Annotated in this window: 56 protein-coding genes and 1 tRNA gene (2 of these 57 only partly in view); 27 read left to right on the top strand and 30 right to left on the bottom strand. The window is 47.7% G+C overall.

Annotated features, from left to right (window positions below):
- The 3 genes in view from pstC to pstB are tightly spaced (at most 25 nt apart) and all read left to right on the top strand, a layout consistent with a single transcriptional unit that may run on beyond the window.
- Positions 1–489, top strand: the 3' portion of a protein-coding gene (gene pstC / locus DYD62_RS01260; RefSeq protein WP_115225709.1) for a phosphate ABC transporter permease subunit PstC. Its footprint begins 468 nt before the window's first position; the window shows 489 of its 957 coding nt (coding positions 469–957); its start codon lies beyond the left edge, outside the window; it ends in the stop codon at positions 487–489.
- Positions 490–497: 8 nt separating this feature from the next.
- Complete coding sequence (pstA, locus tag DYD62_RS01255) at positions 498–1334, top strand: phosphate ABC transporter permease PstA (RefSeq protein WP_115225708.1); 837 nt, start codon at positions 498–500, stop codon at positions 1332–1334.
- A gap of 25 nt (positions 1335–1359) precedes the next feature.
- Positions 1360–2127: a phosphate ABC transporter ATP-binding protein PstB gene (pstB, locus tag DYD62_RS01250; RefSeq protein WP_115225707.1), complete on the top strand. Its 768-nt coding sequence runs from the start codon at positions 1360–1362 to the stop codon at positions 2125–2127.
- Between the two features lie 113 nt (positions 2128–2240).
- On the opposite strand, the gene DYD62_RS01245 is transcribed toward pstB, so the two are convergent.
- The 5 genes from DYD62_RS01245 to rlmE form a co-directional block, all read right to left on the bottom strand.
- Complete coding sequence (locus DYD62_RS01245) at positions 2241–2543, bottom strand: BON domain-containing protein (RefSeq protein WP_233702854.1); 303 nt, start codon at positions 2541–2543, stop codon at positions 2241–2243.
- Between the two features lie 186 nt (positions 2544–2729).
- The gene (glmM, locus tag DYD62_RS01240; RefSeq protein WP_115225706.1) at positions 2730–4091 is read right to left on the bottom strand and encodes a phosphoglucosamine mutase; all 1362 of its coding nucleotides are present in this window, start codon (positions 4089–4091) and stop codon (positions 2730–2732) included.
- A gap of 84 nt (positions 4092–4175) precedes the next feature.
- Positions 4176–5000 carry a dihydropteroate synthase gene (folP, locus tag DYD62_RS01235; RefSeq protein ID WP_115228167.1) on the bottom strand — a complete coding sequence of 275 codons (825 nt, stop codon included), beginning with the start codon at positions 4998–5000 and terminating at the stop codon, positions 4176–4178.
- 97 nt (positions 5001–5097) lie between these two features.
- A complete protein-coding gene (gene ftsH, locus DYD62_RS01230) occupies positions 5098–7017 on the bottom strand; it encodes an ATP-dependent zinc metalloprotease FtsH (RefSeq protein ID WP_115225705.1) in 1920 nt (639 codons plus the stop codon).
- Between the two features lie 117 nt (positions 7018–7134).
- Positions 7135–7755 (bottom strand): 23S rRNA (uridine(2552)-2'-O)-methyltransferase RlmE, encoded by a 621-nt coding sequence (gene rlmE / locus DYD62_RS01225; RefSeq protein WP_099398516.1) that lies wholly within the window; start codon positions 7753–7755, stop codon positions 7135–7137.
- Between the two features lie 37 nt (positions 7756–7792).
- Here rlmE and yhbY point away from each other — a divergent pair, with 37 nt between their 5' ends.
- Positions 7793–8107, top strand: coding sequence for a ribosome assembly RNA-binding protein YhbY (yhbY, locus tag DYD62_RS01220; RefSeq protein WP_099398517.1), 315 nt, complete (start codon positions 7793–7795; stop codon positions 8105–8107).
- Between the two features lie 50 nt (positions 8108–8157).
- Here yhbY and DYD62_RS01215 read toward each other — a convergent pair whose 3' ends face one another.
- From DYD62_RS01215 to DYD62_RS01195, 5 genes are all read right to left on the bottom strand, one after another.
- Positions 8158–8601, bottom strand: a complete 444-nt coding sequence (locus DYD62_RS01215) for a DUF4149 domain-containing protein (protein WP_115225704.1) — start codon at positions 8599–8601, stop codon at positions 8158–8160.
- A 150-nt stretch (positions 8602–8751) separates the two neighbouring features.
- Positions 8752–9234: a transcription elongation factor GreA gene (gene greA / locus DYD62_RS01210; protein WP_099398519.1), complete on the bottom strand. Its 483-nt coding sequence runs from the start codon at positions 9232–9234 to the stop codon at positions 8752–8754.
- Between the two features lie 126 nt (positions 9235–9360).
- Positions 9361–12582: a carbamoyl-phosphate synthase large subunit gene (gene carB, locus DYD62_RS01205; RefSeq protein ID WP_115225703.1), complete on the bottom strand. Its 3222-nt coding sequence runs from the start codon at positions 12580–12582 to the stop codon at positions 9361–9363.
- Between the two features lie 61 nt (positions 12583–12643).
- On the bottom strand, positions 12644–13780 hold the full coding sequence (gene carA / locus DYD62_RS01200) for a glutamine-hydrolyzing carbamoyl-phosphate synthase small subunit (protein ID WP_115225702.1): 1137 nt from the start codon (positions 13778–13780) through the stop codon (positions 12644–12646).
- A 169-nt stretch (positions 13781–13949) separates the two neighbouring features.
- Complete coding sequence (locus tag DYD62_RS01195; protein ID WP_115225701.1) at positions 13950–14429, bottom strand: glutathione peroxidase; 480 nt, start codon at positions 14427–14429, stop codon at positions 13950–13952.
- A 23-nt stretch (positions 14430–14452) separates the two neighbouring features.
- Between DYD62_RS01195 and DYD62_RS01190 the strand changes: the two genes are divergently transcribed.
- Positions 14453–14887 (top strand): DUF1841 family protein, encoded by a 435-nt coding sequence (locus DYD62_RS01190; RefSeq protein ID WP_115225700.1) that lies wholly within the window; start codon positions 14453–14455, stop codon positions 14885–14887.
- A gap of 191 nt (positions 14888–15078) precedes the next feature.
- Here the strand turns inward: DYD62_RS01190 and DYD62_RS01185 are convergent, their stop codons facing one another.
- Genes DYD62_RS01185 through cyaY form a run of 3 tightly spaced genes read right to left on the bottom strand, consistent with a single transcriptional unit; the run spans position 15079 to position 17238 of the window.
- On the bottom strand, positions 15079–16515 hold the full coding sequence (locus DYD62_RS01185; protein ID WP_115225699.1) for a M48 family metalloprotease: 1437 nt from the start codon (positions 16513–16515) through the stop codon (positions 15079–15081).
- Position 16516: 1 nt separating this feature from the next.
- The gene (locus DYD62_RS01180) at positions 16517–16927 is read right to left on the bottom strand and encodes a YqaA family protein (protein WP_115225698.1); all 411 of its coding nucleotides are present in this window, start codon (positions 16925–16927) and stop codon (positions 16517–16519) included.
- Positions 16927–17238: an iron donor protein CyaY gene (gene cyaY, locus DYD62_RS01175; protein WP_115225697.1), complete on the bottom strand. Its 312-nt coding sequence runs from the start codon at positions 17236–17238 to the stop codon at positions 16927–16929. The genes DYD62_RS01180 and cyaY overlap by 1 nt, the downstream gene beginning before the upstream one ends.
- Before the next feature lie 62 nt (positions 17239–17300).
- On the opposite strand from cyaY, the gene lptM reads away from it, so the two are divergent.
- Positions 17301–17429, top strand: coding sequence for an LPS translocon maturation chaperone LptM (lptM, locus tag DYD62_RS24345; protein WP_115225696.1), 129 nt, complete (start codon positions 17301–17303; stop codon positions 17427–17429).
- A gap of 223 nt (positions 17430–17652) precedes the next feature.
- Here the strand turns inward: lptM and DYD62_RS01165 are convergent, their stop codons facing one another.
- Positions 17653–18093: an Lrp/AsnC family transcriptional regulator gene (locus DYD62_RS01165; RefSeq protein WP_207916261.1), complete on the bottom strand. Its 441-nt coding sequence runs from the start codon at positions 18091–18093 to the stop codon at positions 17653–17655.
- Positions 18094–18221: 128 nt separating this feature from the next.
- Between DYD62_RS01165 and lysA the strand changes: the two genes are divergently transcribed.
- Positions 18222–19454, top strand: a complete 1233-nt coding sequence (lysA, locus tag DYD62_RS01160; RefSeq protein WP_115225694.1) for a diaminopimelate decarboxylase — start codon at positions 18222–18224, stop codon at positions 19452–19454.
- Between the two features lie 102 nt (positions 19455–19556).
- Here lysA and DYD62_RS01155 read toward each other — a convergent pair whose 3' ends face one another.
- Positions 19557–20060: a thermonuclease family protein gene (locus DYD62_RS01155; RefSeq protein WP_115225693.1), complete on the bottom strand. Its 504-nt coding sequence runs from the start codon at positions 20058–20060 to the stop codon at positions 19557–19559.
- Between the two features lie 210 nt (positions 20061–20270).
- On the opposite strand from DYD62_RS01155, the gene DYD62_RS01150 reads away from it, so the two are divergent.
- The gene (locus DYD62_RS01150) at positions 20271–21530 is read left to right on the top strand and encodes an HD-GYP domain-containing protein (protein WP_115225692.1); all 1260 of its coding nucleotides are present in this window, start codon (positions 20271–20273) and stop codon (positions 21528–21530) included.
- A 49-nt stretch (positions 21531–21579) separates the two neighbouring features.
- Here the strand turns inward: DYD62_RS01150 and hpnC are convergent, their stop codons facing one another.
- Positions 21580–22410, bottom strand: coding sequence for a squalene synthase HpnC (gene hpnC, locus DYD62_RS01145; RefSeq protein ID WP_115225691.1), 831 nt, complete (start codon positions 22408–22410; stop codon positions 21580–21582).
- A 109-nt stretch (positions 22411–22519) separates the two neighbouring features.
- Here hpnC and DYD62_RS01140 point away from each other — a divergent pair, with 109 nt between their 5' ends.
- Together DYD62_RS01140 and DYD62_RS01135 are read left to right on the top strand one after the other, a co-directional pair.
- The gene (locus tag DYD62_RS01140) at positions 22520–22870 is read left to right on the top strand and encodes a ComEA family DNA-binding protein (protein WP_099398531.1); all 351 of its coding nucleotides are present in this window, start codon (positions 22520–22522) and stop codon (positions 22868–22870) included.
- A 114-nt stretch (positions 22871–22984) separates the two neighbouring features.
- The gene (locus DYD62_RS01135) at positions 22985–24118 is read left to right on the top strand and encodes a PLP-dependent cysteine synthase family protein (RefSeq protein WP_276527782.1); all 1134 of its coding nucleotides are present in this window, start codon (positions 22985–22987) and stop codon (positions 24116–24118) included.
- Positions 24119–24329: 211 nt separating this feature from the next.
- On the opposite strand, the gene DYD62_RS01130 is transcribed toward DYD62_RS01135, so the two are convergent.
- Entirely contained in the window at positions 24330–25178 is an 849-nt protein-coding gene (locus tag DYD62_RS01130; protein ID WP_115225690.1) for a 2OG-Fe(II) oxygenase, read from the bottom strand.
- Positions 25179–25513: 335 nt separating this feature from the next.
- Here DYD62_RS01130 and purB point away from each other — a divergent pair, with 335 nt between their 5' ends.
- The 10 genes from purB to DYD62_RS01090 all read left to right on the top strand — a co-directional run bounded on the left by purB (position 25514) and on the right by DYD62_RS01090 (position 35481).
- On the top strand, positions 25514–26884 hold the full coding sequence (gene purB / locus DYD62_RS01125; protein ID WP_115225689.1) for an adenylosuccinate lyase: 1371 nt from the start codon (positions 25514–25516) through the stop codon (positions 26882–26884).
- 89 nt (positions 26885–26973) lie between these two features.
- Positions 26974–28443, top strand: coding sequence for a YdgA family protein (locus tag DYD62_RS01120; RefSeq protein ID WP_115225688.1), 1470 nt, complete (start codon positions 26974–26976; stop codon positions 28441–28443).
- A gap of 243 nt (positions 28444–28686) precedes the next feature.
- Positions 28687–29142, top strand: a complete 456-nt coding sequence (locus DYD62_RS23760; protein WP_207916259.1) for an HTH domain-containing protein — start codon at positions 28687–28689, stop codon at positions 29140–29142.
- Entirely contained in the window at positions 29142–29573 is a 432-nt protein-coding gene (locus DYD62_RS23755; RefSeq protein WP_233702853.1) for a WYL domain-containing protein, read from the top strand. The genes DYD62_RS23760 and DYD62_RS23755 overlap by 1 nt, the downstream gene beginning before the upstream one ends.
- Positions 29574–29822: 249 nt before the next feature.
- Complete coding sequence (locus DYD62_RS01110; RefSeq protein ID WP_115225687.1) at positions 29823–30554, top strand: hypothetical protein; 732 nt, start codon at positions 29823–29825, stop codon at positions 30552–30554.
- Positions 30555–30620: 66 nt separating this feature from the next.
- The gene (locus tag DYD62_RS23400) at positions 30621–30818 is read left to right on the top strand and encodes a hypothetical protein (RefSeq protein ID WP_132038586.1); all 198 of its coding nucleotides are present in this window, start codon (positions 30621–30623) and stop codon (positions 30816–30818) included.
- 290 nt (positions 30819–31108) lie between these two features.
- The gene (locus DYD62_RS01105; protein WP_115225686.1) at positions 31109–32074 is read left to right on the top strand and encodes an ATP-binding protein; all 966 of its coding nucleotides are present in this window, start codon (positions 31109–31111) and stop codon (positions 32072–32074) included.
- 19 nt (positions 32075–32093) lie between these two features.
- Positions 32094–33365 carry a hypothetical protein gene (locus DYD62_RS01100; protein WP_115225685.1) on the top strand — a complete coding sequence of 424 codons (1272 nt, stop codon included), beginning with the start codon at positions 32094–32096 and terminating at the stop codon, positions 33363–33365.
- On the top strand, positions 33362–34837 hold the full coding sequence (locus tag DYD62_RS01095; protein ID WP_115225684.1) for a hypothetical protein: 1476 nt from the start codon (positions 33362–33364) through the stop codon (positions 34835–34837). Before DYD62_RS01100 ends, DYD62_RS01095 begins: the two co-directional genes overlap by 4 nt.
- Complete coding sequence (locus tag DYD62_RS01090) at positions 34834–35481, top strand: OmpA/MotB family protein (RefSeq protein ID WP_115225683.1); 648 nt, start codon at positions 34834–34836, stop codon at positions 35479–35481. Before DYD62_RS01095 ends, DYD62_RS01090 begins: the two co-directional genes overlap by 4 nt.
- A 75-nt stretch (positions 35482–35556) precedes the next feature.
- On the opposite strand, the gene hslO is transcribed toward DYD62_RS01090, so the two are convergent.
- The 4 genes from hslO to orn all read right to left on the bottom strand — a co-directional run bounded on the left by hslO (position 35557) and on the right by orn (position 38418).
- The gene (gene hslO / locus DYD62_RS01085) at positions 35557–36426 is read right to left on the bottom strand and encodes an Hsp33 family molecular chaperone HslO (RefSeq protein WP_115225682.1); all 870 of its coding nucleotides are present in this window, start codon (positions 36424–36426) and stop codon (positions 35557–35559) included.
- A 67-nt stretch (positions 36427–36493) separates the two neighbouring features.
- On the bottom strand, positions 36494–37090 hold the full coding sequence (locus DYD62_RS01080; protein ID WP_115225681.1) for an MFS transporter: 597 nt from the start codon (positions 37088–37090) through the stop codon (positions 36494–36496).
- Between the two features lie 34 nt (positions 37091–37124).
- Positions 37125–37604, bottom strand: coding sequence for a CinA family protein (locus DYD62_RS01075; RefSeq protein WP_115225680.1), 480 nt, complete (start codon positions 37602–37604; stop codon positions 37125–37127).
- Positions 37605–37845: 241 nt separating this feature from the next.
- Positions 37846–38418 carry an oligoribonuclease gene (orn, locus tag DYD62_RS01070; RefSeq protein ID WP_115225679.1) on the bottom strand — a complete coding sequence of 191 codons (573 nt, stop codon included), beginning with the start codon at positions 38416–38418 and terminating at the stop codon, positions 37846–37848.
- 43 nt (positions 38419–38461) lie between these two features.
- Between orn and DYD62_RS01065 the strand changes: the two genes are divergently transcribed.
- The 6 genes from DYD62_RS01065 (at position 38462) to DYD62_RS01040 (ending at position 47274) form a co-directional block, all read left to right on the top strand.
- The gene (locus DYD62_RS01065) at positions 38462–39709 is read left to right on the top strand and encodes a M48 family metallopeptidase (protein WP_115225678.1); all 1248 of its coding nucleotides are present in this window, start codon (positions 38462–38464) and stop codon (positions 39707–39709) included.
- A gap of 38 nt (positions 39710–39747) precedes the next feature.
- Positions 39748–40065: a 4a-hydroxytetrahydrobiopterin dehydratase gene (locus DYD62_RS01060; protein ID WP_115225677.1), complete on the top strand. Its 318-nt coding sequence runs from the start codon at positions 39748–39750 to the stop codon at positions 40063–40065.
- A gap of 113 nt (positions 40066–40178) precedes the next feature.
- Positions 40179–41057: a ribosome small subunit-dependent GTPase A gene (gene rsgA / locus DYD62_RS01055; RefSeq protein ID WP_115225676.1), complete on the top strand. Its 879-nt coding sequence runs from the start codon at positions 40179–40181 to the stop codon at positions 41055–41057.
- A gap of 160 nt (positions 41058–41217) precedes the next feature.
- Positions 41218–42729: a methyl-accepting chemotaxis protein gene (locus tag DYD62_RS01050; protein WP_115225675.1), complete on the top strand. Its 1512-nt coding sequence runs from the start codon at positions 41218–41220 to the stop codon at positions 42727–42729.
- Between the two features lie 272 nt (positions 42730–43001).
- Complete coding sequence (locus DYD62_RS01045) at positions 43002–45203, top strand: RelA/SpoT family protein (protein ID WP_115225674.1); 2202 nt, start codon at positions 43002–43004, stop codon at positions 45201–45203.
- A gap of 184 nt (positions 45204–45387) precedes the next feature.
- Entirely contained in the window at positions 45388–47274 is a 1887-nt protein-coding gene (locus DYD62_RS01040; RefSeq protein WP_115225673.1) for a methyl-accepting chemotaxis protein, read from the top strand.
- Positions 47275–47396: 122 nt separating this feature from the next.
- Here DYD62_RS01040 and DYD62_RS01035 read toward each other — a convergent pair.
- From DYD62_RS01035 to putA, 8 genes are all read right to left on the bottom strand, one after another.
- Positions 47397–47471: transfer RNA gene (locus DYD62_RS01035), tRNA-Arg, on the bottom strand.
- Positions 47472–47618: 147 nt separating this feature from the next.
- Complete coding sequence (locus DYD62_RS01030) at positions 47619–48107, bottom strand: Ivy family c-type lysozyme inhibitor (protein WP_115225672.1); 489 nt, start codon at positions 48105–48107, stop codon at positions 47619–47621.
- Positions 48108–48212: 105 nt separating this feature from the next.
- Entirely contained in the window at positions 48213–48755 is a 543-nt protein-coding gene (locus DYD62_RS01025; protein ID WP_207916297.1) for a DUF1415 domain-containing protein, read from the bottom strand.
- Positions 48756–48760: 5 nt separating this feature from the next.
- The gene (locus tag DYD62_RS01020) at positions 48761–49069 is read right to left on the bottom strand and encodes a nucleotide pyrophosphohydrolase (protein ID WP_099398056.1); all 309 of its coding nucleotides are present in this window, start codon (positions 49067–49069) and stop codon (positions 48761–48763) included.
- A gap of 67 nt (positions 49070–49136) precedes the next feature.
- Complete coding sequence (locus DYD62_RS01015; protein WP_115225670.1) at positions 49137–49682, bottom strand: YaeQ family protein; 546 nt, start codon at positions 49680–49682, stop codon at positions 49137–49139.
- Between the two features lie 54 nt (positions 49683–49736).
- Positions 49737–49934 carry a hypothetical protein gene (locus DYD62_RS01010; protein ID WP_115225669.1) on the bottom strand — a complete coding sequence of 66 codons (198 nt, stop codon included), beginning with the start codon at positions 49932–49934 and terminating at the stop codon, positions 49737–49739.
- A 218-nt stretch (positions 49935–50152) separates the two neighbouring features.
- Positions 50153–50788 (bottom strand): YceH family protein, encoded by a 636-nt coding sequence (locus tag DYD62_RS01005; RefSeq protein WP_115225668.1) that lies wholly within the window; start codon positions 50786–50788, stop codon positions 50153–50155.
- Positions 50789–51418: 630 nt separating this feature from the next.
- Positions 51419–55303 carry a trifunctional transcriptional regulator/proline dehydrogenase/L-glutamate gamma-semialdehyde dehydrogenase gene (putA, locus tag DYD62_RS01000; protein WP_115225667.1) on the bottom strand — a complete coding sequence of 1295 codons (3885 nt, stop codon included), beginning with the start codon at positions 55301–55303 and terminating at the stop codon, positions 51419–51421.
- Between the two features lie 220 nt (positions 55304–55523).
- On the opposite strand from putA, the gene DYD62_RS00995 reads away from it, so the two are divergent.
- Positions 55524–57155 (top strand): methyl-accepting chemotaxis protein, encoded by a 1632-nt coding sequence (locus DYD62_RS00995; protein ID WP_165928572.1) that lies wholly within the window; start codon positions 55524–55526, stop codon positions 57153–57155.
- A gap of 159 nt (positions 57156–57314) precedes the next feature.
- Here DYD62_RS00995 and DYD62_RS00990 read toward each other — a convergent pair whose 3' ends face one another.
- Positions 57315–57671 carry the 3' portion of a DUF1203 domain-containing protein gene (locus tag DYD62_RS00990; RefSeq protein WP_115225665.1) on the bottom strand. The gene runs 123 nt beyond the window's last position, so the window shows 357 of its 480 coding nt (coding positions 124–480); its start codon lies off the right edge, out of view; it ends in the stop codon at positions 57315–57317.

The raw sequence follows: 57671 nt of genomic DNA, 5'->3' as shown, positions 1-57671 counted from the left end.
GGGGAGCTGTTTGTTGGTGCACCGATGGGTATTGGTATGTTTACTGCCAGCCTGATTCTATCCATTATGGTCATTCCATATATCACATCGGTTATGCGTGATGTGTTTGAAGTTGTGCCACCTATGCTCAAAGAATCTGCATATGGCCTTGGCTCAACAACATGGGAAGTCGTTTGGAATGTAGTTGTACCCTTTACAAAAAACGGAATTATTGGCGGTGTTATGCTGGGCTTAGGCCGGGCATTAGGCGAGACAATGGCCATTACCTTTGTGATTGGTAATTCACAGGCAAAAATGAGCTCCTTATTTGATCCTGCTACCACCATTTCAGCCACTCTGGCCAATGAGTTTACCGAAGCCAATGGCGAGCTTTATGTTTCATCGCTAATTGAATTAGGTTTACTGCTTTTCTTTATCACCTTTGTGGTACTCGTCCTTTCCAAATTATTATTGCTGCGTTTACAGCGTAATGAAGGCGCAAACTCGTGAGGCACCCTATGAATATTTATAATCGCCGCCGCGCAATCAATTACCTGAGCTTAACCCTTTCCATTATTGCCATGGCCTTTGGCTTATTCTGGTTATTCTGGATTATGTTTACGCTATTTAAAAACGGTCTTCCCGGCTTAACCCTGTCGACCTTTACCCAGACAACCCCGGCACCGGGCAGCGCAGGTGGTTTATCCAATGCAATTTTGGGCAGTTTACAGATGTCGATTATTGGTGTGGCCATTGGGACACCAGTTGGCATTCTGGCCGGAACCTATTTAGCCGAATTTGGAAATAAAGGCTGGCTGGCCCCCACCACCCGGTTTATTAACGACATTCTGCTTTCTGCGCCATCCATTGTGATTGGTCTGTTTATTTTTGAAATGTATGTGGCTCACGCTCAGCATTTCTCTGGCTGGGCAGGCTCTTTGGCCCTAGCTATTTTGGTGATTCCTGTGGTGCTCAGAACCACAGAAAACATGCTGCGTTTGGTGCCTACTGCAATGCGTGAAGCCGCTTATGCGCTGGGTGCACCACAATGGAAAATGGTTTTGTTTGTGACCTTGCGTGCAGCAAAAGCGGGTGTTGCAACAGGGATTTTACTTGCGATTGCCCGTATTCTGGGTGAAACAGCCCCACTGCTCTTTACTGCACTGAATAACCAGTTCTACTCCAATATGAACCAGCCGATGTCTAATTTACCGGTAGTCATCTTCCAGTTTGCGATGAGCCCGTATGATGAATGGCATCAATTAGCCTGGACAGGTGCTTTATTAATTGGCCTGTTTGTACTCGGTTTAAACATTATTGCGCGCGTCATGCTGCGCGAACCGAAACAAAACTAATAAATCAATACGGAACAGCTTAATCATGATTACTAAAAATCCCGCAAAACTTGCGATTAAAAATCTTAACTTTTTTTATGGCAACTTCCACGCCTTAAAAAATGTAAATCTGGATATTCAGGAAGGTAAAGTTACTGCGTTTATTGGCCCTTCTGGTTGTGGTAAATCAACCTTGCTGCGCACATTTAATCGCATGTACGATCTTTATCCAAAGCTACGTGCAGAGGGTGAAATCATCCTGAATGGTAAGAACATTTTAGAAAACGACGTTGATTTGAATATGCTGCGTGCCAAGGTTGGCATGGTATTTCAGAAGCCCACACCGTTCCCAATGTCTATTTATGACAATATTGCTTTTGGCGTAAAATTATATGAAACCCTGCCAAAATCAGAAATGGACGACCGGGTTGAATGGGCATTGCAAAAAGCAGCCCTTTGGAATGAAGCCAAAGATAAGCTTAAGCAATCAGGCTTAAGCTTATCTGGCGGTCAGCAACAACGTTTATGTATTGCCCGTGCGATTGCTGTTAAGCCGGAAATTTTATTACTGGATGAACCAACATCTGCGCTCGATCCTATTTCTACTGCACACGTTGAAGAGCTGGTTCATGAATTAAAGCAAGATTACACCATCGCAATGGTGACGCATAATATGCAGCAGGCCGCACGTGTTTCAGACATTACTGCTTATATGTATTTAGGTGAGCTGATTGAGGTAGGTGAAACAGATACCATCTTTACCACGCCTAAAGTTAAAGCAACTGAAGATTATATTACCGGCAAATTTGGTTAATTTAACCTTCATATCAAAAAAGCGAGCTTTATGCTCGCTTTTTTTACGCCTATGCTCAGGCCATAAAAAAGGCAGCCTAAGCTGCCTTTTTAGTATTTAAAAACTAAATCTAATTAGTTTTTAGGAACGATATTATTAAATACGTAACGTACGCCTTTAACCTGCTCTGCAACATTGCCAGCGCGCGCCATTTGTTCACCCTCATCAACGCTGCCTTCAATCGTTACATCTGCTTCTTTACCTTTAACTTTTAAATTAAATTTTTGCAGAACCAAATCGTTATCCAAATTACCTTTAACGGCTGCAGCTAATGCATCACCAGTCAAAGCCGGAATAGCAGGTGTATCTGCAGCACTCACTGTGCCCATAGCAAAAACAAAAGCACTGGATACCAAAATCAGGCGGGCTAATTTCATAAGATCATTCTCTCAGATTGTTGTGACAACAGATAACCCTGTTGCAGGCCATTAACTAATACGATTCTAAAAGGATTAAGTTACAGAATTGTTTAATTGCCATGACAAATCATTAAAAGAATGCCCTTACATTTCAAGAAAATACAAGTCCGCCCTTAATCCTGCGGACCAGTCAGCCCTTTCTGTTTAATCTGCAGTGGCCTCGCTACTCACAACCTTTGCAATTCGCTCTGCCCAATCACGGGCAATAGCCGCATCGGTATGCTCTACCATCACCCGCACAACAGGCTCGGTACCAGAAGGACGCAGCAAGACCCGCCCTTCTTCCCCCATTGCTTCTTCTGCTTTGATAACTTCAGCCTTAATTAATTCTGAGGCATGGCAATCAAAACCTTTAGCAATACGGACATTTTTAAGCACTTGCGTCGAGAGCACCAGATCATGGCAATACTGAGCCAGAGTTTTACCGCTTTCTTTTAAGGCTTGCAGCACTTGCAGGGCAGAGACAATGCCGTCCCCTGTGGAATGTTTATCAAGGCAGAGCAAATGCCCGGAGCCTTCTCCGCCCACCAACCAGTTATTCGCCAATAATTTTTCCAGAACATAACGATCGCCTACTTTAGCGCGTTCGAATCCAATACCACGTGCTTTCAGGCCATTTTCTACGCCTAAATTAGTCATGAGCGTACCAACCACGCCAGCCCCTAAAGTGCCTTTATCCTGGCGGTAGCAAGCCAGCGCATAAAGTAGCTGGTCACCATCAACAATGGTGCCATCACGGTCAATCATAATCAGTCGATCACCATCGCCATCAAGTGAGATACCAAAATCAGCACCTTCGGACAGTACGGCTTTACGTGCGGTTTCCGGGTGAGTGGCCCCTACTTCTTCATTAATATTGTAGCCATTGGGCGTTACGCCAATCTTAATGACTTCAGCGCCCAGCTCATGAAATACATGGGGAGCGATATCGTAAGTTGCACCATGGGCGCAATCGACGACCAGCTTTAAGCCGCGCAGATCCAGCTCATTTGGAAAAGTGGATTTGCAAAACTCGATATAACGGCCTGCCGCATCGTCTACACGCCAGGATTTACCAATTTTCTTAGGTGAAACACAAGGCTGCACTTCATCAATCGCAGCTTCAATGGCCAACTCCACATCATCCGCAAGTTTTTTGCCACCTGCGCCAAAAAACTTGATCCCATTATCGTGATAAGGATTGTGTGATGCAGAAATCACAACGCCAGCGGACAAGCGCAAGGCGCGTGTTAAATAGGCGATCCCTGGGGTAGGCAGAGGCCCTGTGAGGTAAACATCCACACCAGCGGCATTTAAACCCGCCTGCAAGGCGGCTTCCAGCATATATCCTGACACACGGGTATCTTTTCCAATCAGCACAGCGGCATGATCACCATTGCCACGCTTACTTTCTGCCGCAAGTACTTTACCAGCGGCATAACCTAGCTTCATCGCAAACTCAGGGGTAATCGGATATTCACCCACTAAACCACGCACACCATCTGTTCCAAAATACTTGCGACCCATTCTTTACCCCAATCATCATTAATGTGCATTTTTACTCATTCTGAGAAGAAGAGTATTGCTCAACAACAAACTACCAACTGGCAATTATTGTAAGGCATGCAAAATTTTTAAAGCATCCACTGTTTCCCGAACATCATGGACACGAATAACTGCTGAGCCCGCTTGTGCGGCCATCAGTGCTGCTGCAACACTGCTAGGCATTCTGTCAGCCACAGACTGCCCTGTAATTTGCCCCAGCATGCTTTTACGTGAAACACCGATCAATAATGGTGTTGCCAAACGCTCTTTCAGCTGCGGTAAAGATTTAAAGAGCGCGATATTATGCTCCAGCGTTTTACCAAAACCAAATCCCGGATCCAGCAACAGCCGGTTGTGTGATACGCCTGCAGCTAATGCAGCATCCCGCCTTGCCGCCAGATAGGACAGCACCTCTGCCACCACATCCTGATAACAGGGTGTTGCCTGCATACTGCGCGGATCTCCCTGCATATGCATCAGACAAATTGCCGCATTACTTTGCGCAAGCAGTTCCAAAGCCCCTTCATCTTCTAACGCAGCAATATCATTCACCAGATCCACCCCTGCATCTAAAGCAGCACGCATAACAGTGGATTTACGTGTATCAATGGACAATGGGATATTTAAGCTTTGCAGCGATTTAATCACCGGAATAACCCGGCTCATTTCCTCTTCTGCAGGAACAAAAGCCGCACCAGGCCGGGTCGATTCACCGCCGATATCTAAGATATCAGCACCATCACCTAGTAATTTTTCTGCGTGGGCTAAAGCAGCATCAATTTGCTTGTAATGCCCGCCATCAGAAAAAGAATCAGGTGTGACATTCAAAATACCCATGACCAAGGGCCGATCCAGCTCCAAACTAAAACGCCCGCATTGCAACGCTTTCATCATATTCCTCGAAATCAGTCTTTTTAAATAGCCGCTTTCAGCACTGCTGGCACAAAAAAGGCGGCCCGTGAGGCCGCCCATTTTACTTACAACCCAATTACGCTTCTGTTGCCGGAGTTGTAATCACAGGAGTTGCTGGTGCTTCACCACTTGGGCGATCACCGCCACTGGGTGCATTAGGCTTTACAGGTAAAGCCTTAGGTGGCTTTGGAGTACGCCCTTGCATAATGTCTTCGATCTGCTCTGCATCGATGGTTTCCCACTCCAGCAGGGCTGCAGTCATCGCTTCCACTTTATCGCGATTATCTTCCAGCAAGCGACGGGCTAAGCCGTATTGCTCATCAATAATGCGGCGAATTTCAGCATCAACCTGCTGCATAGTCGCTTCAGACATATTCTTATGCGTCGTTACTGAGCGGCCCAAGAATACTTCACCTTCGTTTTCACCGTAAACCATCGGGCCTAGAGCATCAGTCATGCCGTAACGAGTCACCATATCGCGTGCTAAAGAAGTAGCACGCTCAAAGTCATTCGATGCGCCAGTGGTCATCTGATTCATAAACAATTCTTCGGCTATACGGCCACCAAACAGAATGGCAATACGGTCCATCAGATAGCCACGATCATAAGCATAGCGATCTGCTTCTGGCAGCTGCATGGTTACACCCAGCGCACGGCCACGAGGAATGATCGTCACTTTATGCACGGGATCAGACTTAGGTAAAAGCTTAGCCACAACAGCATGGCCTGATTCGTGATAAGCCGTGTTTTGCTTTTCTTCTTCGCTCATCACCATGGTGCGACGTTCCGCACCCATCATGATTTTATCTTTAGCCGACTCAAAGTCATCCATATCAACCAAGCGTTTTACACGGCGGGCTGCAAACAACGCTGCTTCATTCACCAGATTGGCAAGGTCAGCACCAGAGAAGCCAGGCGTACCACGGGCAATCACTTGCGCATCCACATCGTTAGAGATCGGCACTTTACGCATATGCACGCCAAGAATCTGCTCACGGCCACGGATATCCGGCAAGGACACCATCACCTGACGATCAAAACGACCCGGGCGCAGCAAGGCAGGATCAAGCACATCAGGACGGTTGGTTGCTGCAATCACCATAATGCCGGAATTGCCTTCAAAACCATCCATCTCAACCAGCATCTGGTTCAGCGTTTGTTCGCGCTCGTCATTACCACCGCCCATACCGGCACCGCGCTGACGACCTACAGCATCAATTTCATCGATAAAGATAATGCATGGTGCATTTTTCTTGGCATTTTCAAACATATCGCGAACACGGGCAGCACCCACACCCACAAACATCTCAACGAAATCTGAACCAGAAATACTAAAGAACGGCACTTTAGCTTCACCAGCAATCGCTTTAGCCAGCAGAGTCTTACCCGTACCCGGAGGGCCAACCAGCAGGATACCGCGTGGCATACGGCCGCCTAAGCTCTGATATTTGCTCGGGTCGCGCAGATAATCAACGATTTCTGATACATCAGCCTTGGCTTCATCGCAGCCCGCTACATCTGCAAAGGTAATCACATTGGTCGCTTCGTCTAAAAGACGCGCCTTTGATTTACCAAAACTGAATGCACCGCCTTTACCGCCACCTTGCATCTGGCGCATAAAGAAGACCCACACACCAATCAAGAGCAGCATAGGGAACCAGTTGATGAATAAATTCATCAGGAAGCTAGGTTCTTCTTCCGCTTTGGCCGCAAACTTCACGTTGTGCTTGATCAGCGTATCAACCATACGAAAATCAAATGGAGCCAGTGTAGAAAACGCCGTGCCATCGTTGCGCTTGCCTTTGATGATCTGACCACGAATCGGGTTGCCCTCGATTTCTGCGCTCGCAATACGATCAGCCTCTACATCGGCCATAAATTGTGAATACGCCACTTGCCCGCTTGCATCTTGCTTGCGGGAAAACTGATTAAAGACTGTCATCAATACCAGACCAATGACAAGCCAGATGGCGATGTTCTTGCCGAGATTGTTCACGGCGCTACTCCTGATTATCCCCAAGGGGATGAAAGAAAAAATTCCACGCGTTTATGGCTGGCAGTCTGCCTAAGCTTAGCACTGCCTGCTGCAGGTACTTAAATCCAACAAGCTGTTTCAGGCTTTTTTTTGCCTGCCGAGCAAATAAGTTTCATTGCTACGATCACGCGAAGCCTTAGGGTTACGGGTTACAACACTAGTAAATGTCTCACGCATGGCATTCATGTACTCGGTAAAACCATAACCCTGGAATACCTTGACCAGAAAATACCCATTTGGTTTCAATTGTTCACGAACAAATTCCAAAGCCAGCTCACATAAATACATACTGCGAGCCTGATCCATCACCGCGTTACCCGTTATATTGGGGGCCATATCGCAAATCACAAGGTCTACCTGACGACCAGCAAGTAATTCTGTGTACTGAGCCAGCACTTCTTCATCTCTGAAATCCCCCTGAATGAAGTCCACCCCCCTGATTGGCGTCATATCCAGTAAGTCTAGCGCAAAAACGCGGCCAGATTCACCCACATGCTGACTGGCGACTTGCGACCAGCTTCCGGGTGCGGCACCCAGATCGGCCACCCACAGTCCTTGTTTGAATAATTTATCTTTTTCATTAATCTCAAGCAGCTTATAAGCAGCGCGCGCGCGGTAGCCCTCTTTTTTCGCCTGATGAACATAATGATCGTTGACGTGTTCCTTCATCCACGCATTACTGGAATTGCTACGAGCCATGAGGTAAAATTGCCTGTTTAGTCAAGGATTTGAAACAATGGAACTCACATCGGATCAGCGTCGCCATCTGAAAAGCTTGGCTCATCATATCGATCCAGTCGTGATGATCGGGAATAATGGCCTGGCAGACGCGGTAATCCGCGAAATTGCTGTTAATTTAGATGCACATGAACTCATTAAGATCCGAGTTCTGGGCGATGATCGTGCCCTGCGTGAAGAATACATGCAAAAGATCTGCTCTGAGTTAGGTGCTTCTGCCGTTCAACACATTGGTAAGCTATTAATTGTTTACCGTGCATCGAACAGCGACAAGCCACGAATCGTACTACCCAAGGCAAAAAAAGCCAAATAAACGGGTTTTACATACGTTAGGGCGACTCAGGTCGCCCTAATCTTTTGTGTCTAGCGATCACTATCTGACCATATGTAAATTATACCAAACACACTTTGCAACAGATAAATCAAGCTCGAAATAGTATGCCACTGCGCTAATCCCCCGCCAAACACGCCTTCTGCTGCCGTGCTTACTGCAGGCTTTAAACTGGCAATTAAGGGAAAGATAGCAAACTGATTAATCAGGGTGCAAAACAGCATCCCCATCACCAGCCAGAACTTACCACTCTGGAATCCTCGCATACCCATCTGCCAGACACACCAAATGGCCAGATACACGCCTGCAACAATCCCCACCCAACCAATCGCATGAAACAGCTTTCCTGCCACCATGCCTGCAGTCGCTTTATCTAAGCTTGCAAACAAAGCAGGAGCTGCGATAACGCCTATGGTCCACATACCGCCAATCCACAGTACGGTGAGAAGGTTTTTTAAACCTGAACCTAAGCCCATTGCATTCCCAGATTAAATAGTCAGTTGAAAATGTCATAACAAGCTGAAGTACCCGGCAAAATGACAAAAAACCATCGCCCACGCTGGCAATAAGATTTTAAGCCATTTCCGGCATACGATCAGTGCAAGGTACAGCTTGCGCCAATGCTTTTAAATATATTTTACGTCGAGTACTTCATACTCGCGAATCCCGCCCGGAGCAACGACCTCGGCAACATCACCGGCATACTTACCGATCAAGGCACGGGCGATAGGGCTGGATACAGAGATTTTAAATTCTTTAATTTCAGCCTCATCGTCACCCACAATCTGGTAGGTCACTTTATTGCTGGTTTCAAGATCTTCAAGATCAACCGTTGCGCCAAATACCACGCGGCCTTCGGCGGTTTCTGCAAGGCTGGCAGGCTCGATCAGCTGTGCATTGGAAAGCTTACTTTCCAATTCAGCGATACGGCCTTCAACGAAGCCTTGTTTTTCTTTCGCTGCATCATATTCAGCGTTTTCCGACAAATCACCGTGCGAACGCGCCTCGGCAATCGCTGCAATCACAGAAGGACGTTCTACGCTCTTCAGATTTTGCAGTTCGGCTTTCAGTTTTACCGCACCTTGTACGGTGAGCGGAATTTTTATCATTTCTTTACAGTCTCCATCCAAAAAGAAGAGCCGCCGTCACGAGTGGACGGCGGCTTTTACTTAAGTTCCAGCGGGTGATATCTGACTAAGGTAAAACATCATCCACGAACCTTAGGGCGTAAATTATCAGTGTTTGATCGTACGATGCAAGCCCTGCAGATCATAAACCCGCATTTCACCCAAATCACGCATACCAATACATGCCGCTTTTGCACCTGCAATCGTTGTAAACACGGGTAAGCGGGCCTTCATGGCTTCATGGCGAATCGAGTAAGAATCCTGAATGGCCTGGCGACGTTCGTCGACAGTATTTACAATCATGGCGATTTCACCATTTTTGATCATGTCCACAATATGCGGACGCCCTTCGGTAACTTTATTCACACTCTGAACAACAACGCCCGCTTCACCGATGGCTGCAGCAGTACCCTTGGTCGCAAAAACTTTAAAGCCCAAGTCTGTCAGCACCCTAGCACACTCTAAAGCACCTGCCTTATCGCCATCTTTCACGGATACAAACACATTACCCTGTGTTGGCAATGCCACCCCTGCAGCGAGCTGCGATTTTACAAAAGCTTCCGCAAATGTATCACCTACGCCCATCACTTCACCGGTCGACTTCATTTCCGGGCCAAGAATAGAATCTACGCCTGGGAATTTAATAAACGGAAATACCGCTTCTTTAACCGAGAAGTACGGAGGAATCACTTCGCGCGTCACGCCTTGCGACGCAAGGCTTTGCCCGGCCATACAACGTGCGGCAATTTTAGCTAATGGCAGGCTCGTTGCCTTAGACACATAAGGCACAGTGCGTGAGGCACGCGGATTGACCTCAAGTACAAACACGATAGCAGCATCGCCCTTGCCCTGAATCGCAAACTGTACATTCATCAAGCCAACCACATTCAGGCCTTTTGCCATCAAAACAGTCTGACGGCGTAACTCATCCTGAATTTCTGCGGATAAGCTAAATGGAGGCAGGGAGCAAGCTGAGTCACCAGAGTGCACGCCAGCTTGTTCGATGTGCTCCATAATGCCGCCGATCAAGACATCGGTGCCATCACAAATCGCATCCACATCCACTTCAATAGCGTCATTCAGGAAGCGGTCGAGCAGCACAGGGCTGTCATTTGATACCTTCACAGCTTCACGCATATAGCGCTCTAAATCAGACTGCTGATGCACGATTTCCATCGCACGGCCGCCCAATACATAAGAAGGGCGAACCACCAGCGGGTAGCCAATTTCAGCAGCCAGCAGTAGTGCATCGCGCTCATTACGCGCAGTGCGGTTAGGCGGCTGACGTAGACCTAAATCCTGCAGCAATTTCTGGAAGCGCTCGCGATCTTCAGCGGCATCAATCATATCTGGCGTAGTACCAATAATGGCCACACCGTTTGCTTCCAGCGCACGGGCTAATTTAAGCGGAGTCTGGCCGCCATATTGCACGATCACGCCTTCAGGCTTTTCGATATTAACGATTTCCAACACGTCTTCAAGTGTCAGCGGCTCAAAATACAAGCGATCAGAGGTATCGTAATCGGTAGATACGGTTTCCGGATTACAGTTCACCATGATGGTTTCAAAACCATCTTCACGCAGTGCCAGTGCGGCATGCACGCAGCAATAATCAAACTCAATCCCCTGGCCGATGCGGTTTGGTCCGCCGCCCAGAATCATAATTTTGCGTTTATCGGTAGGTGCAGCTTCGCACTCTTCTTCGTATGTGGAATACATATACGCAGTATCGGTAGAGAATTCAGCCGCACACGTATCCACACGCTTATACACTGGGCGAATCTTCAGAGCATGACGCGCTTTACGCACCGCGGCCTGATCGGTATCCAGCAAGGCCGCCAGACGACGATCCGAGAAGCCCTTGCGCTTTAAGCGGCGCATGGTGGCGTAGTCAATTGACTCAAGCGCCGTACCGCGAATCGCGTTTTCTTCATGAACAAGATCTTCGATCTGGCGCAAGAACCAAGGATCAATCTTAGTCAGATTGAAAACTTCATCCATGCTCATGCCAACGCGGAAGGCATCTGCCACGTACCAGATACGCTCCGGGCCTGGCGTGGCAATTTCTGCTTCGATCACGCTGCGATCAGTGGTCATTTCATCAAAACCAGACATGCCGGTTTCTAAGCCACGCAAAGCTTTTTGCATGGATTCCTGAACGCTGCGGCCAATCGCCATCACCTCACCCACCGACTTCATTTGCGTGGTCAGCTTGTCATTGGCTTGCGGGAATTTTTCGAAAGCAAAACGCGGGATTTTTGTTACAACGTAATCAATCGAAGGCTCGAACGAGGCCGGTGTTTTGCCACCGGTGATTTCGTTTTGTAATTCATCCAGAGTAAAGCCCACTGCCAGCTTGGCAGCCACTTTAGCAATTGGGAAACCCGTTGCTTTAGAGGCCAGCGCTGAAGAGCGGCTTACGCGTGGATTCATTTCAATAACGATCATCTCGCCATTTTCTGGGTTAGTGGCAAACTGAACGTTTGAGCCACCCGTATCCACGCCAATCTCACGCAATACCGCCAAAGAGGCGTTACGCATGATTTGATATTCTTTATCGGTCAGCGTTTGCGCAGGAGCCACGGTGATCGAGTCCCCTGTATGCACGCCCATCGGATCAAAGTTTTCAATCGAGCAGATAATGATGCAATTGTCGGCGCGGTCACGCACCACTTCCATCTCGTACTCTTTCCAGCCCAATACCGATTGCTCGATCAGCAATTCATTGGTTGGCGAGGCTTCAAAGCCACGATCACAGATTTCCAGGAACTCTTCGCGGTTATAAGCAATACCGCCGCCCGATCCACCCATGGTAAACGAAGGGCGAATCAGTGTAGGAAACCCAACCGAGGCCTGCACAGCCAGCGCTTGTTCCATATTATGAGCAATGCCCGATTTTGGCGTAGACAGGCCAATTTTGGTCATTGCATCTTTAAACTTACCGCGGTCTTCCGCCTTATCGATGGCATCCGGCTTAGCGCCAATCATTTCTACATTGTACTTTTCCAGTACGCCATTGCGCCACAGATCCAGCGCGCAATTCAGAGCAGTCTGACCACCCATTGTTGGGAGCAGCGCATCCGGACGCTCTTTCTCAATAATTTTTTCAACCATCTGCCAGGTGATTGGCTCGATGTAAGTCACGTCCGCCATATTCGGGTCGGTCATGATGGTGGCAGGATTGCTGTTCACCAAAATAACGCGGTAACCCTCTTCACGTAGCGCCTTACATGCCTGCGCTCCGGAATAGTCAAACTCACAAGCCTGGCCGATCACAATCGGGCCAGCACCAATGATTAAGATGCTTTTTAAATCTGTACGTTTTGGCATTGCTCTACCCTCAAACCACTATTCGCTAGGCTGTGCAGCCAGAAGCCACACAGTACGCCCCTTAAACCGCTGCTTTTTGCTCGCGCATCAAACCAATAAATTTATCGAACAGATAAGCTACATCGGTTGGCCCTGGGCTTGCTTCCGGGTGCCCCTGGAAAGAAAACGCAGGTTTGTCTGTCAAGGCAATCCCTTGCACTGTGCCGTCAAACAGGGAGCGATGTGTCACCGTTACATTGGCTGGCAAGCTGGTTTCATCCACCTGAAAGCCATGATTCTGGCTGGTGATCATCACATGCTTGCTGGCTAAATCCTGCACAGGATGATTTGCACCATGATGGCCAAACTTCATCTTGCTGGTTTTAGCGCCACTGGCAAGACCCAGTAACTGATGGCCAAGGCAAATACCAAACACGGGTAAATGAGCCGCCAGAATGGCTTTAATCGCGCTAATCGCGTAATCACAAGGCTCAGGATCGCCCGGGCCATTTGATAAAAACACACCATCCGGCTTCAGAGCCAACACTTCGCTGGCAGGCGTTTGAGCAGGCACAACGGTTAATTTGCAGCCACGTTCAGCCAGCATGCGCAAAATGTTGTACTTCACGCCAAAATCGTAGGCAACAACGTGGAATTCTGGATTTGTTTGCGCGGTATAACCCGCGCCCAGCTTCCATTCACCTGTTGTCCATGCAAAAGATTCTTTGCAGCTCACCACTTTAGCCAGATCTTGCCCTGCCATTGAGCCAAAAGACTTGGCCTTTTCAACAGCAGCAGCCGCATCGATATTGTCACCAGTAACAATACAACCTGGCTGGGCACCTTTGCTGCGCAAAATACGAGTGAGCTTACGGGTATCAATATCTGCAATCGCCACAACATTATTCTTAACGAGATAATCGCCAAGACTCATATCAGAGCGGAAATTAGAATGTAAGAGTGGCAAATCACGAATGATCAGGCCTGCGGCAAACACGGAATGTGACTCAACGTCTTCCGGGCTTACGCCGTAGTTACCGATATGTGGGTAGGTCAAAGTGACCATTTGCTTGGTATACGATGGATCGGTCAGGATTTCCTGATAACCGGTCATCGCCGTATTGAACACGACCTCACCAATGGTTGAGCCATCGCATCCGATGGAAATACCATGAAAGAGGGTGCCGTCGGCAAGCGCAAGAAGGGCTGGTTTTGACACAGGCGGCTCCTGGGCATTGCGCCCACAAGATTGAGTTCGGATATTTCTGAGGATGGCAAAACGGGATAGCCCCAGCTATCCCGCTCGCACAAAATTGAGCCACATTGTACCGCAAAAGCCCTTATCCATCAACGTAATAAGGCATGGCTATTAGCAATAGTCGCCATGCTTACAGCAGCTTTTCAATCTCAGCACTAAGTTCTTCGGGTTTTGTCATCGGAGCAAAGCGATCTACCACCTTACCTTGCTTATCCAGTAAAAATTTACTGAAATTCCACTTAACCGCCTCAATACCCAACAGACCAGGTTTTTCATTTTTTAGCCACGTAAAGAGCGGAGCTGCGTTTTCTCCATTTACATCCACCTTGGCAAACAGAGGAAAGCTCACATTGAATTTAGTGGTGCAAAAATCCAGGATTTCCGCTTCACTGCCCGGCTCCTGTGCACCAAACTGATTACACGGAAAACCCAGCACCACAAAACCACGGTCTTTATATTGCTCATAAAGAGCTTGCAAACCTTCATACTGCGGCGTAAAGCCACATTGACTCGCCACATTCACCACCAAAACCACCGAACCGGCATACTGAGCCAAATCAACCGTTTCCCCGGCCATGCCTTGCACGCTAAAATCACCGATATTGCTCATTGTTTATCCTCAGTAGAGAAAATATGTTATTTAACCCATCCCGCGATGAAGCCCGCCGCTTTTTTATTCAAGCATGGCAGAAACATCAAGCGAATGCGCCGCTGGCCGACATCGAAAAAATAATCGCGGGCATATTGCTGCATCACCCCGAATACCAGCCGATTCTATCTGAAGAATACTTAGATAAAGACTGGCCCCCCGAATATGGCGAAACCAATCCTTTTTTGCATATCAGTATGCATCTGGCGATTGAAGAGCAAATCTCGATCGATCAGCCTGCTGGCGTAAAAGCCTTATATCAGCAGCTCTACGAGAGATTATCGCTGGAACACACCGCCCTGCACGCCATGATGGATGGTTTGGGTGAAATGATGTGGCAGGCCCAAAGAAACAACACCCCGCCCGACCCTGAAGTGTATTTAGAAATACTGCGTTTTAAGGTGGGGCAGTTGAAATAGACAGCTATACGCATCACTAAAGACAAGAACATAGCAAAAAAGCCGATTTTTATAGGGTGTGCATTCGTTTTTCTTACGCACCGTTCTTTGGTGAGCAACGACGGTGTCGTTGCTCACCCTATAAAAACGGCTTCACTCCATAACAAAAGCTTAACTTGATGCGCATAAGGGCAGTTAAAATAGGCACGGCCTTACTTAGCCAAAGGAATTTGTGCCTGCTTCAGTTCTTTTAAACGCGCCTCAATCGCCGATAAAAGATAAAAATCACCAGCACCGGCATTTTGCGCCTGCTGCAGCTGCTCAATCGCTGCGGTGTATTCGCCAAGGCGGGTGTAGTACTCGGCTTGGGCCTGATGGTGGCGTACCGCATCACCCCGTGCATTTTGGATTTTGGAAATACGCTGCCAGAGGTATGCGTCTGAAGGATACAGCTCGCTGGCATACTGGGCGCTGGCCAAGGCATCGCCCAATTGCTGGTTGGCAATCAGCGCGTCAATTTCGCCATAAACAAGTGCGCGGCTGGCGGGGAAGCGTTTGCTGGCCTCTTTAAAGATTTGCAGCGCGTCGCTTGGGCGCTTTTGTGCAAGGCGGATGCTACCAGCCAAATATTCTAATGAAGAATGCGCTTTACCTAAGGCTTGTTTGGACTTTTGCAAAGATGCCCATGCACCCTCGGCATCAAAGGCCGCTAATTGTGCCAAAGCCAGGCCATAGAGGTGCGATGGTAGATGAGCATATTTTTTTTCGCTCAGTGTTTTGCGATAGTAATTCAGCGCGTCTTGTTCATCCATCTGCAAGAAGCGTGCTTTTTCGCGCACAAATAAGAAATCTAAGGAATCTTTAAACTGCTGGTATGGCTTATCTTTTAAACGGGCCTGCGCGTCGCTGATTCGCTTATAAGTCACGGGGTGGGTGCGTAAAAATTCGGGCGCATTCCCCTCGCCCAGTCGTGAGTTTTTTTGCATGCGATCAAAAAAGGTGGGCATGGCCGCCTGATCAAACCCCGCCTTTTGCAAGGTCTGCATGCCAAGCCGGTCGGCTTCTTGCTCAAACATATAGGTGTAATCCAGCTGGCGCTGGATCATATACGCTTGGCTGCCCATCAAGCCTGCCATCGCTACATCGCCTTTACCCGCACTTGCAGCCACAATAGCAAGGCCCAAAGCTGCTAACGTCACCCAAGGTGCCATTTTTTGCCCTTCCAAAAGACGGGCAAAGTGATGCTGGGTGACGTGGGCAATTTCATGCGAGAGCACAGAAGCCAGCTCCGATTCATGCTGAGCCAGCACGATTAGGCCGGTATGCACGCCAACAAGGCCGCCGGGAATAGCAAAGGCATTGATGCTGCGATCGAGCATGGGAAAGAAAACAAAATTGGTTTCGGTTTCACCACTTGCATCCAGTAAGCGCCCGCCAAGCTGGCGCAAATAAGCAACCAGCTCTGGGTCTTCGCTCATAGCGCCGCTGCGTCGCAACTCACGCATGGCCGACTCGCCAATCTGCCGCTCCTGCAAAGAGCTTAAGCCTTCTTGCGAGGATTCACCCAAATTGGGCAACAGCACATCGGCCTGCAGGGGTGCAGAAACCAGGCTTGCCGCCAGAATCAATGCCAATAAACGTCGGGACAAATTAAGCTCCTATCAGCCAGCTTGCTGCACCCGCCAACACCAGATAGCGTGCGGCTTTACCTAATAACATCCACAGCGCAACCTGCCGCCAGGGCCAACGCAACCAGCCGGCCACACCACATAAAACATCACCCACCACGGGCAGCCAGGTCAGCAGTAAACTCACAGGGCCAATCCGCTCTGCCCAAGCCACAGCCTTTCCCTTGGGCGCGGCAGGCAGACGGCGGCCCATCCATACCGTGAGCAAGCCGCCCAGCGTATTACCGGCCGTCACCACTAGCAAGGCAGGAATTAATCCTTGGGAATTAAAGTGCAGATAGGCCAAGAGGGCCGCTTCAGAATTACCTGGCAATAAGGTGGCAGATAAAAAAGCCGAAGCAAACAAACCCGACAGCCACGCTGGCTCAATCATCAAAAGCGAAACTTTTCCTGAGCATGGGCGCTGATGGCTTGGCTTAAATCGGCAAAAAACTCACCTGCTTCACGGGTGCTTTGCCAGACACCATCCAGCAAGCGATAGTGATAACCACCAGAGCGGGCTGCAATCCATAGCTCTTGGTTGGCGGAATGGCGATTTACAATAATTTTGCTGCGATCTTCAAATTCGATTTCTAATACATTGCCTGAAAGCAAGGTATCTACATCTAACTCACTATCATCCAGTGCCGCTTCAATTTTTGCGAATACGCTATCGCTGAGGTCTAGAAACTCGGACTCGGTCATTCAATCTATTCCCTGCATGTTAGTATTGCGATTCTGCCACTAAATACTGACCAGTAGCCAAAATGATACGTGCGCTGTTATTACTCTTGACCATTACCACTCTTACAGCCTGCGGTTTTAAAGGGGGCCTCTACCTGCCTGAAAAGCCAGCCAGCACCACGGCCAGTGCACCAGCTGCATCCAACAAATAAGCTTGGCTGGCCATTTTGAGCCCGCGAACCCAAGCGTTTCTAAAGATACTTCTGTTTGCCAGTGAGAAAAAAGAGGCCACAGAGAAAACTATTTTCCTCCTCTGAGAAACGCGGTGTTCTCTGTGGTTCGAGACTTTGTTCCCGCAGCTTTAAGTGGCAGCGTGATAAGTAAGAGCGTTAAATGAGCAACATCCTGTGGGCACGATAAAACGCTGTGCCCACCCTACATGATAGAAATCGTTTTCCCCAGCACATGGGTGGTTAAAACAATCGCGGTGGAGGTTGAGCCAAATACATTCAGCTCATTAATAATGCGCTGCAAGTGCTCTACATCCATGGCCAGCACCCGCATCACTGCGCCATCCTCACCCGTCACCGTATAGCAATCGATAATCTCCGGGCAATCTGCCACAAATTGCGCATAGGGCCTGCCTTGCTGGGTAGATAATCTAATCATCGCGGTAATCTGATAGCCCAAGGCCTTGGGGTTAATATCCGCCCGATAGCCACGAATCACATTACTGCTCTCCAGCCTTTTAATGCGCTCCGAAACAGCAGGCTGGCTAAGATGTACTTGCCGGCCAATTTCTGCATGCGATATGCGCGCATCGGTTTGCAAGATTTGCAGAATTTTCTGGTCAAAAACATCTATTTTCGGATTCATAGGCATACTCGGCTTATTTCCAGTGATACACAGGGTGAATCTGGCATTTACTTATGAAATGCCCTGTATTCCAAACGAATACCTTGCTAAATTATAAGTCCATTATATCTACTTAACTGCGCCAAGCCATGATATCAAATAGCCAGATCGCCCGGATTGCCGACCAATTTTCTACCCCCTGCTGGGCCTATGATGCGGGCACTATTCGGGCGCAAATTGCTCGTCTACGCCAATTTGATGTGATTCGCTTTGCGCAAAAAGCCTCCAGTAATATCCATTTACTTAAACTGATGCGTGAAGAAGGCGTTTTGGTGGATTCGGTTTCGCTAGGCGAAGTCGAGCGCGCACTGGCAGCAGGCTTTGTGCCAGATAGCACGGCCCAGCATGCGCCAATTGTTTTTACGGCCGATCTATTAGACAAAAAAGCACTGGCACGCGTGGTGGAGCTGAATATCCCAGTGAACTGTGGCTCGCCGCAAATGCTGGAACAACTAGGGCAAGCGCATGCTGGGCATCCGGTTTGGCTACGTATCAACCCCGGCTTTGGCCACGGCCACAGCCGTAAAACCAATACCGGTGGCGAGCAAAGTAAGCACGGTATTTGGTTTGAGCATCTTGCGACCAGCCTAGCAATCATCGCCCAATACCAGCTCAAGCTGATCGGCCTGCATATGCATATTGGCTCGGGCGTCGATTACGATCATTTGCAAAGTGTTTGCGATGCAATGATTGCCCAAGTCAAAACCTGCGCTCAGGACTTATCCGCAATCTCTATCGGCGGCGGCCTATCGATTCCTTACCAAGCTGGTGAAGCAATCGTCGATACCGATCACTACTTCCAGATTTGGGATAAGGCTCGTCAGGAAATTGAAGCCCATTTGGGCCACAAGATCAGCATGGAAATCGAACCCGGCCGCTTTTTAGTCGCGCAGTCGGGCTGCTTGATTTCTGAGCTACGCGCACAAAAACAAGTAGGCAATAACTTTTTTGCTCTGGTTGATGCCGGTTTTAATGATCTGGCCCGCCCAGCGATGTATGGCAGCTATCACCGTATCAGCAGCTATGCGCCTGATGGCACACCACGCGGTGGCGCACTCCGCCCCACTGTTGTAGCTGGGCCTTTATGCGAATCAGGTGATGTATTTACCCAGATTGAAGGCGGAGAAGTCACCACTCAGGATTTACCCCATTGCGAAATCGGCGATTTACTGGTGTTTCACGACACTGGCGCATACGGCGCCAGCATGTCGTCCAATTACAATTCGCGCCCGCTCATTCCTGAAGTGCTGGTTGATGGGGATCAGATCACTCAGATACGCCGGCGCCAGACGGTGCAGGAATTGATTGCGCTAGAGATGTAAGCGTAAATCCAGTGTGTTTTGATGTTTTTAGCAGGAGTGCCTTTATGCGAATGGCTTTCAACCAGCGGAGCTTTCGCGGCTAAAGCCACTCCTGCATTATTGCTAATTAGCGACTCTGTGAGCCTTGCGATCATCCCAAGGCGGCACGGGCCGAGCGTCTTGCCAAAGCCCAATTCTAGCCTGCCTTGCCTGCTGCTCTAAGCGTTGGTAGTACTCATAATCAGCAGTGCTTTGCTTACCCCTAGCAAAGTGCTGGTAGTGCCAGGCAAAACCCGCCTTGATTTGCTCGCTATTAATATCTGCATTTCCCAGATGCAAAACCACCACGCTGCGCTGATAGCGATCGGTATCTACTACCTGCGCCTGAACCCGCTGGCGATAAATCAGACGATCCAGATTACGCCTTGCCTCACTGCCAAAAGGCTGGCTGTATTCTGGCGCATCAATAAAAGCTAAGCGCAGCTGATGCTCTTGGTTTTGATCATCACGCATCAACAGCGAATCACCGTCACTCACCTTAATAACCATGCCTGATATCAAAGCAACTGGCACTGGTTCAGCCCTACAGGCACTGAGTAAGAAAATCAGTAAACATCCACGCCACATACCCCCTCCTTTACCCAGGCTTTCAATCTGAGCGATCAGATAAAACACACCAGTACGGCAAGGCTGACTATTGCTTCCAAGTCATTGCCTACTAAGATATACATTGAGCTGACACAAAACCTTGCATGGCAATCAGCAAGTCAGGGGATAAACATGCCTCCGCCTTGCCGGTCTCCTACTCGTCATTTTAGATAAAGTGGCAATTTGCACATGAAAGCCTTCAAAAAGCGTACTGCGATTCGGATTGCCACTGTCAGTATTGCGCTCGCCTCTTTAGCCAGCCCTGTGGCGTGGTATGTAGAAAAAGAAAACACCGAGGAGGGAATCGTAGCGCTGGCCATTGAAGAATCGGGCCGCTTACTTCACCACTACGATGCTGTTAATTTAAGCGGCCCCAATACGGTAGAGCATGCTAAAAGCGCCGCACAGACTATTTCCGGCGGCTTATTTGATATTGCCGAGATATATAACGCTGCCGGGCAAAAACTGGCTGAATCCTTAACCAGCGAAGGTGAGGCCGTCGATTTTTATCTGACTGCACATGGCCGGCCCGGCTACACCCAAGCTTCATATGAAAGCTTAAAATTGCCTGGTACCCGCTGGGTTTTAAGAGTTTTTGTGCCGCTGCGTGGCTCAGACAACACGATCACAGGCTATTTTGAAGGAGTGAGGGTCGTGCCCGCGTGGCAACACCGGCAGATACTCTCATCCTCGCTGACCGTTGCGTTGATGGTTTGTCTTGCGGCGCTCCTCTGTGGCGCAGCGCTTTACCCGGTTGTGGTGCATCTTTCTACCGATAACGAGCGCAAAGCCCGCGAAGTGCTCGATTCGCATATTTCCATGATGGAAGCACTGGGCCGGGCCATTGCCAAGCGGGATTCTGATACTGGCGCACATAATTACCGCGTCGCTTGGATCGCCGCCTTTATTGCCGAACGGATGAAATCAGTGCCATCAGGCAGGGAAATGCAGGGCTTGATTGCTGGCAGTTTTTTACATGATGTGGGCAAAATCGGCATCCCCGACGCCATCTTATTAAAACCGGGCAAGCTGGATGAGGCCGAGCTGGTCATTATGCGCACGCATGTCAGCCAGGGCGAGCAAATTGTAAAAGGCATGGGCTGGCTGGATGGCGCGCATGAAGTGGTTGCAGCCCACCATGAAAAATGGGATGGCTCTGGTTATCCGCGTCAACTTCAAGGCGAAGAAATCCCGCTTTCCGCCCGTATTTTTGCCGTAGCCGATGTATTTGACGCCCTGTGCTCTAAACGGCCTTACAAAGAACCCATGGGTTTTGATGACGCGATGGATATCCTAGAAAAAGGCAGGGCCAGCCACTTTGACCCCGGCGTGATGGACGTTTTTCGCCCGCTTGCAGCGGATATTTTTCAGAAACTGGCGAATATCAGCGAGGCCGATGCGCATGATTTACTTAAAGAGCGCATCCGTCAGCATTTTGAAATGCAATAAGAGAGAAATATCAGTACAGCATGCAAGTCACGCGCTTTGATCAACACCCTTACTTCGCCCGAATCGCCCGCCACAGCAAGCGTGGCCAGTCTTGCCAGACTAAAACAGGGCGATGGCGGAAAACATCGGGCTGTAATTTTAATTTCTCTAAAATCGCATCCCCCCCTAGGATAGTCAGACGGATCTCCAGCCCGATCCGGCCAGGTAAAATCTTTCCCAACGGCGCGCCAGCGTGCAGCATTTTTTGGCTGCGCCGCACCTGAAACGCCATTAAGCGCCGCCAGTTTGCATCCACTTCACCTACCGCAATTTGCGCTTCGCTCACCCCAAAGCGCTCTAAATCGGCTTGTGGAAAATATACACGCCCATTGGCCCAGTCTTTTTCAGCATCTTGCCAAAAATTAATCAGCTGTAAGGCGCTGCAAATACCGTCTGATAAAGCCAGATTTCTCGGCGTAGCTAGGTCAAAAATGTACAGCAGAATACGCCCGACCGGATTAGCCGAGCGGCGGCAGTAATACATCAGCTCGCCAAAATCGGCAAAGCGATGCTTGGTTACGTCTTGTGTAAACGCATCCAGCAGATCGTGATAAAGCTGAACAGGGATTTGGTACTGGTGCGTGGCAATCGCCAGCGCCTGATAGCGCGGCGTCACGGGTGTTTTTCCCGCAGCAATTAAATCTAATTCGGCACGGCACTGCCCCAGCGCACGGATGCGCTCTTCTGGTGTGGCATCGCCCTCATCGGCCAAATCATCGGCATGACGGGCAAAGTGATAAACAGCCGCAACAGCCTTACGATATTTGCGGGGCAAAACCAAAGAAGCCACAGGGAAATTCTCATAATGCCCAACGGCTTGTTCTGATGTAATGGCAACCATAAGCTGAACCTAATCTGACACGAAAAACACACAGGGCGTGCTATATTAAAGCTGCACTGCCTCGCCGAGGCACTGAGCCCGTCTGTTTATCTTAAATAAAGGGAATCTCATGAAGAAATGGCTAATCGCATTACTCGGTGCATTTGCACTGCACGGTATGACGCTTGCTGCGGTAGATATTAACACTGCCAGCCAGGAACAACTGGAAGCAGTGAATGGTTTTGGCCCAGCCAAAGCAAAAGCAATTATTGAATATCGCAGCAAAAATGGCCCCTTTAAGAGCGCTGAAGACCTTAAAAAAGTACCCGGCATTAAAGATGGTGTTTACAACAAAGTAAAAGGCGAGATTTCTGTTGGCGGTAAAGCAGCAGCTACAGCAGCCCCGGCCAAGGCCGAAAAACCTGCCGCTGCAGCGGCATCGAAAGCAGCCATGAAAGCCAGTCAGCCTGCTAAAAAATAAGCTCACAATTCAGTACAAAAGGCACCGCTGGTGCCTTTTTTTATGCCTGCCCCGCATACTCTTAAAACTTTATTTGCCCTGCCCGCATTTTTTGCTTGAACCAGAGCGCCCCCCATGAAATGCTCTGATATCTTTCGCACCAAAGTAATGACGCATATGACTAATAGCCGCACTTGGGTTGCCCGTGCTATTCGCACGATTGAAGCCGATTTTAACCGCTCTGCAGATACCCATTTAATCCCGCTCGATTTACCGGGTTTTCCTAGCATCGATTTCTATTTAAAAGATGAATCCAGCCATCCAACGGGTAGCTTAAAGCATCGCTTAGCCCGCTCATTATTTTTATACGCCCTTGCAAATGGCTGGATCCATGCCCAAAGCACAGTCATTGAAGCATCCAGCGGCTCAACCGCAATTTCAGAAGCATATTTTGCACGGCTATTAGGCCTGCCCTTTATTGCGGTTATGCCAGCCTCCACCAGCCCCGAAAAAATTGCAGCCATTACTTTTTATGGCGGGCGCTGCCATCTGGTTGATGATCCAACCACCTTACACAGTGAATCACTCAGGCTTGCCGCAGAAACCGGTGGCCACTTTATGGATCAGTTTACTTACGCAGAGCGCGCAACCGATTGGCGGGCCAATAACAATATTGCCGAATCTATTTTTGCACAGATGGCATTAGAGCCTCACCCGATCCCACAATGGATTGTTGCCAGCTGCGGCACGGGCGGCACATCTGCCACCCTTGGGCGCTATGTGCGTTATCGCCAGCACAGCACAAAAATTGCCTGTGTGGACCCGGATAACTCGGTATTTTTTGATGCCTTTTGCAGCAAGGATCGCAGCTTAAGCTTGCATTGCGGTTCTTTAATTGAAGGCATTGGCCGCCCTAAAGTTGAAGCGTCTTTTATTCCTGCAGTGATAGACAGTATGTTTCAAGTACCCGATGCGCTGTCGATTGCTGCAACACGCTGGCTGGCAGAAAAACTAGGCCGCAGAGTAGGCGGGTCTACTGGCTGTAATTTAGCTGGCGTGCTGGCTTTGGCTTTAGAAATGAAAGCTGCAGGGCAAAGTGGCAGCATTGTGACCCTGCTTTGCGACAGCGGAGAGCGCTATGCGCATTCTTATTACAACGATGCATGGCTGGCAGAAAGGGGGATTGATATTCAGCCCTGGCTGGAGCAGCTCAAAGCGATTACCGGGCAAGGCGAAACGCTGAATTTACGGCGGGCAGATCAAGGCTAAGGCTGAAGTAGCAGCTGGTACTTAGCTACGGAAAACGCCACCTCAGCATAAAACCCAAATCTTAAACCATGGAGAAAAGGGAGAACACGGAGAAAGACATACGGGAAAGCTAGGTTTTCTCCGTGATGCTCCGTGTTATCTGTGCCCTCTGTGTTTCAAGACTTGGGTTTTGGATGGAATTTTCGCGGCTATGTACGCCCCCTAACTCCCATCAGCCAAACCGCCCCTGGCGCATCCATTTAGTGGCAATCCACTTTTCGCCTTTCCTGACCGGATTACCACCGTGCAAAGTAAGAGGGTCGGTCTGGCTTTGGCTATTACAGTATTCAAAATAAACGGCCGAGCCTTTTTTTGGCGCAACGGCAAGCCCCAGCTCTGGGAAAATCGTTTCACCGCCTTCATCCACATCATTTAAATACATTACAAGTGTGGATACACGCTGGCCGCCATTTTTTAAATGCACCTGACTGCCTTTATCGGCAACGGGGAAATAATCGAAGTGCGGCTTATATTCGCCGCCGATTTTGTAATTTAAAATTTGCATACCTTCGCCGTTTTCAATCGGCCAGTGCATGACGTCGGCAATACGGCGATCCAGCCTGGCAATAAACTCATTTTCATTCACCGTAAAAAAAGTACCGTAGCTGCTGCGATCATCGATCACTTCTTCTGCGCCGGTTTGCGGATCAACAATCGTCGAACGCTTTAACTTGCTCTTGGATAAACGCACCAGCTCATCGCACTCCTCCAGTGATAAGACATCATCTAGAATCGCCACAACCGGCTTATTCACTCTGGCGCTCACCCGAACAGCACGGTCATGCGTTTGAATAACCCCGCCTTCCATCGGAAAACGGGGGCGCTCAGCCACATAAGCCGCGCTTGGCACGGCCGCTGTCGTTTGCGCTGACAAATTAGAAAAATGAAAAACAATGGCATTGGCAAAAATCGGGTCAAACCCTTTTCCTGCCATCACCTCGACTAATGATTGTGGTACGCAGCCCCTAGCCAGATTTTCAACAATCCAATTTTGCCAGTCTGCTGTAATTTCAGTATTCATCGCCCCATCCTCTTATTGATTTATTTGTAGTGATATTCTTACAAGACTAAGCCTCTGCTGTCACCCTTATTTGTTTTGCCGTTGCAAACAACACAAGATAAATTCTTTGGTAAAATTTCACTAAACTGATCAAATACTTAACATCAAAGTAGGATATTAATAATCGCCCAGCTAGGGCAATGAATATAACGGCTCTGACCTCGCGATAAAACGGCGGCCGCATCGTTTTTTTTACCATTTCATTTGTCTGGCCAATGCAGTTTGGCAAGAGCAGCAGGCGTGGGCTGTGGTAAAATTAGCGCCTTGATTTTTGTAGACGTGAGACTTGGCTTAGAATGGAACTTTCAGCCCTTACCGCCCTATCCCCGCTCGACGGTCGTTATGAAAAACAGCTCGCCGATTTACGTCCACATTTTAGCGAATACGCACTGGTTAAAAGCCGCGTGGCCGTTGAAATTGCCTGGCTAAAAGCCCTTGCCGCAGAAGCGGCCATTGAAGAGATTAAGCCTTTCTCTGCAGCCACCATCGCTGAACTCGATGCGGTTGTCGCCCAGTTTTCACCAGAGCACGCGCTGGAAGTGAAAACCATCGAGCGCACGACCAACCACGATGTAAAAGCCGTGGAATACTGGATGAAAGAACGCTTGTCCGGCAACGCCGAAGTCAGTGCTGCCAACGAATTCATCCATTTTGCTTGTACTTCGGAAGACATCAATAACCTAAGCCACTCCCTGATGTTAAAAGGCGCGCGTGACGCGGTGATGCTGCCAAAGCTTAAAGAAATGATCGCTAAGCTCAAAGAGCTGGCCCACGATTTAGCCGATGCGCCAATGATGAGCCGTACCCACGGCCAGCCAGCAACACCGACCACCATGGGTAAGGAAATGGCCAATGTGGCCTACCGCCTTGAGCGTCAGCTTGTTCGAATCGAAAAAATTGAACTGCTGGGCAAAATCAATGGCGCGGTTGGTAACTACAATGCCCACATCTCGGCCTACCCTGATTTTGATTGGGAAAACTTCTGCCGCCGTTTTGTAGAAAGCCTCGGTATCAGCTTTAACGCCTACAGCACGCAAATTGAATCTCATGATTACATGAGCGAGCTGTACGACACGTTTACCCGTACCAACACCATTCTGATTGATATGAACCGCGATATCTGGGGTTATATCTCGCTGGGCTTCTTTAAACAGCGCGTCAATAAGAATGAAATTGGCTCTTCCACAATGCCGCATAAAGTTAACCCTATTGACTTCGAAAACTCCGAAGGTAATCTGGGCATGGCTAATGCGATGCTGACTCATCTTTCGCAAAAGCTGCCAGTCAGCCGCTGGCAACGTGACCTTACCGACTCTACCGTATTGCGTAATATGGGCGTTGGTTTAGGCTATAGCCTGCTGGCTTACAGTGCCTGCTTAAAAGGCCTGAACAAGCTGGAAGTCAATCGTCAAGCCATGCTGGATGATTTGAACGCCAACTGGGAAGTGCTGGCCGAGCCAATCCAGACTGTCATGCGTCGCTATGCCGTGCCTAATGCCTATGAGCAGTTAAAAGAGCTGACCCGTGGCAAGAGTGGTATGACCCGTGAAGCACTGGCTGTATTTATTGATGGTTTAGAAATTCCCGAGCTGGAAAAAGCCCGCCTTAAAGAGCTGACACCAAGCAACTACATTGGTAAAGCTGTAGAACTCGCGCAACGGATATAAAATCCAATCTTAACGGGCGCCACAAGCGCCCGTTTTTCTGCCAAGCTTGCATCTGAAACGCCTTTTTGATGCGCGAGGCACGATATTGAATGTCGGAGACAATGGTGAAACGTAAAGTATTACTGGGTAGTGCAATCACAGCCGCCATCCTGTCCACAGCCTATATTGGCGGTGCCTATGTAGCTGGGAAAGCCGCTGAAAAAACACTGCAAAAGCAGCATGAATGGCTAAGCAGCCTGCCCTACTTTATTGTAAAAAATCGTGAATATCAGCCTGGCTGGTTTAGCTCCAACGAAAAAACCACGCTATTGCTTAATCCTGAGCTTTATCGCTTTTTTATTGAGCGTGCAGGCACTGAGCTGCCTAAATTTGAAGTGACCTATACCCAGCATATTAAGCACGGCCCCTTCCCACTGCTAAGCAGCTTTAATCTGCGCCCATATAAAGCAGTGGTTGAATCTGAATTTGTTTTTTCCCCGGAAACACAAAAGTTTTTAACCCAATTCTTTGGCACACAAAAGCCCATTCATATTGAAAACAGAATTGGCTTTAATGACGATGGTGTTATATCTGTAAAAGTACCCAGCTTTGATTATGAAGAAGCCATTTCCGGCGTAAAAGCCAAATGGAAAGGCTTTGATGCCACACTTAATTATGGTGGTGATTTCAACAGCGTAAAACTCATTGCCAATGCACCGGGTTTATCCGGGGAGGCCAAGGGCAAACTCTCCTTTGCCTTTAATGATTTAAGCTTTGGCTTTGATCATATTCGCGGTAAAACCGGCGTGATGCTGGGTACAACCAACGCCAATCTGGCCGGTTTTAATATGCAGCTATCGGAAGGTACGCCGATTAAGCTTAAATTAGAAAACCTGAAATACGCAGGCAATATTGCAGAAGATGGCGAGTATATTAACGGCGGCGCAAATATCAACCTTGCCCGCTTAATTCTCGACGATCAGCCCTATGGCCCTGCCGAGCTACAAGCCACTGCCAGCCATTTACACGGCCCAACGCTTGCAAAGCTGGCAGATGAATTTACCGCACTCCAGAAAAAACAACTGAAGCGTGATGAGTTCTCCGGCGAGCTGGTTAAACTGGTTAAAACACATGGCATGCCACTGCTCACGCACGACCCGCTGCTGGCTATTAAAAAGTTTGACGTTAAACTGCCTGATGGCTCAATCCGCTTTACCACCGAAGTAGGCCTCAAAGGCTTTAAGCCTGAAGACTTGGATAAACCGGTCGAATTTGTAAGTAAACTTCACGCCAGAGCCGATTTCTCTGTACCACGCAAAGTGATCGAAACCATGGTGATGTGGCAAGCCCGCAATATGTTTGGCGGGCCAGACAGCGGCGTAGCAGCAGACGATCTCGACTATCTGGCAGGGCAATTTGTAGAAGGCCAGATCAATAAGCTCACCGATCAAAACCTGATCCGCAGCGAAAACGGCCTGCTCTCTGCCAAAGCATCGCTGGAAAAAGGCGCTTTCACGCTCAATGGCATCAATGTACCGCTGCCCTGGCAACAGCCTGCAGAATCTGTTAATGAGCAATAAGCTTTAGCCCACAAAAAACCGCCATCCAATGATGGCGGTTTTTTTACGCCTCAAGACTCCCTTACTCCATCCTCGACTTCTTTTTTTCTAAGCTTAATCCACTGCCATGCCCTGTCAGCAGGCTATGTTTTAATTACCCATATGAACTATGACATAAACATCGCAAAATATGACGAACATGTGTAAGCTTCGCACCAAAAAAAAATCAAAAGCAATCACTACCTATATAAAAGCAGTCAAACAATGAAAGTCGTAAACTCAGAGCATGAAACCCTAGCATTCAGAATTGCCGCCATTTTGCTCAAACTTAATTTAGGCGACGCATTAAGCAGGCAAGCCCTTGCCGATGAATTTAAAGTGAGCGAACGTACCATCTACCGTGATTTAAATCGCCTAGGCGGTATTGTCAACAAACTAGAAGATGGTCGCTACCAAATTGCGACCGCCTATCGAGGTAAGCTGACCTCTAAAGACCTAGAGTCCTTTGCCAGACTTACAGGTGTCGATCAGCTATTCCCCAATGCCAGCCAGCGCTTTCTGGTTGCCCTGCTCGATACCTTGACGCATAGCAGCTACCTCATCAAAGGCCATCATTACGAAGAGCCCAAGCCCCACGATAGCCAGTTTATTCAGCTAGATGAAGCGTACAGCGGCAACGTATTTGCCAGCTCAGCTACGCCGGTAAACCACGCACCTTAATGCCCTATCGCTTAGTCAATAGCAAAGGAATCTGGTATCTAGCGGCCACAGAAAATCAACAACTAAAAGCCTTTACCTTTAGCCGTATTAGCCAATTAAGCATCAGCAACGATACCTTCACGCCAAGCACAGAAATACAGGCAGAAATAGAAAGCAATGAAGACATTTGGTATAGCCGCGATAAAACCGAAGTCCTCCTCACCGTAGCACCACAAATAGCCTATTACTTTTTACGCAGAAAACTATTTCCACAACAGGAAACTGTCAAACAATTAGAAAACGGCAGCCTGATTATTAGCAGCCACATCAGCCACGCCAATCAAATACTCCCGCTCATTAGGTATTGGATACCGCATGTGCGCATCATCAGCCCTAGCGAATTGCAACTGGCTTTAGAAGAAGAAGTGAAGCAATATTTCACAACGGCTTAAATATTTAGCCTTCGCAAAATTAAACATGATAAAGGAAATACCATGGGCAACAACAACTCCCCACTAGAAAGCTTAGCCGCATTTGCAATTGTATTTGTAGCAGGTGTAATTTCGACAGTGGGATTGGGGAAGTATATTGAGAAGGTTAAGAGGGATGCCGTGAAGGAGGAGCAAGAAAATCATAGCTATTGAACACAATTAAATTAACAACTATTACAGAAATACCAAATTATTAGAGAAAAAGAAATCATGTCATTTTTTAATGTCGATTTAAAAGAAGAGCTAGGCCAAATTGAAAGCGCACTAAACAGAACTGTAACAAATAGTCTTAAACCCGCCATTGATGATAGCGTTTCACAAGCGGCCGATCGCCTTGAGGCCACCATAGGAAAAGCAAGTGTTGAGCTGCACTCTGTAGTTGCAAACGCAGGAAACACCTTGAGTAAAAATATCAAGGATCTGTCTGATGAGATTCATAATCAACGATCAATGACCAAAGATGACATTATAGAAATAGTTAATTACGCCTCAAAAAAAATAGGTGATGAAATTGATCAGCGCATCCTTAAAATTAAAGATGAAACTTCGTCTTTAATTAATGAGAAAGTTTCATTGCTTAAGACTGAGCTAGAAGACGCCACCATTAAAAGCCGAAAAATGCTCTTTACCAATTTAGCCATCTCAGGCTCTTCCGCACTTCTGATGGCCGTTATTGGCTTTGTTTATAAAAAAATCACAATCGGTCAACTTGACCCCTTTATCTTATTCCGAATTATTTTAGTATCCTGCGCTGTAGGGGCGGGCCTAATGAGTGGTTTAAAAATGTGGCAAAGCTGGCGGGCAAAAAGCACCGTCAAAAGAGGCATCGCTACTACCGTATTTAGCTTCGTCGGCGTACTCCGCCCTAATGGTGCAATGGCTTTATTTTTACTAAGCATGCTGTTATTAGCAGCATGGGCCTGGCTGACTTTACACGCTTAAACCACTCTAACTAAATATAATAAATATCTAAAATATATTAATTATTTTTATAAAAAATGATTGAAAATGCCTATCCCCCAAAATAAAGCCATAAAAACATACTGTAAAAATTGTGGTTGGTGCCAAGTTATTTGGCAAAACAGCGATATTTTAACCACACAAAGGCAATGCAAACAGTGCGGAAATGAAAAATTGGAGTATAGCGAAGCGGGGAAAATAGAAAGCTTATGGGCGAGAGCACGATTTATTCAAGGTCAACAATGAATTTCTATGATTGAAACTGGATGCCACACTTACGCATCATCAGCCCCAGCAAATTACAACTGGCTTTAGAAAATGAAGTGAAACAAAACTTCACACTAACTTTAATCATCACTTTATCTATTTTACTCAAGTAAATGAAATGCAATGGGGAACAACAACTCCCCACTAGAAAGCTTAGCCGCATTTGCAATTGTATTTGTAGCAGGTGTGATTTCAACAGTGGGATTGGGGAAGTATATTGAGAAAGTTAAGAAGGATGCTGTGCAAGACACAATCACAATGGAAAAAAAATGAAACATGAATCGAGTAACTCAAGTGGCCTTCAAGCGCCTTTCAGAGGTAAATTAAAAGAAGAACAAAAAAAAACAAATACGTCCAACTATCAAACAAGGAAAGCTAATTTTAAATTGGACAAGGATGTTATTCTTGCAGAATCAACAAAAACTCAATTTGATGAGTGCCTAGCGAAACTGCGTTTTCATAAAATAATTTATAGTGACTGGGGATTTTCGTCGGTCGACCCACTTGGCATGAGTACCATATTGAATTTTTATGGACCACCAGGCACAGGTAAAACACTTGCAGCAGAAGCCCTTGCAGGCACCCTAGATTTACCATTTATTCAACTTGGCATTGCTGAGTTAGAAAGTAAATTTATGGGAGATACTGCAAAAAATATTCAAGCTGCATTTGAAGCTGCTCGAGAAAGTAGTGCAGTCATTTTTTTTGATGAGGCAGATACTCTCCTTGGCAAACGCCTCTCCTCTGTAACACAAGGAGTAGATAACGAAGTGAATGCCATGCGATCTACACTTCTTATCGAATTAGAACGATTTGATGGCATCGCTATTTTTGCCACAAATTTTGCAAAAAATTATGATGAGGCATTTCGTAGCCGAATTAGCCACCATATTAAATTTGATTTACCTGATTTCGCAGCCCGAAAACGAATGTGGGATCGAATGCTTGTAAAAGGCATACCAATCGCAGGTGAACGGGGGCTGTTAATTGAAAATTGCAGTGAATTATCTGATGGTTTTTCAGGAAGAGAAATCCGCACCTGCATGCGCCTATCACTACCCAAAGCATTACTCGACGCTGAATCATTAAGCCTAGATGCAAAACTATCAATTGAGCATCTTGAATCTGCAATCAAACAAATACGCAGTGCAAATGCCGAAGTTGCCTGTGGGGATACCCGTCGCCAATCAATAAGCGATTCTATAACCAGCAAAAAATTACTCGGCGTTAACTAATTAAAAGGAATATATCATTATGGGCTTTATTTCGAGTTTATTTTCTATCGCTAAAAGTGTCGTTTCGACCACAACTAAGATTGTAAATACGGCATGGAAAAAAACAAAAGAAGTAGCTGCAGAAGTAGTGATTTGGATGGCAGATAAAGCTGAAAGCTTTGTAGCTAAAGTCAAAGAAACATGGGCTGTAGTTAAACCTTATATACAAAAGATAACGCCATTTTTATCTAAAATTGCAAATGCAGTACCCATTCCTTGGCTTAAAGCTACAATTTTAGCTATAGAAAAAGGCTTAACAGCATTACTTATGCTAGAAAATTCGCCTATCCTAAAAAAAATAGAAGAAGCAATTAATTGGGCAATTATTCTTGCTCGTAAACTCAAGGAGGCGTTTTTTAGCGAGAAAGAAACTCAAGAAGCACAAGCGCATAAAGAAGCTTTCGAGGAGGCTGCACAGCATGTACAACAAGGATCCGAAGGTGCTAAAGCTATTCAATTAGCAGCTATGATTAATGATTATGTATTAGTTCAAAGTGCTATTAAAAAAATTATTGATACAGACTCAATTGCTGATTTCGAACATTACTTACGCCTACGTGCTACTCAAAAGCTATTAGATAGCGTAGAAAAAACATTATCTGCAGCCCAACATTTTGATGAAATCAGCCTAGATGATATTTTCTTAATCAAAGCAGGAGCAAAGCTGCTTGCGGAAAAACCTGTGCTTTCAGATGAAGAAGTGATTTATTTAGACAATATTATTTATGACCGCTATCAGAAAAAAATCATTCCCTTTGTATTTGAAGAAATGGTCATGGCTTGGGGACAAAATTTATCTGAATTTGAGCATCAATGGACCAATTCAAACAAAGAATATTCAAAAGAGAAAGTATTGCACCGCAGACTTGAAACTGCAAAGAAACTGTCTGAATTAAATACTGAAGAAGTGGAAATGCTCAAAGAGCTATCTATTTCTACGCCAAAACGTAAGTCAGACTTAGATGCGCTTGCTAAAAAAACACGAGAAATGAGTAACTATATATTTGCAGCAGAAGGTTTTTTACAGGTACTTGAGAAAACTCCAGAAGAGTTAGAAAAAGAAGAAAAAGGCTATCTTGCTGAGGAAGGTGGCCGAGTTGGGATGATCATTATTGATTGTGCTCAGAATGGAAAAGCATGGGAAGAATTAAGCGAAGAAGAACAAAGTCTAATCATTGACTTTGCAAATATTTTCGAAGAAGAAAGTAAAATTCGTGCAGAAAAACTAACTAAAATTGAGGTAGCAGCATGAGCATCGGAATTGAAATTTTGAGCTTCTTAGTCCCCAGTTTAAATCAACCCATTGAACTATTTTTTTCCTCGCTCATGTTTGGTGGAGCAGGAATGACCATCTATCAAGTCAACAAAACTGCAAAAGCAGAAAATTGGGAAAACAATTGGAATGGGGGCACTATAAATGATAGTTCTGATGACCTTGATGCAGAGCACGGCTCAGTAAGTGATATTAGTCATGCCGTAGCAACAAAATGGGAAAAGCTATCTGAAGCAATGCCAGGAATTTTACTTATCCTTGGCTTATTAGGTACATTTTTAGGTCTAGGAATTGCCCTCAACAAAGCATCAAGTATTCTAAGTGCGAGCTCAGCGGCTGGCATGGATGAATCTATGAGTCATTTAATGGAGATGATGCAGGGTTTAGGTACAAAATTTAAAACATCAACATGGGGTATTATTTCATTTCTTACATTAAAAGTTTGGTTTTCAAAAAATGACTTTGAAGAGCAACGCCTACGTTGGTGTATCAGGAAAGTAAAAGGTGAATTAGATTCTAAGCGCCTCAGCGAAACGGCAAGTAAACAAAATGAACAAGCGCAATTTATAGGTGCAATTCAACAGCTTGGAGAGCATTTATCCAATACATTTCAAGAAGAAACAGTAGCTAGCCGTGAAATTTTACAACAAAACAAAGCAGCCCTAGGTGCGATCACGTCATTGCTAAAACTACAATTAGACAAAAATGAAACTATTGCACAACATAGTTTAGCAACACGCAATACTCTTCAAGATTTTGTAGATAAAAACTTAGAAAACCTAGGCTCTATGAAAGAATCATCATCAGACATGGCTAAAGCGGCTGCTAAGGTAGGTGACTCTGCAGGTAAACTACAATTAGTCATTAGCAATTTTGACGATGGCGTTAAAGATGTATTGCAGACTCTAAAGAAAGATCTAGGTGATACTATTTCAGACATGAATAATAGTTTTAGTAGAAATATGGGCGAGATGTCAGAAAATCTTAACCAAGCCACTACAGGAATTGCAAATGCAGTAAATAGCCTGTCAAACAGCGTTGGCGCAACAATGAGCTCTGTTGAAAACTCAATTGGTAAGTCACAAAAAATACAAGAAAAAGCTGCCGGAGAATTTGAAACTACAAGCATTAGTTTAAATGAAAATATAGAAGCAATGACCCAATTAGTATTAAAACTACAAGATAGCATTAAATCAGGATTAAAAGCCGTATCTGACAGCAATCAAAAAGTATCTTCTTTAAATTCTCGCTATTCAGATATAACTGAAAAATCTGATGTAACAGTTAATAAAATTCAAGAATTTGTAGAGCACTTGAAAAGCGCAAACAATACTGAAAATACAAAACTGGCCCTCAATAAAATATTAGGTGCGATAGATAAACTTGAGCATGGGATAATTTTTTCAATAAAAAACAACAGTAATAGAAACAACCTGGAACTAATCAAATGAAAGACAAGCCAAATGAATGGGTGTCAATCTCTGATTTAATGGCGGGTGTAATGGCAGTTGTTATGCTTTTGCTTGTTATGTCTGTTCTGCAAAAGACCTATGCGGATCTAAAGCATAAAAAAGAAATGGAAGAAAGCTCAGTTACGCAAAAAAGCAAAGTTTCTGCCATTTTGACTGACTTAAAATCTTCACTGAATAAACAAGGAACTGCAGATTTAGTCTCTTTTGATATTGAAGCAGGCAGAATTACACTAAAAGATAATGTATTTGAACGAGGTAGCGCATGTATCACTGCCGAGGCAAAAACAGCCATTGCCAGTGTAGAGGAAAGAATCGCTAAATATCTAACGGAAGTAAAAGGTGCGCAGGTATTTATTAATGGGCATACAGACAATATTCCCGTGTCAAAACCTGTCACTGATTTTTCCCATTTTTGCACTGTATATGATGACAACTTTACTCTTTCGGCCGCACGTGCACGTGAAGCTCGCAAATTACTCATAGGTAGGCTAGCAGAAGAAAAAGCAAAAGACATTATTGTTGCTGGATATGGGGACTCTCAACCATTAAAAGGGATTCCACATAGTGATGCAAAAAATCGACGGGTAGAAATTAACTTTGCCTTCAAAGGGCTTGAACCTTAAAACCCAGTAATAAAATATAGAAACCGCCCAATCACGAATACTGGGCGGTTTCTATATGGCTAAACATCACCAATATCAATGTAGCTGCGGATTCACTTCAGTGATCCCGTGCCCGATAAAGAGCTGGGTCACATCCACCTGATCAAACTGGTATTTCTCATTGCAGAATTCGCAGCCTACATCCACATGGCCGTGTTCGGCGAGTAGGCCTTCGATTTCTTCTTTACCCAGCATTTTCAGCATGCCGCCCACCCTCTCTCTGGAGCAGGTGCAGGCAAAGCTTGGGGTGACGGGGTCAAAGATGCGGACTTTTTCTTCGTTATACAGGCGATAAAGCGTTTCGCGCAGTGGCAGGCTCAGTAGCTCTTCATCTTGAATGGTTTGTGATAAGGCGGTGACTCTGTCCCAGCCATCGACATCGCCTTGGCCTTCCGGTAACTTTTGAATCAAGAGACCACCGGCCATTTCACCATCTGCAGCCAGCCAGATTTTGGTATCGAGCTGCTCTGAGCGCTGCATATAGTTTTCAATAATCTCAGCCACGCTCTGGCCTTTTTCAAAGCCGACCACACCCTGCCATGTTTCACCATCCTGCGGATCAATCATGATAGAAAACTGGCCCTGGCCAATCAGCTCGGCCAGTGTGGCATCGCTGGAAATCAAGCCTTCCCAGCGTGCTGTAGCGCGCATAGTCATCTCGCTGGTGCATTCAACCACCAGCATTTTAAGCGGACCATTACCGCGTAATTGCATAACTAAAGTGCCATCAAGCTTGATGGTTGCAGTAAGTAAGGCAGCAGCTGCAAGCAGCTCGCCAATCCGCTTTTGCAATACAGGCGGATAAGGGTGGCGGGTAAGCACTTCTTTATAAGTACCATCAAGCTGAACAATTTCGCCGCGCACAGGCAAGCCATCAAACAAAAAACGCTCTAGTGAATCTTTCATGTTTTACTCTCTACCTAAAAAGCTGCAATTCGCCCGTCAAGAGACTACCGAACCACAAATATATTTATTATTTGCCCGTTTTTGCAGTGGCAGTGCGTACCCGGTCTACTGAATAGCTGGTCATCGGCATCGATGAGCTGACATCAAAAGCACAACCGGCCTCAACACCAATACGTGCGATATCAGCAGCGCTTAAATCAGGATTATCGTAAACGGCATTCATCGCGCCAATCGCATAATCGCGGCCGCTGCCTATGCCCCAGAAACGCTGGTATTCATAGACTTCGCGCAGGCTGTAGACAGCAAAAATGCCATGCGGATTAGCCAGCAGCACGGTCATTTGGCTGGATTCGTAAGGATCGTCCTCTTCTTCGTCTACTTTTAAGAAAAAGTCGTCTTTTAATTTAGGATGCAGCTTTCTGAAACTTTCAAAAATCGCTGGCCTGTCGCTGAAATCCAGATTTTTTACTTTTTTAAGCGCGGCCTGCAAAACCAGATCATGTGCAGCGCTGCCTGCAATCGAAAAATAACCATCGTGTGCGGCAAAAATTTTATTCCAGCATGCATCGTCCCCGGCACCCAGCCGGGTATCGCCAAAAGTAGACTGGCTATCCGCCGCAATGGCGATCTGATCACCTTTTTTAACGACTACTACCGTGGTCATTTATTTTCCTTCATTTCTTTTTTTTAGAGTCGTTTCAATCTTGTTCTTCAATCAACTCAATCAGGCGAATCAGGGCGTGGCGTACGGTTTGCATGCGCACCGCGGCTCTGTCGCCATCAAATAATTCCTGCTCAGTGATAATTCCACTTGGCCCGGCAAAAGCAAAGCAAACGGTGCCCACCGGCTTTTCTACGCTTCCTCCAGAGGGGCCAGCTACACCACTCACCGCCACACCCCATTCAGCACTGGCTAAATGACATGCACCTTGCACCATAGCGGCGACAACCGGCTCGCTTACTGCGCCAAGCCTTGCGATAAAATCTGGCGGAACGGCGAGCATGTCCATTTTGGCTTCATTGGAGTATGTAATAAAACCACGCTCAAACCACGCCGAACTGCCTGCCACATCGGTGATTGCGCCGGCAATCAGGCCACCAGTGCAAGATTCTGCGCTTGTAACACTCTGGCCACGCGCCAGCAGCAAGCGTCCGAGTTCTGTTGCTAGTACCAACATGGGGGTGACACCTTTATATTTCAAACAAACTCTGAAGATGAGCAGGATGTGATACCCGCGCGGCTGAAAATAAAACACCGCTGCGCGGGGGCATCACCATCACTGATCAGCAAAATGCTTCAGCTGAATGCTAAGAAAGCCATACCTCAAGCCACAGAAAATGCAGAGATTCACAAATTGTTTGCTCTGTGGTTCAGGTGCCGCAACCGGGGTGATAACAGAATCCTCCCGGCTCGCTTTTTTAAACGTCGGCTGAAACCGCCGCCGCTGGCTCACGAATAAAATTTTCGCGATAGAACTTCAGCTCATCAATCGATTCCTGGATATCTGCTAATGCCGTATGCGCGCCGCGTTTTTTAAATTGCTTAGCCACTTCTGGCTGCCAGCGTTTGCACAGCTCTTTAAGGGTAGAAACATCCAGATTGCGGTAGTGGAAGAATTCTTCCAGCTCAGGCAGATATTTCACCAAAAAGCGACGATCCTGATGGACTGAATTACCGCATAGTGGCGATGCACCTTTAGGAACAAACTCTTCCAAAAAGGCGATGAGTTGTGCTTCTGCTTCGGCCTCAGTAATCGCCGATGCTTTTACTTTATCAATCAAGCCAGATTTACCATGGGTATTTTTATTCCAGTCATCCATGGCATCTAACACACTGTCATCCTGATGCACCACCAGCACGGGGCCTTCGGCAATCATGTTCAGATTGCTATCGGTAATAATGACGGCAATTTCGATCACGCGCTCTTTCTCGGGATCAAGCCCAGTCATCTCCATATCAACCCAGATGAGGTGGTTCTTGTCTTGTGGCATACTTGGCCCTATTCAACACACAAAAATGCTATTTTACCCGTAAATGAACGCAAATCAGTTCTCCCTCCTCTTTCTGTTTGCTTTAACGGCCAGCGTAATATTGCAACTCTGGCTGGCAATGCGCCATATCAACCATGTAAAACGCCACCGAGGCAGCGTTCCTGCTGAGTTTATCTCTGAGATTACCCCAGCCTCGCACCAACGCGCCGCGGATTACACTGTGGCAAAAACACGTTTTGGCATGATCGTTACTCTGTTTGAAGCCATGCTTTTGGGCGCATTTACTTTGGGCGGCGGGATTGAATGGCTGAACCAGCTGATATCAGGCTGGTTTACCTCATCGCTTTGGGCGGGTGTTGCCCTGATTATGGGCATTACGCTGATTCATAGCTTAATCACTCTGCCATTTACTCTGATTTCCACATTTAAAATTGAAGCTGGCTTTGGTTTTAATAATATGAGCGCCCAATTATTTATTGCTGACACGCTTAAAACCACCGCTGTGGCCACCATAATTGGCCTGCCACTTTTGGCGGGAGTGCTTTGGCTGATGGAGCAAATGGGCACGTATTGGTGGCTATGGGTTTGGGCCGTGTGGGTCGGATTTTCACTCTTATTAATGTGGGCTTTTCCGACTTTTATTGCGCCTATTTTTAATAAATTTGAGCCGCTCTCTGATCCAGATTTAAAAGAGCGGATCGAATCGCTCTTAAGCCGCTGCGGCTTTAAAACCAATGGCATTTATGTAATGGATGGCTCTAAACGCTCCAGCCACGGCAATGCTTATTTTACCGGCTTGGGTAAAGCCAAACGAATTGTGTTTTTTGATACTCTTCTCAAGCATTTAAACAGCAGCGAAGTCGCTGCCGTTCTGGCGCATGAATTAGGCCACTTTAAGCATCGTCATATTGCCAAACGCATGATTTGGACCTTTGGACTGATGCTGGGCATGCTGTGGGTTTTAGGGCAATTAAAACAAGAATTATGGTTTTATCAGGGGCTTGGCGTCAGCAGCCAATCCACGGCAACAGCACTGCTGCTGTTCTTTTTAGTGATGCCGGTCTTTACCTTTATTTTTGCCCCTGTCAGCTCAATGTCTTCACGCAAACACGAGTATGAAGCCGATGCCTACGCTGCCAAACAAGAATCAGCCCATGATCTGATTAATGCGCTGGTAAAGCTTTATCGCGATAATGCCGCCACGCTGACGCCCGATCCTTTGCACAGTATGTTTTACGATAGTCACCCGCCTGCAGCATTACGGATCGCAGCTTTGAAAAAACTGAATTAGACTAATTGCTAATATTGATCCCCTCAGAGAGAACATAAATGCTAAGCACAGAAAATTGCCAAGATGATGCAGCTAAACTCAGTGAAGTTGAAGCCGAAATGCTCTCTACTGATCTGCAGGATTGGATCGTTACCGAAGCCTATCTTGAGAAAACTTTTCGCTTTAAAAACTTTTATGAAACCATGGGCTTTGTAAACGCAGTCGCCTGGATGGCCAATCAGCAAGACCACCACCCGGATCTGGATGTCAGCTACAGCCGCTGCCGCGTGCGCTGGAATACCCATAGCGCCAATGGTGTTAGCCGTAATGATTTTATCTGTGCCGCACGCTCGGACGCCCTGCATAAAAAAAACTAAGCCTCTTCCGGGGCCAGAGCCCGGCCCCGGAATCAATCCATATCGATGGCATTTGCCTCAATGATTTATCTGCGTTGCCCTTTTGGGACGCCCTCACTTTAAAAAGCAACTACATGACCGAAACAGCCCGTATCGTCGCTAGCCACGGCAAGTCTTATATTATTGAATGCGCGGGTGGCAAGCGCCTTCGGGCCAGCACCCGTGGTAAAAAAACGGATTACTCCTGCGGCGACTTAGTCGACATTCAAATTTTAAATGACGAACAAGCAGTCATTGAACGTGTTTTAGAGCGTAAAACCCTGCTGTACCGCTCGGATGCGTGGAAAAGTAAACTGATTGCAGCCAATGTCACCCAGCTGATTATTGTGGTGGCTTCAGAGCCTAGCTTTTCCACCGAGCTGATCAGCCGCTGTGCCATTGCCGCCGAAGCCGGTGGCATTCAAACACTAATTTGCTTAAATAAATGCGATTTACCATCAGCAACGGCTGCCAGAGAGCGTCTGGAATACTTTGTAAACCTAGGCTACAAGCTGGTAGAGATTTCAGCGCTGGATAATATCGCGCCATTGCGTGATTCATTAGTCGGGCATATTTCTGTACTGGTAGGGCAATCAGGGATGGGTAAGTCCACCATTACCAATGCCCTTCTGCCCGATGCCAATGCCCGGGTCAATGAAATCTCGGTTGCGCTTGATTCTGGTAAACACACCACCACGAATGCTACTTTTTATCATCTGGATGCCGAATCCGCGCTGATTGATTCCCCCGGCCTGCAGTCATTTGGCCTGGCGCATATTACAGCCCAGGATTTACCCGCTTATTTCCCGGAGTTCCGAGAGCGCATCGGCACCTGCCGTTTTCATAATTGCCGCCACCGCCAGGAGCCCGATTGCGGTATGCGTGCTGGGGTGGAAGAAGGCACGATCAGCCCGCAAAGGCTTGCTCTGCTTCATCGCTTACAAGATGAATTAAGCTCTGGCAGCCGCTATTAATAGAGCAAGGCCAGTTTATGTATGTTTGAGAAATATGCCGCCTGAGCTAAGCTAAATAAGAAATTAAGCCCAAAATATCCTGTATCCATATTTTATTTTGCAGAATACGTTTTACTCTGCAATCGGCCTAGTTTCTTATTTTAAATGCGAGGGATGATTAATGAGCAAAGCGGCGACGGTACGCAGGCAATTCATCAGCCTGCTTTTGCTGATTATTTTATTACTGCTAACTCAAGCAGCCATGATCTGGCGTATTTCTTCTGAAGTGTTGATTAATGGCCCGCGTTACCAGCGCATTATCACCAGCAAAGATTTAATTGCCGATGTACTCCCTCCACCAGCCAATCTGGTAGAAACACATTTACTGGCCCAACAATTAATTAATAGCAACGATGGCGCTCAGCGTGCCTTGCTGATTCAAGACCTGAAAAAAGCGGTCGCCCATTTTGAAGAGCGGCAAAAATACTGGCAAAACAGCGCTTTTCCCGCTTCTATTATCAGCGCTATGCGTGATTCAGCTTATCCCCCAGCCCGGCAATACTTAAGCCTTTTAAATCAGCAGCTACTACCTGCAATAGAAAACTACGACAGCCTTTCAATAAAAGAAACGGCTCTCAAATTGCAAGCACTCTATGTCACTCACCGCAAAGCTATCGATGCCGTCGTTCCGCTTGCGCTGGCTTACCAGCAACAGGAAGAAACAGCGGCCACAAAAACCAGTCAAAAAAGCATTACGCTGGCACTAGGTCTATTAATCATCACGCTGATGATCATTACCTTAATTGTGGCTTCTACCTACCGCAAAGTGATCCGTATATTAGAAGCCGAACCTGCCATGGCGAATGTGATGACCCACATTGCAGCAGGCAATTTACAAGTCGTTACCGCACTGAATCCACAAGATTCAACGGGCCTGCTGGCAGGCATTAAGGCCATGGGAATGCATTTAAAGCTGATTATTTCAGAAACCCAAAACTGCGTTGCAACGCTCTCTACCCTCTCTGCTCAGATTAACGCGACCGCACAACAGCTTCGGGACTCCAGTGGTGAGCTGGCAAGCGGCATTGAGGCAAATACCAACACTTTAAATCTGCTCACCGATACCACACACCACACGCTTAAAAACAGCCAGCTGTCTGTCACGCAATCTAAAGACGCGGTTGCAGCCTCTAAAAATGGCGCGTACATCGTCAGAGAAACGGTCAGTGTGATGCGTAAAATCGCCAAAAAGGTCAGTATTGTTGACGACATTGCCTACCAGACTAATTTGCTGGCACTGAATGCCGCCATTGAAGCCGCCAGAGCGGGAGAACACGGCAAAGGATTTGCTGTTGTCGCCACAGAAGTGCAAAAACTGGCACTCAGAAGCCAGATTGCAGCCTCTGATATTGAAGCGCTGGCAACAGAAAGTATCGATAAATCAGATGCCGCCATCCAAGCGCTGGATCAGATTGAAAACTCAATTCAACGCACCGCCGATCTGATTTCGCAAATCTCCGAATCTGCTGCCAACCAATCTGGTGCAATTGGGAAAATGAGTGAAACCATGCGCCAATTTAACCGCATATCCGGCAACAATGCCGCGCTTGCCGAGGAGTTGAGCGCAACATCCACTGATATCGGCACTCAAACTCAGCTTGTACAGGATCAAATTCAATTTTTTAAACTCTGAGCATGCCTTCAATTAAACCAAGGAAACGAGCGGGGCATTTCTTTAGTTGATTGCTCGCGTATTCAGGTAAAAGCTGTATCGGCTTATTCCACCCAAACCTCAAGCTTCAGAACAATATCGGCGCATTTAATCGGGGATTTGTTTCTTGTAAGTAAAAAACAGCAGTCTTCCTATATAAAAACAAGAAATTATTTACAATAAACACAGTTCACTCTATGACTAGCCACGCAAAGTAGGCAAAATTAGCTTCTAATTTTTCGTAGTGATTCGATATGGTTGCCGTTACCCGCCCGCTTGCCCAATCTATTGCAGAAGCGGCAGATCCTGATCGCTGGCTCAGCGCCTTAACAGAGCGCTACCCGCCAACAGATATCGTACGCTTACGACAAGCACTGGACTGGGTCTTTGAGCAATACGGCCAGCGCATTCATACCGATACCGGCAGCTCGCTCTTTCAGCACGCCGTAGCCAGCGCTTCTATCGTGGCGGATTTACGCCTTGATGCCAATTCCGTCATCGCCACACTCTTATTTGCCCTGCCTACCCAGCTGAATCAGCCTATGGAGCTGATCAATACCCACTTTGGCCCGGATGTCACACGGCTGCTTGATGGTGCAAGCAAGGTCAGTCAATTACGCAGCCTAGCCCATCCTGCCGGTGGCAAAGCGGCAGATGCTGCACAGCAGATCGAGGCCGTACGCAAAATGCTGATCGCCATGGTGGAAGACATCCGCGCCGTGCTGATCAAGCTGGCTTGGCGCACCCAAACCATGCATGAGCTGGCGCAGGCTCCGGACGATGTACGCCGCCGTATAGCCCAAGAAACCCTGGATCTGTTTGCCCCGCTGGCCAATCGCTTAGGCGTATGGCAAATCAAATGGGAGCTGGAAGATCTAGGCTTCCGGTACTTGCACCCCGACACCTATAAAAAAATCGCCAAACTGCTGGATGAGCGCCGGGTTGACCGGGAAAAATTTATTGATGACGTATTAAGCACCCTCAGAATTGAGCTGAATAACGCGGGGGTAAAAGCCGATCTGATGGGGCGGCCCAAGCATATTTTCAGTATCTGGAAAAAGATGCAGAAAAAGAAGCTCGATTTCTCTGAGCTTTACGATATCCGCGCCGTGCGTATTTTGGTGCCTGATTTAAAAGACTGCTATACCGCGCTTGGTATTGTGCACAACCTCTGGCAGCCTATTCCTGGCGAATTTGACGATTATATTGCCCACCCTAAAGGCAATTTTTATCGCAGCCTGCACACCGCTGTGATCGGTGAAAATGATAAAGCGGTTGAAGTACAGATCCGCACCATAGAAATGCACGAGCACGCCGAATACGGTGTGGCTGCACACTGGCGCTACAAAGAAGGCGGCCAAGGCGATGCCCGCTACGAAGAAAAAATTGCTTGGCTGCGCCAGCTCCTAGACTGGCGCGAAGATATGGCCAGCGAAACGCAATTTGCCGAGACCTTCAAAGCCGAGCTGTTTGATGACACTATTTATATACTCACCCCGGCAGGACGCGTCATCACCCTGCCTAAGGGCAGCACGCCGGTAGACTTTGCCTACCACGTGCACACCGATCTGGGCCATCGCTGCCGTGGTGCAAAAGTAAACGGCCAGATTGTGCCGCTTTACACCGCACTGGAAAACGGCCAGCGGGTAGAAATCCTTTCAGCCAAAGAAGGCGGCCCCAGCCTTGACTGGCTGCATCAGGGCTATGTAAAGAGCCACCGTGCCGCCAGCAAAATACGCCACTGGATACGCCAGCAGCACCAGGATATCGCCATTGAAGCAGGCCGCTCAATTTACGATAAAGAAGCCGCCCGCTGCGCAGCCAGAGATGCTAATCAAGACAATATCGCCGTTAAATTAGGCTGCAAGCATATCGAAGAGCTGTTTGCGGCGCTTGGTCAGGGCGAAATTTCTCAGCGTGAGCTTAATCAGGCCTTCAGAGAAAGCCTTGCCCCTATCGAGCCCATCTCTGAGCAGCCTAACGACTTTATCAAAGCAGCAAGAGCAAATGGTAATGGCGAAGGCATTCTGATTGAGGGGGTAGATAAACTGATGACCCTGCTCGCCAAATGTTGCAAGCCTGTTCCGCCCGATCATGTCATGGGCTTTGTAACCAAGGGCCGCGGTATTTCAATTCACCGCAGTGATTGCAGCACATTAAAACGCCTCGCCAGTGCCGCACCGGAGCGTTTAATTAATGCAGACTGGGGTATTCAGCGCGGCCATGTTTTTGCCACAGATTTATTAGTTGAAGCGCATAACCGCGGTACTTTGCTGCGCGATTTAAGCGACATCATGGCAAGAGAGCGAATCAATGTCACTGCCGTGAATACGCAAAACAAAGATCAGCGCGTATTAATGAGATTTACTTTAGAAATCCGGGATGCTGAACAATTACAAAGAATCTTAATTAAATTGCAAGACGTGAATGAAGTGATCCGTGTTATACGCGGGTAATACCTTAGATCAGCAAAGGCTAATTAATCCTGGCACTTGCTCTTTTATATGCAATAATTACCATGTAAATACCTAAAGCAGGGCTTGCTTTTTTATTGCGAATCAGGATTCATTCGCAATTCAATCGCTATGGCCTTTTGCTCTTTCTGTATAAATCATGTTATTTGCATAAAAGAGCCCGATCATGAACCAATCTCTTAAAGTAAAACTGATCGCATTTATTTCATTACTCACGCTTATTTCTGGCGCCATACTTACATATGGCAGCTATTTAAAAATGCGGCACGAAATGATTAATGTCAGTTTGCATAATGAAATTATCGGGATTAGCACGGGCTATAATGTCGTGCTGCGTAATTGGGTAGAAGAAAAACAAAATATAGTTTCAGGCCTTGCAGATGCATTATCAAAAGCGACAGATCCGGTGCCAGCTTTATATCAAACCGAAAAAAGTGCTAAATTTGATTTAGCCTATATCGGCACCCCGGATAAAAAATTCATCAGCGGCCATGTCGTAAATATGCCTGCTGATTTTGATCCGACATCAAGGCCTTGGTATAAGCAAGCGATGGCGGCTGGAAAAACCATTCTCACACCGCCTTATATCGATGCAGAAAGCAAACAGCTAATATTATCTTTTGCCTCCCCAGTAAAAGGCGATGCCGGTTTTAAAGGCGTTGCTGCAGTAGATATATCACTTGCAGGGGTGGTAAAAGATGTTTTAAACATTAAACTCACAGGCAATGGCTATGCTGTTCTTGCTGATAAAACAGGGCAAATTCTGGCCCATGCAGACAAAGATAAACTCAACAAACCCACTACAGATATCTCTAGTGATCTGAACGCCAGCAATATGGCTACGATTGCAAATAGCCGTGAGCTGACAGAAATCAGTATTGGTGGTGAAGATAAATACGTATTTGTTCAGCCAGTAGAGGGAACGGATATTGATCTTATCCTTGTCATTGATAAACACACCATTCTGGAGCCGCTGAATCAATTGGTGTGGCAAGCCATTGCAGCTTTGGTCTTCCTCTTAATTATTGTGATTCCCGTGGCAGGCTTTCTGATTAGCAAAATGCTTAAGAGCCTTGATAAAGTCCGCATTGCCATGCAGGAAATTGCTCAGGGCGGCGGTGACTTAACGCGCAAAATAGAAATTGAAGGCAGCGATGAAATTGCAGCGACCGCGCAAGCCTTTAATCGCTTTACCGAACAATTGCGCTCCATATTCGTTGATATTCGCAAGGAAACAGTTAATTTAACCACGGGTATTGGCTCTATTAATTCGGTGCTCAATGATCTGGCAAATGACTCACAGCGGCTTTCCGATTTATCAGCCTCAAATGCCGCAACAATTGAAGAAATCACCGTCAGTATTTCGCATATTGCTGATAACTCCAGAGATGCCAATCAATTGGTCACCAGCACAGGTGCTTTATCTGGGCAATCGGCCTCTACAGTAAAAGAAGTAGCCAATGAAGTGGGAAAATCAGCCAGAGAAGTCGGCGATTTATCCAGCCTGCTCGACAGGCTGAATCAAAGAGCACAGGATATCAGCGGCATTATTCGGGTTATTAAAGAAATTGCGGATCAAACCAATTTACTTGCACTGAATGCGGCAATCGAAGCCGCAAGGGCTGGCGAGCAAGGACGCGGCTTTGCGGTTGTGGCAGATGAAGTTCGTAAACTTGCCGAACGCACCTCTTCGGCCACCATTGAAATTACCGGCATGATTGACGGGATTCGGGGTGAAACAGGCATTGCAGTTAATAATATGCAAACCACCATTACCGCGGTGCAAAGCGGCGTGAACTTATCCGAAGAAGCCGCAGCCAAAATTGGGACAATTCGCGAAAACATGGATGAAGTGATGGCCAAGATTGGTGAAATTGCCCACGCTACGCTGGAGCAACAAAACGCCACCACCGCTATGGCACAAAGCGCAGAAAATATTACCAATCAAATGCAGCAGTCTGATTCTAATCTGCAGCAAGCCACCAAAACCGTCCATGATTTAAACGAGCTGGCTGCCTACCTGACCGAGCAGTTTGGCCGTTTCAAGCTTTAAAAATACGAGCCAATCATCGCTTCAAAAAACAGCCCCATCATGGAGCTGTTTGCATTTTTAGCATATAAAACCCAAACGCAGCCCACAAAAAACCCGCGTAAAGCGGGTTGATGTGTTTGCGCTGGTATCCCCGACAGGAATCGAACCTGTATCTAGCGCTTAGGAGGCACTTGTACTATCCGTTGTACTACGAGGACCATGATTGCTGCAGCGGGCGTATTATACCTGTCATCTGACAGGAGTAAATGCTTATGCGAAATTTACCCGGCACAGTGGCAGTGATGCAGAGATCAAAAAAACATAAACGCTGAGGCCGTTGTCGCTGGCTCCCTTTGCACAAATACTTACATTTGAATACTTAGGTTGTCTGTCAGCGGCTTTAAATCATCCGGCAGCCGAATAGCCTCACCCGGAGTTGAAAGCACCTCCAGTTTTCCATTGCTAATCAGCCCCACTTCCAGCTTTCTGTTTTCAATATCAATCAACAGATAGGCCTGCCCCTTGCTTTCATCCTGCATACTGCCCCGGATATAAAGCACTTTATCCTGCAATACAGGGCTGCATTTTTCCATATACTGTTTAAACACATTGAGCTGCGGGCCCAGCAAGAGGCGCAGCGCATGCTTCAGCGGCGGCCTTTCCCACAAATTGATATCCTGTGGATTCTGGCCGATAAACTGCAAAAGGCTGTCCCACTCTGCCTGATTTTTCTTAAAAAACAGATCAGGCGTACTGGCTTCGTTCTTGGCAAGCGCTTTTGCAGGCGGCGTACTTTTTTCCTGGCAAGCACTCAGTAAAATGGCCACGATCAAAATGGCAAAACGGGGCAGCATAAATCATCCTTGGCAATCAATCCTTATTAGGATGACCCACAGCGCCAAAGTTCATTTAATCTTTAATGTAAATGCTGCGTATTTGCTCTATATCTACTTCAGCCCCTACACCCAGAGCTTTTTCCAACCCTCATGCCCCATGCTGCGCAGAGTGGCAATATTACGATCAACAATCACATCAGCATCTGGAAAAGCCTCAACCGCCTTAGAGATACTATCTTCACGCAGTAAGTGCAAAGTAGGATAGGGACTGCGATTAGTGTAATTGTCGATATCATCCGGCTGGCTACCTTCAAACTGGTACTGCGGATGAAAACTGGCAATTTGAAAAATGCCATCCAGATTTAATTCTTCAAGCACTGAATCTGCAATTTCAAGAAAATCGTTATAAGCCAAAAAATCCCCCAGTACATAGGGATGAATCAGCAGCGTCATTTCAATCTTTGCCGAATCTGTTTCTGCTAACAGCTCCAACTCTTTAATTAATGTCTCAATCAGCACATCAATATTACGAGCATCACTCACTGCATAGCGAAGCTGCTTTTTAACATGCACCGCTTTAGCAAAGGGGCAAAGATTTAAACCAATCACGGCTTTTTCCAGCCAGCGCTCGGTATCCTGAATAATTTGATCGTTGGATAGATTCATCATATTTACAAAGGTGGATATTTAACGGCATTTAAAACCATTTTTGCCCGAATGGCGCGTTCTAAATCTACATTCAGCACATCGGCCAGCCTGATCATATATAGCAATACATCGGCCATTTCCTGCTCTACCGCTTCACGCTTAGCTGCATCTAATTGCTGAGATTCCTCTGGCGTTGCCCATTGGAAATGCTCTACTAACTCGGCCATTTCTACCGACATCGCCATGCATAAATTCTTAGGTGTGTGATAACGCTCCCAATCGCGCGCTTGTGCAAACTGGCGGACATCGAGCATAAGCTGGTTTAAATCCATAAATGGCGGCTCTTACTGACAGGTGATCATTAATGGCGCGTGGGCATAAATACTGCCCCACCCGGTTTTATTTAAAGGCTTTTAAAATTGTGAAATGTGTTTCAATAGACTGGCTGTTATCTGCCAGCCAAACCTGCCCATCCTGAATCGTACATTGCAATTGCATATTGCGATTAGCCAGAGTAGCTAATGTTTGGGTCATTTCTACCGGCACATTAATCACTTGCAGATTATCCAAACGCTCTAATTTGCTGGCAATGCCTTTCCACCAAACATCCGCACTATTGCCGCTATAAGTAAACACCGATACTTTTTGCGCTTTACCACAGGCTTGGCGAATTCGCTTTTCATCGGGCTGGCCTAATTCAATCCACAATTCAATTGCACCGGTAAAATCTTTTTGCCAGATATCCGGCTCATCGGTATCACTTAAGCCTTTAGTAAACGCAAGCGTTTCGCTGGCATGCAAAGCAAAGGCTAAAAGGCGCACCATCATGCGTTCATCATTTTCAGAAGGATGACGGGCAATCACTAAAGAATGGCTAGCGTAGTAATGACGATCCATATCTGCAATTTGCAGATCAGACTTAAAAATAGTTGCCTTCAGGGCCATAGCGGATCACGAGAAAAATAAAATAAGCCCGCATCTTACCCTAAATGTGAAAGCTCAATCCGCCCTGCATTGCCGGGGATTTTTAGCATGCTCAGCCAAATGCAGCATCTTGTGATGCACATCGGTCAGACTTTCCAGACAGGCACTACGAAGCAGCTCCAGCTCGCCATGCCGAGTCACACGGAAAAGGCCGTACTCCATTGATTCGGGTTCACTTACCGGCCAGATGGGATGGATGACAAAAGTGCTCATGATAAACATCCTGATGATCAAGTGTTATCAAAAGACTATGCAAGCATCGTGCCAAAGTTTCGAAAGCTTGCAAGCCGCATAGCCAGATCATCGGCAGCATATAAGAAGACTTTAATACCTCTGCTAGGCGGCATTCTTTGCCGCATGGCACGCCAGCCTAGGTCTGACGTTTGATTAAAGGCTTATCGCAATTGCCCACCAAACGCCAGCAATACCTGTTATTCCACACCTAATTCAGCGCAAATGCGGGCCACTTTTTCTTTTAATTCAAAGAGTTCGGCTTCTAAAAGATCCACTTTAGCCTGCAAGGCTGAATCGGCACTGCCTTTAACACTTGGCGTAGCCTCATTGATCACCGGCTCGCCGGATAATAAATGCGCCCAGCGGCACTCTCTTGCCCCTGGCTGACGAGGCAGCTTCACGACTAAAGCCCCGCTACTACGGGATGCAAGCTCTTCTAAAAAAGCCTCTACCGCTGATATATCCGAAAACTTATGCAAACGCTCACAAGCCAAACGCAGCTCGCCTGCCGTTTGCGGGCCGCGCAACATCAGCACCGTTAAAATAGCAACCGATTGCGATGGCACTTGAAACACGGCTGCAAAGCGCTGCGAATAACGCGCAATACGCCCGCCCAAGTGCGAAGACTCAACCAGCTTCAGCTCTTTTAAATGCACCAGCGCTTCATCCGCTTCGGTGTCATTAATTGACATGACAGGATCTCGGCTGGATTTCTGATTACAACCTGAAACAAGGGAATTCAAAGATAAAGGATAGGTATCAGGAACAGTAATTTGCTTTTCGATTAAAACACCCAGAATACGGGTTTCAAGCAGGGAGAGGAGGAAAGTCATAGATCACCAGCAGGTCAAGCAGATGGGTTTATTATGCACTTAAATGATGCGAAGCTTACTAAACTTTCCAAAGAACAAGAGCAAAGTTTAGATACCTTAACTGATGTTATGCAACGGAAACCCAAATCTTGAACCCGCGATGCCACAGAGAACACGGAGTTTCACGGAGAAAAATAGGGCTTGAGTTAAGTTTTTTTCTTAGGTTTAAAGTATTTAAAAACCCTGTGTAGGATTTGTATCGCAGCTCGTGGCATGGGGCTTAAATCTCCCCTTGAAACACGCAAGCTCCGAACAAGCGGGACGGGGGATCGCTTGGGAGCGAGGGACGAGCGAATCCCGCCCGCCGCCGACTCGATTGGACCGTAGTAGGGGTCTTCGTGTTTTTGAGTTTGCGGTTTTGCTTCCTTTCTTGGCCGTTCAAGAAAGGGAGTCCCCCGCGGGGATACAGCCAAAATCAACGTGCCGAAGGCACTAAAAAGATGATCACTGCGGAACATCAGACCTTAATTATCAGCGAGCTCTACCACTCCCTGATATATGTTGGGTTACGCGAGTTTGCATCGCCAAAAATCGGCGACGCAAACCCGCTAACCACAACCTACGAAAGCCGCGATAACAGAAAACCGACCCTTAACTAATACTCATCAAACTCGCATTACCGCCTGCAGCTGCGGTATTTACGCTGATAGAGCGCTCGGCTAATAAGCGGGCCAGATCAAAATCTTCGCCTGCAGCAAGGGCTTCGCTGGACAAGCCTTGTACTTGCAGAATTGGCCCGGCGATTTCTGCCACCTGGCGGTTGACCTCAGCAAGTGCATCGCTGTCGCCTTCAAACAAGACCGCCCCAACCACGCCCGCTTCGGCAATAGAAGGCTTCACAAAGACTCCGCCGGACAACGCTTTTGGCAGGCCATCAACCATCGTTTTTACCGCCGGATGCGCAATAAACACCGCAGGATTACCGCTGGCTAAGGCCGCAGAAAATTGCGCTTTTGCGCCCAGCTCCGTTGCTGCAATACACAGCACCGGGCCACGCGGATGCAACAAGTAGCGGTTGCGCTCGCCGGTAGGACCTGGCAAGTCGATATTTGCACCTAAGCCAGATCCGGCCAGATAGCGGCTGCAACGTGCAGCTGCATCATCTTCCTGACGAGCTTGCAAATGATCGTGATAAGCCAGCAGCGGAGCAAGCGCCGCTTGGTCGCCCGGCAGAGTTTGCGCAGGGCGGCGAGAAAGAAGGCGTGGCAAGTACAGCGGGCCACCGGCCTTAGGCCCCGTCCCGGATAAACCCTCGCCACCAAAAGGTTGCACCCCAACCACGGCACCGATCACATTGCGGTTAACATAGATATTCCCGGCCTGCACTTTTTCAACCACATGGGCGATGGTTTCATCAATGCGGGTATGCACACCAAAAGTCAGGCCAAAGCCAGTGCCATTAATATCATCAATCAGCTGATCCAGTGCTTCACGGCGATAGCGAATCACATGCAATACTGGGCCAAAGACTTCTTGCTTCAGCTCAGACAGGCTATTGATTTCGATCAGCGTTGGCGCAATAAAGGTGCCCTGCTGGCAGACCGCAGGCAGAGGCAGCTCTGATACTTCAGCACCACGGCTCTTAAATGCGGCGATATGGCTGGCGATATTTTGCTGCGCTTCAAGATCAATCACCGGGCCTACATCCACGGCCAGCGAATCCGGCTTGCCTATATTTAGCTCCTGCATCGCGCCCTTCAGCATGTGCAAGATGTGATCTGCAGCTTCTTCCTGCAAGCACAATACGCGCAGCGCCGAGCAGCGCTGGCCAGCCGAATCAAAGGCCGACATCAGCACATCGCCCACCACCTGCTCTGCCAGGGCAGATGAATCGACAATCATGCAATTCTGACCGCCGGTTTCGGCAATCAGAGGAATAGTACGGCCCTCTTTATCGAGACGTTTGGCTAGATTGCTGGCAATTAAACGCGCGACCTGAGTAGAGCCGGTGAACATCACGCCACTACAACGCGCATCGTTAATTAAAGCACTACCCACGGTTTCACCACGGCCAGGTAAGAGTTGCACCGCACCGGCAGGCACACCAGCCGCGCGCAGAATGCGTACTGCTTCGGCAGCGATCAGCGGGGTTTGCTCGGCAGGCTTGGCCAGCACCGGGTTACCCGCAGCCAAAGCTGCGGCTACCTGGCCAATAAAGATGGCCAGCGGGAAATTCCATGGGCTAATACACACCACCGGGCCAAGTGGGCGATGGCTGTCGTTGGCAAAATCCTGCTCAATTTGCACCGCGTAATAGCGTAAGAAATCGACCGCTTCACGTACTTCGGCAATGGCATTGGGCAGAGATTTACCCGCTTCACGCACAATCAGGCCCAGAAGCGGCTGCATACCGGATTCGAGCAATTGCGCGGCGCGGTTCAGGCAGGCAGCGCGCTCTGCAACCGCAGTTGCCTGCCAGATCGGGCCGATATTTGCGGCGTGCGTAAAGGCCGCAGCCACTTCGGTCACATCGGCTTCGATCACATGGCCAACCACATCCTGATGATCAGCCGGGTTTTTAACTGCCTGATTACGGGATGCATCTGGCTCACCTGCCGTACCCAACATCGGAGCCGCCAGCCATTCGGTATTTGCGCCAGCCAGCAGAGCCGCAGAGAGTGAAGCTAGGCGATGCTCATTGGATAAATCCAAACCGCTGGAATTTAAACGATTTGCACCAAATAAGAGTCGTGGCAAAGGGATTTTATCGTGCGGCGCAAAGTGTGGCACCACTGCCAAAGCTTGCTCGATGGGATCCACAATCAATTCTTCAATGGCCACATTTTCATCGGCAATACGGTTCACAAACGAGCTGTTAGCACCGTTTTCTAGGAGGCGGCGCACCAGATAGGCCAGCAGCGTTTCATGGCTGCCCACCGGCGCATAGACGCGGCAAGGACGGCCCAGTTTTTCACGCGCGGTGACTTCTTCATATAAAGGCTCGCCCATGCCGTGCAGGCACTGGAACTCATACTGGCCAGGATAATAATTTTGCCCGGCAAGATGATAAATTGCAGAAAGCGTTTGCGCATTATGCGTGGCAAACTGCGGATAGACCGCATCCGGCGTAGCCAGCAGTTTCTTAGCGCAGGCAAGGTAAGCCACATCGGTATAAACCTTACGTGTGTAGACCGGATAATCTTCCAGGCCATCTAATTGCGCACGCTTGATTTCGCTATCCCAGTACGCGCCTTTTACCAAACGGATCATCAGGCGATGGCCACTGCGGCGGGCCAGATCGATCACATAATCAATTACATGCGGCGCACGTTTTTGATAGGCCTGAATCACAAAACCAATCCCATTCCAGCCTGCCAGCTCTTCGTCAAAGCACATCGCTTCCAGTAAATCGAGGGAGATTTCTAAGCGATCGGCTTCTTCAGCATCAATATTTAAACCAATATCGTAGCTGCGGGCTAGGCGGGCAAGCGCAATGACACTGGGCAAGAGTTCGGCCGTAACGCGGTCTTGCTGGGCACGCGAATAACGCGGATGCAAGGCAGAAAGCTTGATCGAAATGCCCGGGCCTTCGTAAATACCACGTCCTGCCGATGCCTTACCAATGGCATGAATCGCCTGCTCGTAAGCAGCGTAATAACGCTTGGCATCTTCGGCTGTGGTAGCCGCTTCACCCAGCATATCGTAAGAATATCTAAAGCCACGGGCTTCAAATTTGCGGCTATTGGCCAGCGCCTCGGCAATGGTTTCGCCAGTTACAAACTGCTCGCCCATCAGGCGCATCGCCATATCCACGCCCTTGCGGATCAAAGGCTCGCCGCCCTTACCAATCATGCGGGTCAGCGCAGCAGACAAGCCTGCCTCGCTATTGGTGGCAACCAGCTTGCCTGTCAGCATCAGCCCCCAACTGGCGGCGTTCACAAAAAGAGAAGGGGATTGGCCCAGATGAGCATGCCAATCGCCCTTGCTGACTTTATCGCGGATCAATACATCACGCGTGGCGCGATCAGGAATACGCAGCAAGGCTTCGGCTAGGCACATCAGTGCCACGCCTTCCTGGCTGGATAAAGAGAACTCGTGAATCAGGCCTTCAACGCCGCCGCCAGTGCGCTTGGCGCGTAATGCCGCCACCAATTTATACGCCAGCGCCTGTGTTTGCCCGGCCATTTGCTCCGTTGGCATTTTGGCTTGCTCAATCAGGACCGGCAGGCATTCGGTCTCTGGCCGGCGATAGGCCGAGGTAATGGCAGAGCGCAAAACACTTTGCACCGCAATGCTCTGAGCCAGCTCCAGAAAAGGAAGATTACTTTCAACGCCTTCGGCTTCATCCAGTACGGGCAGCGCTTCACCATCCTGCGCCAGCTCCATCGGACGGCCGCCCTGCTCTACCTGTTGCAAATAAGCAAAAATCGATTGCTTAATCAGCCAATGAGGCGTCCTATCTAATTGCTGCGCTGCGTTTTTAATCCGCGCCCGCAAATCATCGTCTACCTTTATACCTAGAGTTGTGCTGGCCATTTTTCGCATTCTGTTTGATCAAGATGGCATATTATAAATTGAGTTGCACCGTAAAATGTCAGGACTATCCCTAGGGTTGCACCTAATTGGTTGCACCTTTTAAAAATAGAGAGCACCTTTTACATAGTCCATAGATTTTTCAACCTGTTTTATTCATTTGTAATACCATCCGCCCAATTAAAAGAAGCAAAATAAACAAGCTGGATAGAGGAAAATGCAGATGTTTTACACACTTAAAGGCAAAATTCAGACCGTCATGATTGTCTTAACCACAATCACTGTCACATTTTTTACCTACTTCAGCTATCAACAAGCTCGCAGCCATGCCCTGCAAGCCATTGACAGCCAGCTAACCGCCGCAGCCACCGGCTACCGTTATGTTTTAGGTGAGGGTTTTCATTCAGAGTTAAAACCCAGGGAGCAGGCCGATCTTCACCAGATGCGCCAGCTTTCAGAGCGGCTTACCCGCTACAGCAAAGAGCTGGGCCTGCCGTTTATTTATGGCTATATCCAGCGGGATAACAAAACCTATTACGTACTCTCTTCGCTCTCCCCAGAAGAAGAAAACAAACCCGATGCCGAGGTTTACCTTACCCCATCAGATTCCACCAGCAAGCAATTACAAGCTGCCATCAGCAGCAAGCAGCGCACTTTTGACGAATACGACAGCAAATTTGGCAGCTTTCGCACCATTTTTCTGCCCTTTACCAATAGCAAAGGTGAAACCATTGTTGCAGCGGCTGATGCCAATTTATCTTCTGTGAAAGAAACCCTGAACAGCATTTTGCTTAAATCGGTGATTTTGGGCATGGTTGCCATTTTGCTATCCACACTGGCATCGCTATGGCTGGCCAATTTAGTCACCCGGCCGCTTAATCGCTTAAAAATTGCGATGCAAAACTTAAGCAGCGGCAACGCCGATCTGACCGTACGCTTAGACAGCAGCAGCCGCGACGAAACAGCCCAAATCGCCAGTGCATTTAATCAATTTTTAAGCGATTTACATAAAATAATTGATCAGGTTCGCACTCAGGCCAGCAAGCTCACTGGGGGCGTGGCCGATATCGAACAAATGGCGCAAAAACTATCGCTAGAATCGCATAAACAAGCCGATATGGCCTCAGCATCTGCTGCCAATATTGAAGAAGTCACCGTCAGCATTGCTCATATTGCCGACAGCACCCAGCAAGTTGAAGACACCGTGCGCCATGCAGATTCAGGCGCAAACGCAAGCGCCGAAGCGGTTAACACCATGCGTGACGACACCAATAAAATGGCCGATACCGTAGGAGAGCTCAGCAGCACCATGCACGAGCTGTCGCAGCAATCGCAGCAAATCAGCCTAATCACCGTCACGATTAAAGACATCGCAGGCCAAACCAATTTACTGGCACTGAACGCCGCCATCGAAGCCGCCCGTGCGGGCGAAACGGGCCGGGGCTTTGCGGTAGTAGCCGATGAAGTACGAAAACTCGCCGAGCGCACCGCCCGCGCCACCGAAGAAATCGAGCGCATGCTGGGATCAATCAGCGATAAAACCGAACACGCCGTAGGCAAAATGCAAGCCACCAAAGAGATGGTAAGCGGCAATCAAGCACTGGCTCAGGTGATCGCCGAGCGCATCGGCAGCATGCAGGCCGAAATGCAATCGGTATCGGGCAAAATCTTCGAAATATCCACCGCCACCCGCGAGCAATCGATGGCCACCGAACAAATCGCCCAAGTGGCCGAAAAGATCAACCATCAGGTTACAGAGACCGACATCGCTCTGAAAAACACCCGAGTCACCCTGACAGATTTGTCTGAATTGGCAGCGAATTTACAAGGGATTGTGGGGCGTTTTAAACTGTAAGCACTTGCTTAATACGGGGTGGCGCATTACGCGAAACCTCGTCGCTCCCACATTCCTTTGGCAGGGACCCGGCTGCACCGCTGGATCCCTGATAAACACACGCGTAGATGACAAATTTTTTTACTGCTTGGCGATAGAAAATCACTTAAGGCATATCGCTTAACTCTCCTGACTCCTGACCACCTTACAGGCATAACAACCATAGCCTGCATAATGTAAGTGCAGATAAGCAATACTTTGCACTTGCAATAGCTGCTGTAAACGCAAAGCCAGCCGAGCGCCTTCCACCACCTCTGCTATTTTAATCATTCCTTCAGCATCGTAAGCGCGTACCGACATCTGCCTGGCTTCCATTTCCTCAGGCAATTGGTTCATTGCCAGAGCAGCAGCTTCGCCCTTTTCACGTACAAAAATGGGCCCGCTCGCCTGATAGGGTGAGTCTACCTGGTGATGCTTAAAGGGCAGCAGTATTAAGCTCTCCCCTACTGCGGCATCGCATAGGCTGACCCGGCAAGG

It is taken from the genome of Iodobacter fluviatilis (genome assembly GCF_900451195.1).
GTDB classification, from domain to species: Bacteria; Pseudomonadota; Gammaproteobacteria; order Burkholderiales; family Chitinibacteraceae; genus Iodobacter; species Iodobacter fluviatilis.
Note: the sequence above shows the minus strand (reverse complement) of the source record. Positions and strands in the feature narration are given on the sequence as shown.

Excerpts from the sequence above, each read along its gene's own strand:
- pstA (WP_115225708.1), top strand. The coding sequence starts at position 498 with ATGAATATTTATAATCGCCGCCGCGCAATCAATTACCTGAGCTTAACC.
- pstB (WP_115225707.1), top strand. The coding sequence starts at position 1,360 with ATGATTACTAAAAATCCCGCAAAACTTGCGATTAAAAATCTTAACTTT.
- DYD62_RS01245 (WP_233702854.1), bottom strand. The coding sequence starts at position 2,543 with ATGAAATTAGCCCGCCTGATTTTGGTATCCAGTGCTTTTGTTTTTGCT.
- glmM (WP_115225706.1), bottom strand. The coding sequence starts at position 4,091 with ATGGGTCGCAAGTATTTTGGAACAGATGGTGTGCGTGGTTTAGTGGGT.
- folP (WP_115228167.1), bottom strand. The coding sequence starts at position 5,000 with ATGAAAGCGTTGCAATGCGGGCGTTTTAGTTTGGAGCTGGATCGGCCC.
- rlmE (WP_099398516.1), bottom strand. The coding sequence starts at position 7,755 with ATGGCTCGTAGCAATTCCAGTAATGCGTGGATGAAGGAACACGTCAAC.
- yhbY (WP_099398517.1), top strand. The coding sequence starts at position 7,793 with ATGGAACTCACATCGGATCAGCGTCGCCATCTGAAAAGCTTGGCTCAT.
- DYD62_RS01215 (WP_115225704.1), bottom strand. The coding sequence starts at position 8,601 with ATGGGCTTAGGTTCAGGTTTAAAAAACCTTCTCACCGTACTGTGGATT.
- greA (WP_099398519.1), bottom strand. The coding sequence starts at position 9,234 with ATGATAAAAATTCCGCTCACCGTACAAGGTGCGGTAAAACTGAAAGCC.
- carB (WP_115225703.1), bottom strand. The coding sequence starts at position 12,582 with ATGCCAAAACGTACAGATTTAAAAAGCATCTTAATCATTGGTGCTGGC.
- DYD62_RS01195 (WP_115225701.1), bottom strand. The coding sequence starts at position 14,429 with ATGAGCAATATCGGTGATTTTAGCGTGCAAGGCATGGCCGGGGAAACG.
- DYD62_RS01190 (WP_115225700.1), top strand. The coding sequence starts at position 14,453 with ATGTTATTTAACCCATCCCGCGATGAAGCCCGCCGCTTTTTTATTCAA.
- DYD62_RS01180 (WP_115225698.1), bottom strand. The coding sequence starts at position 16,927 with ATGATTGAGCCAGCGTGGCTGTCGGGTTTGTTTGCTTCGGCTTTTTTA.
- cyaY (WP_115225697.1), bottom strand. The coding sequence starts at position 17,238 with ATGACCGAGTCCGAGTTTCTAGACCTCAGCGATAGCGTATTCGCAAAA.
- lptM (WP_115225696.1), top strand. The coding sequence starts at position 17,301 with ATGATACGTGCGCTGTTATTACTCTTGACCATTACCACTCTTACAGCC.
- DYD62_RS01165 (WP_207916261.1), bottom strand. The coding sequence starts at position 18,093 with ATGAATCCGAAAATAGATGTTTTTGACCAGAAAATTCTGCAAATCTTG.
- lysA (WP_115225694.1), top strand. The coding sequence starts at position 18,222 with ATGATATCAAATAGCCAGATCGCCCGGATTGCCGACCAATTTTCTACC.
- DYD62_RS01155 (WP_115225693.1), bottom strand. The coding sequence starts at position 20,060 with ATGTGGCGTGGATGTTTACTGATTTTCTTACTCAGTGCCTGTAGGGCT.
- DYD62_RS01150 (WP_115225692.1), top strand. The coding sequence starts at position 20,271 with ATGAAAGCCTTCAAAAAGCGTACTGCGATTCGGATTGCCACTGTCAGT.
- hpnC (WP_115225691.1), bottom strand. The coding sequence starts at position 22,410 with ATGGTTGCCATTACATCAGAACAAGCCGTTGGGCATTATGAGAATTTC.
- DYD62_RS01140 (WP_099398531.1), top strand. The coding sequence starts at position 22,520 with ATGAAGAAATGGCTAATCGCATTACTCGGTGCATTTGCACTGCACGGT.
- DYD62_RS01135 (WP_276527782.1), top strand. The coding sequence starts at position 22,985 with ATGAAATGCTCTGATATCTTTCGCACCAAAGTAATGACGCATATGACT.
- DYD62_RS01130 (WP_115225690.1), bottom strand. The coding sequence starts at position 25,178 with ATGAATACTGAAATTACAGCAGACTGGCAAAATTGGATTGTTGAAAAT.
- purB (WP_115225689.1), top strand. The coding sequence starts at position 25,514 with ATGGAACTTTCAGCCCTTACCGCCCTATCCCCGCTCGACGGTCGTTAT.
- DYD62_RS01120 (WP_115225688.1), top strand. The coding sequence starts at position 26,974 with ATGTCGGAGACAATGGTGAAACGTAAAGTATTACTGGGTAGTGCAATC.
- DYD62_RS23760 (WP_207916259.1), top strand. The coding sequence starts at position 28,687 with ATGAAAGTCGTAAACTCAGAGCATGAAACCCTAGCATTCAGAATTGCC.
- DYD62_RS23755 (WP_233702853.1), top strand. The coding sequence starts at position 29,142 with ATGCCCTATCGCTTAGTCAATAGCAAAGGAATCTGGTATCTAGCGGCC.
- DYD62_RS01110 (WP_115225687.1), top strand. The coding sequence starts at position 29,823 with ATGTCATTTTTTAATGTCGATTTAAAAGAAGAGCTAGGCCAAATTGAA.
- DYD62_RS23400 (WP_132038586.1), top strand. The coding sequence starts at position 30,621 with ATGCCTATCCCCCAAAATAAAGCCATAAAAACATACTGTAAAAATTGT.
- DYD62_RS01105 (WP_115225686.1), top strand. The coding sequence starts at position 31,109 with ATGAAACATGAATCGAGTAACTCAAGTGGCCTTCAAGCGCCTTTCAGA.
- DYD62_RS01100 (WP_115225685.1), top strand. The coding sequence starts at position 32,094 with ATGGGCTTTATTTCGAGTTTATTTTCTATCGCTAAAAGTGTCGTTTCG.
- DYD62_RS01095 (WP_115225684.1), top strand. The coding sequence starts at position 33,362 with ATGAGCATCGGAATTGAAATTTTGAGCTTCTTAGTCCCCAGTTTAAAT.
- DYD62_RS01090 (WP_115225683.1), top strand. The coding sequence starts at position 34,834 with ATGAAAGACAAGCCAAATGAATGGGTGTCAATCTCTGATTTAATGGCG.
- hslO (WP_115225682.1), bottom strand. The coding sequence starts at position 36,426 with ATGAAAGATTCACTAGAGCGTTTTTTGTTTGATGGCTTGCCTGTGCGC.
- DYD62_RS01080 (WP_115225681.1), bottom strand. The coding sequence starts at position 37,090 with ATGACCACGGTAGTAGTCGTTAAAAAAGGTGATCAGATCGCCATTGCG.
- DYD62_RS01075 (WP_115225680.1), bottom strand. The coding sequence starts at position 37,604 with ATGTTGGTACTAGCAACAGAACTCGGACGCTTGCTGCTGGCGCGTGGC.
- orn (WP_115225679.1), bottom strand. The coding sequence starts at position 38,418 with ATGCCACAAGACAAGAACCACCTCATCTGGGTTGATATGGAGATGACT.
- DYD62_RS01065 (WP_115225678.1), top strand. The coding sequence starts at position 38,462 with ATGAACGCAAATCAGTTCTCCCTCCTCTTTCTGTTTGCTTTAACGGCC.
- DYD62_RS01060 (WP_115225677.1), top strand. The coding sequence starts at position 39,748 with ATGCTAAGCACAGAAAATTGCCAAGATGATGCAGCTAAACTCAGTGAA.
- rsgA (WP_115225676.1), top strand. The coding sequence starts at position 40,179 with ATGACCGAAACAGCCCGTATCGTCGCTAGCCACGGCAAGTCTTATATT.
- DYD62_RS01050 (WP_115225675.1), top strand. The coding sequence starts at position 41,218 with ATGAGCAAAGCGGCGACGGTACGCAGGCAATTCATCAGCCTGCTTTTG.
- DYD62_RS01045 (WP_115225674.1), top strand. The coding sequence starts at position 43,002 with ATGGTTGCCGTTACCCGCCCGCTTGCCCAATCTATTGCAGAAGCGGCA.
- DYD62_RS01040 (WP_115225673.1), top strand. The coding sequence starts at position 45,388 with ATGAACCAATCTCTTAAAGTAAAACTGATCGCATTTATTTCATTACTC.
- DYD62_RS01030 (WP_115225672.1), bottom strand. The coding sequence starts at position 48,107 with ATGCTGCCCCGTTTTGCCATTTTGATCGTGGCCATTTTACTGAGTGCT.
- DYD62_RS01025 (WP_207916297.1), bottom strand. The coding sequence starts at position 48,755 with ATGAATCTATCCAACGATCAAATTATTCAGGATACCGAGCGCTGGCTG.
- DYD62_RS01020 (WP_099398056.1), bottom strand. The coding sequence starts at position 49,069 with ATGGATTTAAACCAGCTTATGCTCGATGTCCGCCAGTTTGCACAAGCG.
- DYD62_RS01015 (WP_115225670.1), bottom strand. The coding sequence starts at position 49,682 with ATGGCCCTGAAGGCAACTATTTTTAAGTCTGATCTGCAAATTGCAGAT.
- DYD62_RS01010 (WP_115225669.1), bottom strand. The coding sequence starts at position 49,934 with ATGAGCACTTTTGTCATCCATCCCATCTGGCCGGTAAGTGAACCCGAA.
- DYD62_RS01005 (WP_115225668.1), bottom strand. The coding sequence starts at position 50,788 with ATGACTTTCCTCCTCTCCCTGCTTGAAACCCGTATTCTGGGTGTTTTA.
- putA (WP_115225667.1), bottom strand. The coding sequence starts at position 55,303 with ATGGCCAGCACAACTCTAGGTATAAAGGTAGACGATGATTTGCGGGCG.
- DYD62_RS00995 (WP_165928572.1), top strand. The coding sequence starts at position 55,524 with ATGTTTTACACACTTAAAGGCAAAATTCAGACCGTCATGATTGTCTTA.